33 protein-coding genes and 1 riboswitch are annotated in these 42,703 nt (G+C 35.6%); of the genes, 21 read left to right on the plus strand and 12 right to left on the minus strand.

The window, feature by feature from the left end; all coding sequences use genetic code 11:
- Nucleotides 1-127: 127 nt before the first annotated feature.
- From Q0E20_RS06165 to Q0E20_RS06175, 3 genes are read right to left on the minus strand one after another with little or no spacing between them, the layout of a single operon-like run.
- On the minus strand, nucleotides 128-1,537 hold the full coding sequence (locus tag Q0E20_RS06165) for a tyrosine-type recombinase/integrase (protein WP_367113248.1): 1,410 nt from the start codon (nucleotides 1,535-1,537) through the stop codon (nucleotides 128-130).
- 52 nt (nucleotides 1,538-1,589) lie between these two features.
- On the minus strand, nucleotides 1,590-2,264 hold the full coding sequence (locus Q0E20_RS06170) for a hypothetical protein (protein ID WP_295997826.1): 675 nt from the start codon (nucleotides 2,262-2,264) through the stop codon (nucleotides 1,590-1,592).
- 1 nt (nucleotide 2,265) lies between these two features.
- Complete coding sequence (locus Q0E20_RS06175; RefSeq protein ID WP_295997831.1) at nucleotides 2,266-4,350, minus strand: hypothetical protein; 2,085 nt, start codon at nucleotides 4,348-4,350, stop codon at nucleotides 2,266-2,268.
- A 181-nt stretch (nucleotides 4,351-4,531) separates the two neighbouring features.
- Here Q0E20_RS06175 and Q0E20_RS06180 point away from each other — a divergent pair, with 181 nt between their 5' ends.
- The 3 genes from Q0E20_RS06180 to Q0E20_RS06190 all read left to right on the plus strand — a co-directional run bounded on the left by Q0E20_RS06180 (nucleotide 4,532) and on the right by Q0E20_RS06190 (nucleotide 8,040).
- Nucleotides 4,532-6,898, plus strand: a complete 2,367-nt coding sequence (locus tag Q0E20_RS06180) for a hypothetical protein (RefSeq protein WP_295997834.1) — start codon at nucleotides 4,532-4,534, stop codon at nucleotides 6,896-6,898.
- A 348-nt stretch (nucleotides 6,899-7,246) separates the two neighbouring features.
- Nucleotides 7,247-7,549: a plasmid mobilization protein gene (locus Q0E20_RS06185; RefSeq protein WP_295997838.1), complete on the plus strand. Its 303-nt coding sequence runs from the start codon at nucleotides 7,247-7,249 to the stop codon at nucleotides 7,547-7,549.
- Complete coding sequence (locus Q0E20_RS06190; RefSeq protein ID WP_295997840.1) at nucleotides 7,549-8,040, plus strand: relaxase/mobilization nuclease domain-containing protein; 492 nt, start codon at nucleotides 7,549-7,551, stop codon at nucleotides 8,038-8,040. The genes Q0E20_RS06185 and Q0E20_RS06190 overlap by 1 nt, the downstream gene beginning before the upstream one ends.
- Before the next feature lie 147 nt (nucleotides 8,041-8,187).
- Here the strand turns inward: Q0E20_RS06190 and Q0E20_RS06195 are convergent, their stop codons facing one another.
- The 9 genes from Q0E20_RS06195 to Q0E20_RS06235 all read right to left on the minus strand — a co-directional run bounded on the left by Q0E20_RS06195 (nucleotide 8,188) and on the right by Q0E20_RS06235 (nucleotide 16,228).
- On the minus strand, nucleotides 8,188-8,859 hold the full coding sequence (locus tag Q0E20_RS06195) for a flavodoxin family protein (protein WP_275249650.1): 672 nt from the start codon (nucleotides 8,857-8,859) through the stop codon (nucleotides 8,188-8,190).
- A gap of 14 nt (nucleotides 8,860-8,873) precedes the next feature.
- Entirely contained in the window at nucleotides 8,874-9,743 is an 870-nt protein-coding gene (locus Q0E20_RS06200) for a DMT family transporter (protein WP_295997847.1), read from the minus strand.
- Between the two features lie 11 nt (nucleotides 9,744-9,754).
- On the minus strand, nucleotides 9,755-10,330 hold the full coding sequence (locus tag Q0E20_RS06205) for an aminodeoxychorismate/anthranilate synthase component II (RefSeq protein ID WP_295997849.1): 576 nt from the start codon (nucleotides 10,328-10,330) through the stop codon (nucleotides 9,755-9,757).
- A complete protein-coding gene (locus Q0E20_RS06210; RefSeq protein WP_295997851.1) occupies nucleotides 10,330-11,811 on the minus strand; it encodes an anthranilate synthase component I family protein in 1,482 nt (493 codons plus the stop codon). Before Q0E20_RS06210 ends, Q0E20_RS06205 begins: the two co-directional genes overlap by 1 nt.
- An 844-nt stretch (nucleotides 11,812-12,655) precedes the next feature.
- Nucleotides 12,656-13,279, minus strand: a complete 624-nt coding sequence (locus Q0E20_RS06215) for an ERF family protein (RefSeq protein WP_295997854.1) — start codon at nucleotides 13,277-13,279, stop codon at nucleotides 12,656-12,658.
- Nucleotides 13,280-13,281: 2 nt separating this feature from the next.
- The gene (locus tag Q0E20_RS06220; RefSeq protein WP_295997856.1) at nucleotides 13,282-14,106 is read right to left on the minus strand and encodes a hypothetical protein; all 825 of its coding nucleotides are present in this window, start codon (nucleotides 14,104-14,106) and stop codon (nucleotides 13,282-13,284) included.
- A 15-nt stretch (nucleotides 14,107-14,121) separates the two neighbouring features.
- A complete protein-coding gene (locus Q0E20_RS06225; RefSeq protein WP_295997859.1) occupies nucleotides 14,122-15,006 on the minus strand; it encodes a hypothetical protein in 885 nt (294 codons plus the stop codon).
- Nucleotides 15,007-15,019: 13 nt separating this feature from the next.
- On the minus strand, nucleotides 15,020-15,607 hold the full coding sequence (locus Q0E20_RS06230) for a RadC family protein (protein WP_275249657.1): 588 nt from the start codon (nucleotides 15,605-15,607) through the stop codon (nucleotides 15,020-15,022).
- A gap of 27 nt (nucleotides 15,608-15,634) precedes the next feature.
- Complete coding sequence (locus Q0E20_RS06235; protein ID WP_295997863.1) at nucleotides 15,635-16,228, minus strand: hypothetical protein; 594 nt, start codon at nucleotides 16,226-16,228, stop codon at nucleotides 15,635-15,637.
- Nucleotides 16,229-16,512: 284 nt separating this feature from the next.
- Between Q0E20_RS06235 and Q0E20_RS06240 the strand changes: the two genes are divergently transcribed.
- The 18 genes from Q0E20_RS06240 to Q0E20_RS06325 all read left to right on the plus strand — a co-directional run.
- The gene (locus Q0E20_RS06240; RefSeq protein WP_295997865.1) at nucleotides 16,513-17,619 is read left to right on the plus strand and encodes an acetyl-CoA carboxylase biotin carboxylase subunit family protein; all 1,107 of its coding nucleotides are present in this window, start codon (nucleotides 16,513-16,515) and stop codon (nucleotides 17,617-17,619) included.
- A 2-nt stretch (nucleotides 17,620-17,621) separates the two neighbouring features.
- On the plus strand, nucleotides 17,622-18,839 hold the full coding sequence (locus Q0E20_RS06245) for an MFS transporter (RefSeq protein WP_295997868.1): 1,218 nt from the start codon (nucleotides 17,622-17,624) through the stop codon (nucleotides 18,837-18,839).
- Complete coding sequence (locus Q0E20_RS06250) at nucleotides 18,826-19,362, plus strand: hypothetical protein (RefSeq protein ID WP_295997870.1); 537 nt, start codon at nucleotides 18,826-18,828, stop codon at nucleotides 19,360-19,362. Before Q0E20_RS06245 ends, Q0E20_RS06250 begins: the two co-directional genes overlap by 14 nt.
- A 1-nt stretch (nucleotide 19,363) precedes the next feature.
- Nucleotides 19,364-20,554 (plus strand): DUF6421 family protein, encoded by a 1,191-nt coding sequence (locus Q0E20_RS06255; protein ID WP_295997873.1) that lies wholly within the window; start codon nucleotides 19,364-19,366, stop codon nucleotides 20,552-20,554.
- Nucleotides 20,555-20,846: 292 nt separating this feature from the next.
- On the plus strand, nucleotides 20,847-21,014 hold the full coding sequence (locus tag Q0E20_RS06260) for a hypothetical protein (RefSeq protein WP_295997877.1): 168 nt from the start codon (nucleotides 20,847-20,849) through the stop codon (nucleotides 21,012-21,014).
- The gene (locus Q0E20_RS06265; protein ID WP_295997880.1) at nucleotides 21,011-21,616 is read left to right on the plus strand and encodes an N-acetyltransferase; all 606 of its coding nucleotides are present in this window, start codon (nucleotides 21,011-21,013) and stop codon (nucleotides 21,614-21,616) included. The genes Q0E20_RS06260 and Q0E20_RS06265 overlap by 4 nt, the downstream gene beginning before the upstream one ends.
- A gap of 333 nt (nucleotides 21,617-21,949) precedes the next feature.
- Nucleotides 21,950-24,133 carry an ATP-dependent Clp protease ATP-binding subunit gene (locus tag Q0E20_RS06270; RefSeq protein ID WP_295997882.1) on the plus strand — a complete coding sequence of 728 codons (2,184 nt, stop codon included), beginning with the start codon at nucleotides 21,950-21,952 and terminating at the stop codon, nucleotides 24,131-24,133.
- Between the two features lie 379 nt (nucleotides 24,134-24,512).
- A riboswitch (TPP riboswitch) is annotated at nucleotides 24,513-24,619 on the plus strand.
- A gap of 77 nt (nucleotides 24,620-24,696) precedes the next feature.
- The gene (gene thiC / locus Q0E20_RS06275) at nucleotides 24,697-26,001 is read left to right on the plus strand and encodes a phosphomethylpyrimidine synthase ThiC (RefSeq protein WP_295997885.1); all 1,305 of its coding nucleotides are present in this window, start codon (nucleotides 24,697-24,699) and stop codon (nucleotides 25,999-26,001) included.
- A 27-nt stretch (nucleotides 26,002-26,028) separates the two neighbouring features.
- The gene (gene thiS / locus Q0E20_RS06280; protein ID WP_060807837.1) at nucleotides 26,029-26,226 is read left to right on the plus strand and encodes a sulfur carrier protein ThiS; all 198 of its coding nucleotides are present in this window, start codon (nucleotides 26,029-26,031) and stop codon (nucleotides 26,224-26,226) included.
- Between the two features lies 1 nt (nucleotide 26,227).
- A complete protein-coding gene (locus tag Q0E20_RS06285) occupies nucleotides 26,228-27,007 on the plus strand; it encodes a thiazole synthase (RefSeq protein ID WP_295997891.1) in 780 nt (259 codons plus the stop codon).
- 1 nt (nucleotide 27,008) lies between these two features.
- A complete protein-coding gene (gene thiH, locus Q0E20_RS06290) occupies nucleotides 27,009-28,109 on the plus strand; it encodes a 2-iminoacetate synthase ThiH (RefSeq protein ID WP_295997894.1) in 1,101 nt (366 codons plus the stop codon).
- Nucleotides 28,110-28,118: 9 nt separating this feature from the next.
- Complete coding sequence (gene thiF, locus Q0E20_RS06295) at nucleotides 28,119-28,742, plus strand: sulfur carrier protein ThiS adenylyltransferase ThiF (RefSeq protein WP_295997896.1); 624 nt, start codon at nucleotides 28,119-28,121, stop codon at nucleotides 28,740-28,742.
- A 10-nt stretch (nucleotides 28,743-28,752) separates the two neighbouring features.
- Nucleotides 28,753-29,403, plus strand: coding sequence for a thiamine phosphate synthase (gene thiE, locus Q0E20_RS06300; protein WP_295997904.1), 651 nt, complete (start codon nucleotides 28,753-28,755; stop codon nucleotides 29,401-29,403).
- Nucleotides 29,404-29,602: 199 nt separating this feature from the next.
- Nucleotides 29,603-30,370, plus strand: coding sequence for a LamB/YcsF family protein (locus tag Q0E20_RS06305; RefSeq protein ID WP_295997906.1), 768 nt, complete (start codon nucleotides 29,603-29,605; stop codon nucleotides 30,368-30,370).
- A gap of 11 nt (nucleotides 30,371-30,381) precedes the next feature.
- Complete coding sequence (locus Q0E20_RS06310; protein ID WP_295997908.1) at nucleotides 30,382-31,578, plus strand: NRAMP family divalent metal transporter; 1,197 nt, start codon at nucleotides 30,382-30,384, stop codon at nucleotides 31,576-31,578.
- A 9-nt stretch (nucleotides 31,579-31,587) separates the two neighbouring features.
- Nucleotides 31,588-32,331, plus strand: a complete 744-nt coding sequence (pxpB, locus tag Q0E20_RS06315) for a 5-oxoprolinase subunit PxpB (protein WP_295997911.1) — start codon at nucleotides 31,588-31,590, stop codon at nucleotides 32,329-32,331.
- On the plus strand, nucleotides 32,318-33,343 hold the full coding sequence (locus tag Q0E20_RS06320) for a biotin-dependent carboxyltransferase family protein (RefSeq protein ID WP_295997914.1): 1,026 nt from the start codon (nucleotides 32,318-32,320) through the stop codon (nucleotides 33,341-33,343). Before pxpB ends, Q0E20_RS06320 begins: the two co-directional genes overlap by 14 nt.
- 657 nt (nucleotides 33,344-34,000) lie before the next feature.
- Nucleotides 34,001-42,703, plus strand: an 8,703-nt coding sequence (locus Q0E20_RS06325) for an ESPR-type extended signal peptide-containing protein (RefSeq protein ID WP_295997920.1), incomplete at its 3' end; no start/stop codon positions are given.

Genomic DNA, 42,703 nt, shown 5'->3' on the forward strand with positions numbered 1-42,703 from the left:
GAATGAGCTACATATGTCTACAGATTTTCCAACTTATTGGGATTAGTCACACACACTTTTTGTCCTATAACCCTAAATGCAAGGATATGGTGCAAGTATAGTTTTTTATACTTGCGTTATCCTTGCATCAGGTATATAGGTTTGATACATAATTGAAAGTTTGCTCTTCATCTTGTATTGCATGAGCATATACTTTAATTATCATTGTTGTGTTATCATGACCAGCTAATTTGGCAATCTCAGTATACGGTACGTTGTGTTGAACTAGGTTTGAGATGAACGTATGCCGAGCCACATGGCTTGATAAATGTTTTTCAATACCTAACTTTTTGCCAACCTTAGCAAAATAGCGTTTAGTAAAATTACTCTTGTCAATAGGACGTAAGCCAGTCTCATTTTCAGCTACCCATAGGTTGCCTTTAGATGCTGCTCTAGCACGTTTTAGTACCGAGATAGTATAAGTACTACTAATCGGGATTACACGCTTGCTCGAGTGTGTTTTAGGCTCTTTTCGATTCATGCCGTATTTGGTTTCACCCCATGATGAATTAACATGAACCTTGGCTTTACAATCATCAATGATCTCAATTTCATCCCATTGTAAAGATTGTAGCTCACCAATACGCAAGCCACACTGGAACAGCAGCAGCACACAATGTTCTAAATGATGGCCTTTGTAATAATTAAGGAAACTTTGTGTCTCATTGACTGTAAGAGCCTCTTTCGGGTGCTTTGGAGCTGTTGAGGCTGGTTTAATTAGAGAACTATAAAAATTAGTTGGAATCAAATCTAGACTATGTAGTTTCTTTAAGGTCAAACTTAGTACGATAAATGTTTTCTTTATATTTGTAGAATATTGGTCTACAAATTGCTGCAATAATGACTTAGATAAGTCGGAAATAGGCGTAGTGCCAAAAAATGGTTTAATCCTATTTTTCGTTATATCCAAGTATAGTTTACGAGTGGCTTCGGCATACGTTGCTTTTGTAAAGTAATCGATACAGAAGTCATAATAGCTTTGATTGGCACCCGTTGGTACTTTTTTCTTCGATGATTCTATCTGATCGCATTCGATAAAGTGATACTTATACAACCCATTATCACGATCTAGAATCCTTCTTTTACGCTCAGCTTCGGCTTCTTCTTTCGAGGTGAAACCTTTGGAGCGGAATTTTATTATTTTACCCTGGTCATCACAATACAAAGGTAGATTGCGTATATAATAATACGTTTTACCACTTCGTTGTGTTTCCTTCGAGATGATACCTTTACCTGATGGAATTTGGTACATAATGGACTCGTTTCTCTTGCCATTGGAGTACCTGTTCACAAAATCATTATAAAAGATACCATAGTTATTGGCAATGAAGGATTCACAATCATTTAGCGTAAAGTAATAGCAATTACCAACCTTATTTTTAGGTAGTAAATACCCTTGATCACGTAAACGCTTTCGAAGTGTTTGCACTGATACATTTAAGAATTCGCTCAACTCTTGAATAGAGAGGGCTGCGGTGGTCGTATTTGAAGTTTTCATGGCCGGTACAGCCCTCCTTTCTAAACTATTAGCCTAATAACTATCAAATTAGTTATAAGAACATGTCCCTTTTTATTAGGTTATTCCATTCCATTAAATTAGGGCTTTGTTGGCTTAATTGCTCATAATTGGGAATAGCATAGAATTGGTTAATACTTAAGTCCCCTTGTGGAATGCAGAGTATAGCTTGTGGAAACAAGAAATTATATCGTCTCGTGTAGCGTTGTCGTGCATACGTATTAGCATCCGTCAATGTCATGAACTTTCTAGCTATGACATTGGTTAAACCTTTAGATTCTATAATTCCTTTTAGCGTGTACGAATTATCGGCAGTACCATATCCTTGGTCAGATATAATTGCCCATATCCCTAGATTGTTATTTTCCATGAGCTCAGTACTCGTAGTGGCGTTTGCAGAACCACTAAATAGCATAGGTGAGTTAGGTGCATAGTTAAGTTGTGTATTATGCTCACCCCTACATATATTTATGAACCACTGTTCCTTAGGAATATACAAGGATTGGTTATAATAGATTATTGAGGTCGCTAGTTGATTAGCTTCTTCTACAGTTTTTACCTGGCTGAAATATACCGCATGGTATTGTTCCATCCACTGTGTCATATAATCAAGAGAATGATGTACAACGTATGCAACAGGGCTTATTGCTGTATAGAAATTAATGTTATTTTGTGGTTCTTGTGCTGGATGATTAATGTTGATATTCATATTACTCTTCCTCCATAGTTAATTTAGAATAGTTAGATAGTGGGATGCAGATGACATCCATTTTTTTAGTTCCTTTGGTCAGTTTTGTATATGGGCGGAGCTTTTTGCGGTCAGATCCACCATATCCTTTAGAGATGCCTTCATCTCGAAGCCGATTTGCAATAGTATCCATCGTATATTCCATGCGACGACCTAGCCGTTGGCAAGTTTTTTCAACATAAGCGAATGCCGGACTCGGTATTAGTATGAGATCTGTTTGATGTATAATACCAACGTATTGGTCTGGATTAGCCCAGTATGTGGCTTTATCAGGTGCATATGTAACTTCGTTAGCTGCTTCACCATTAGCCAATGTTCTAAGAAATAACGCTGTTGGCGTTGCATCGTTACATAACTCATTATTTGCAATAACTAAGCCCTTGATAGTATCGCACCACTGCTGATATAAAATATTGGCTTTCTCTTGACTGTGGTAGTTACACCATACGCCAAAATCAAGAATTATTTTGGCAAGAAGTGCTTGTACCTGATACATAGCATTAATTCGTGCATGCTGACTAATTCCATATACTGGCGACGTATTTTGAACCATACAGACTATGTCGTCATAATGCTCCTCAATATAACGGATAAATAGCACCATATATTCGTCTAACCTTGCTGCCTTTAAATGCTGTTTAGCATGAGCTTTATCGTTTTGGAAATCAGTCAAAACCTGGTTGTTTACATCTTCCTGATTCATGAAGATTGGCAATAGTCGTAACTTACTAGACTGCTGTAATTCATTAGGATAGGATTCAGCAGTTATGATTGCGGTATGCATTTGTTGAGTCCGCTCTAAGCGACTGCCTGCTTCACTAGACTTTGCCCTACCTTGACTCTCCGAGAGTGGACGAATGAACTTCTCAAATTTAGCTAGTAAAGTTTTGTCATTTGTTAGCTTGCAGTCATCGAATATTACCGTTTGATCTTTATAGTGGGTTGACACCAGTTCAATTGCACGGTCAGTATCATTAAATGATGCGTATGTCTCGTGATTAAATAGTAGGAAGAAAATCTTTGCGAGAGATGTCTTTCTACTACCCGTAGGAGCAATTAGTGTTGGCACATACTGTATAGGGTGAGAGCCCTCTTGGAATAACTTTCTTACAAAACCACTATGAGCATGTAAGAAGAGTGGTAAAACAACCTCGAATGGGGCGAGCTTTAATAATTTGAGACCATAATCGTACAGGTTGTATCTGTGGTGTTGGTCGACACTTGGCAAAGTTAACAATGTGTCACCATCTTCATTCTGTCCAGGATGAAATTTTTTGGCTTCAAAGGCTTTTCCCCAGCCAGGATATTTATTTACTTTTGTGCTTTTCATAGCTGCCTTATCTTGTATATAACGTTCAGCTATATACTGTTTGAACAGCTCTTTAGCTTTTCCGCAATCAGCATTGAAGCTGATTTCGGGAAACCTCTTCTTGAGCAATGAATATAGAGTATCAAGCTGTTCTTTTGGGATGATGACATCTGCCTCTGAAATCGATGTTTTGACATGGATTACATAAAAGCTTTGACAACGATCTAAATCGTAAACCTCACGTTCCTCTGTAAATGAAAGTACACAATTTAGAATCTCATCTTTTGGCTCCTGCGTCACTTTATCAATTTGACAAATAACACCATCGTACTCAACAAAGCTTTTTAACCGATTATTGCAATGGCTAGTTTTGGTGTTTGCTGAGACCTGAAACTCGTTTACGTTGATTGCCGTTAAGACTACAGGGTATGTGGATACGTCTTGTGGTCTTAGTGCTGATTCATTATATCGATGATTAACGCTCGATATATCCTTTTTCAGAAGTTGCTCAATATTTCCTGATGGGGAAATACTAGCATATGCACTAAAGGTAGATGCATTTATTGTAGAAATAAGAGGTGGTGAACCTTGTTCTTCTACTTTTGGTACCGTGGGGAGTGGTATATCTTCATAGGTAACACTACTCCTTGTTAATGGCTGAAAAGTTACTAATTCAGCAGTAGAGATGTTGGCCTTTTGAGGCTCATCACTGGGGGATAAAGGGAAATTTTTTTCCATTTTGTTTGCCTCCTTAAAATTATTTAATGTAGCAGCTGACTACACTAATAGTTTATAATTCTTTGTGTTATACTAGTTGTATATGTAAAAAAATAAAAAAATAGCCATTTTTAAAATTAAAAATGGCTAATTAATATAAAAATGTGGTATTTTGAGATGGTTAAGGTTAGAAAAATAAAAAATGAATAGAAATGACTTGGATGTTTTGAACAGAGAGTTTCATAATATATTTTTTAAAAGTGCCCCGTTGAGGAAAAATAGTACAGGTGGTTATGAAAGTTATATTTATGAAGATACTAAAATTCGATTAATAGATCCTGAGTATATGTGTTTTTATAAATATTTATTGTCGTTATATCAAAGAATAAGTGATTATAATCATGAGCAGAATATAAAAGTAGAATATAAGAATTTGGAAAACAATATATGGGAATTTTTATATGATGAGTTAGATAGTTTATATGGGCTATGTTTATCGAAAGAAAAAACAAGCTATATGAGTAATCCTTATGATTCTTTTATTATAAGAGCTGGATTAGAGCCTAGAGATTTTGATGCTATTCGGATACTTTTGGGTGTAATGCATATGAATGTAGAATCTAATTCTATTTCGTTATATTCTGATTCTTTTTTTATAAAAGATGTAATCGACCATTATATTGCATTGTCTATATTACAGCATATAGATTTAAATAATTCAGAAAATAATGAGTCTAAGGAGAGCAGTAGAAATCGAAGAACTAAAAAATGTACTTCTACGATGGCTTTTAATAAAATATATACATTTAATGGTACAGTACTTTCAGAACCAGCTGCAACTTTTGTGGCTAAGGATTTTCCAAACATAGTTTTAGCATCAATAGATTCTCCAAATAATTCTTTAATGATACATAAAAAAATGCTGTTAAGTGATGCGTGTTTTGAAGTATTAGAAGGAAAAAATTATACAGGTCTTCAGGACTTAATCAAGAAGTCTCAAAAACTATATAAAAACCTAGTGAAGAAAGAGGTTGAAGGGGAGTATGCTTTAAACGAAGCATTTTTATTAGAGCAACTTGATGAACAAACATGCTGTTTACCAATCGTATTGCTACATAAGTGGCTTTATCAACAGAATGTATCCTATGAGATTCGGACCCTATTATCTTTAAATTATCATGAGCTTAATGCATCTTTATTTCTTTTCTTGATGCTATTATGTAACTTGCCACACTATATGGCTGTTTCCGTGCTAAAGCGGTTTAATGAGATGCCAACTCGTGGTTTATTTACCAATAAACCTTTTATAAATACAGAAGAGTTAATTGATTATGAAGAAGCTTTTTTGAATATAGAGTTATTAAATCAGGTGCTATTAGTATTCTTGTTTGATATTTTTCCGTTTATTGATCAAACAATAAAATCTATAGTTGGAAAATCTAATGATGAATGTCTTGAACGTTATAAATTGGACTCGTATAATGTTTTATCAAGTTTAGCTTATAATTCATATCAGAAAGAATTGAAAGCTTTATATAATAAAACTGATATGTCTTCATATTATGATTGTGATATAGTGCAGTATTTAGATAGTTTTTTGCATAAGCCTCTTTCGCTTCAAATACAACAAAAGGAGGGGCTAAATATAGTGAAGGGCGATATGAAGTTTTCGGGCGTCGCTTGGTCTCAAGCTTCTAAAAGGGATAGCTTATTTAATACTACGCATCAATGTATTTTAGATTTATTTATATATCTTTATAATGAATATAGAGTATACATCCATAGGGAAAACACTTATAAGAGTGGACACTCTATATTTATAGAAGAAGATATGGTTCAATCTAACCCACAATCTATTTCTTGGGCCTCTAAGGATACTAGGTGGAATAAAAAACTGGAGACCGAACGATTAACTGATTCGGTATATATTTGGATAAAGAAAATGTATTCAATTGATTCATCGTATGTATGGGGACGTTCAGAGGATGAACGATTAGTTGATTTATTAAAAATACAGGAAAATGAATCTACGTTGTTTAGGGGATTAACTAAATACAGATATCATTATAATGATACTTTTGAACTTAGTGATCCGATGAAGAACGTAAAAAAAGTACTTACTAAATTCTTTAAGTGCTTTTATGCTGTATTAAACTGTGGTGATATTGAAAGTATGCCTCTAAAAAAATTTGTATTACAGGATGAGTATCTTAAAATGCATATGAAAAATCCTATATTAGATACATTTAATAAGGATACTTTTTGGTTATATTTACCATATCTTAATAATGAGAATATAAGCAAATTTCTTGAGTGTGTTGTAACTTGCGATAAGCATAGTTTAAGAAAATCATATTTAGCCTTATATGATATACTCGAACAGTTTTTATGGAGTATTTCATTATATTTAGAAAAATGTAGTATAGAGAAAAAGGAGGCTACTATTCGTCTTAAAAAGGTGATATTAGACAAGATAATTTGTGAACCTATGAGGAATAGAAGATTATTTAAAGGTCGACCTAATCTTAGAATGCAATTGATTAAACCAGCTAAAAGAGATAATAACTGATATTTTCACACTGTATTTACCAAATTTACCATTTTTACCAATTTTTAAGATAGATTAGTACATATATTACATACCTTTATTTTTTGGTAAATTTGGTAAAAATGGATAAAAATTTTGTACATACAAATCTCTATCTTGCTTTCTGTCGTTTTTTATAAGGGAGATAAAATATAGATAAGCAAGATAGAACAACCTTAGAATAAGATTATAGTTTAGCTTCGTTATAAAAAACGACAGAAAGGCGGGGCGTGTCAATAAAGACACGCCCCGCCTTAATTTATAAAAAAGTAATAGTAATTGTACATACAGATAATTATAAATTCTTTATCTGTGCAGAAAGGAACTATTATGAAAAAAGATAATAAGTCTATACGATTTAATTTTAGGTTAGCAGAAAATGAGTTTAAATTTATTGAAGCTCAAGCATCGCTCTGTGATATATCGGTATCTGAATACATAAGGCGATGCTCTTTAAATGAGGAAAAAATAGTGATAGTCGACCCTGAACAATCGATTGCTTCATCATTAGGTAAAATTTATAGCGTTCTATCTAATCATGATGAACTTACCTTTGAAGATAAGAAGGAGATATATAGTGGTTTATCAGGAGTAGTGGATACCTTACATAAGGTGATTGAGGAGTTACAATAATGGCAATATTAAAATTTATCAAACGAAATGGAATGGAGCTACCAAATGCGATTCAATATATATCAGATGAGTATAAGACATCTAGTGATTATGTTTTTGGTATATTAATGGGAAGTAATTATCCACTTTCAGAATTTGAACTTGTAAAAAAAATGTCACATATAAAGGATGAGTCGAAATTATTCATACATGTTGTATTTTCATTAGATTGTGCGGATACTATACCATTAGATACAGTACTTGAGATTTGTAAAGCGGTGGGACGACTACTTTCTAAAGATATATATCAAGTATTGGGGGCCATTCATTATAAAAATGAAGCTCATATACATTGTCATTATATAATTAATTCGATTGGTTTGAATTATAAGCGTTATGAACAAGGTATGTCTTTGTGGTCATATAAACAGGCAATTAACAAAATTATTGAACCATATGGAATTAATCCGATACCATATTATCAAGGTGATGAGGAAGGTAGTTGTTTATAAAAAATAAAGATAAGGCTGTAACAAAATAATTCCTTAAATTTAAAAATCGGGGCCCTAACAAGATTGTCCTTAAATAAAAAAGCGTTCCGAAGTAATCTGTCCCCCTTTACAGGTTGTCTAGTAAAGGGGGACAGATCATTCAGTAAATTAATTATTTAAGGAATAAATATATTCTCTTTCATTATTATTTAATAAATCATTTAGCTCATAGGCATTCCCGTTATTCAATTTAATAAACAATGCAAAGTTAAACATTCTTATGACCATTCTATACAAAGAATCGATACCTTCTTTGTCGGTTTTTATTTCACCTTTTTTACCCCCATTCAAATAAACGGGAAATCCACTCCCTACAACAATCATTCTATTCAATAGAAAATTCTGTATTAACTGAGAAAATACTGATGCATGTGCATATCGTCGTCCTACTGCGATGATTCCACCAATTTTATTAGATAGCGGCCTTTCAAATCGTAAATAACCAACTCCTACTCGATCTATAAATGACTGCATTAAACTTGGCATACCAAAGCCATGTACAGGTGTCGCATAAATCAAACAATCTGCCTCTTTCATCTTTTTTAAAACAATTTTTATATCATCATTTTGTTGACAAGGCTCTTTACGATAGTTACAATTTTCTACTTCATGGCAATCATTACAGGATTTAATCATTAAATCTTTTAAAGATATTACATCAAATATAACTTTATTATCACCCGATATCTTATTTAATATACTTTTAGCAATATCAATAGCTATTTCTGTATTTCCATTACTTCTCTCCGAACCATTAATTACAAGGAATCTAATTTCCATATAAATACTCCTTATTATTTATTAATTCTTGTCAAACACGATACACAAATTATAACTATTATCACTCCTATAATTTCATTGATACTTAACTTATGATTTAATATAAGAACATCTAAGGCCAGTGTAACAATTGGGCCTATTGAACTGATTATAGAAGCACTTGAAGCGCTAATTCTCTTTAGACCATAAGATAATAAGTATGACGGTATTATAGAACACAAAATAGCTAAAAGAGCCAAATAAATAATAGTATCATGCTTAATTAACATCAAACTATAGTAATTACTTGTGTTAAATAATAATATACATAGTAAAAATATTGTTGTAATACACATATATGAACTAGTGAAAATAACAGGACTTATATTAGTAACAACCTTTTTACTATATATAATGAATATCGCCCAAAAAACAGCAGAAACGAAAACTAGTAAACCACCTATAACAATATCATTGATATCGTTATTTAAAGTAGGGTTAAACATAACACCTAAGCCTAAAACTGTAAATATGATCAACATTACTTGATAAAATGTTAAGCGCTTTAAATCAGACGACAATAACAAAACATATATTGGAAATGTAAATAATATCGCTCTTTCTAGGGATGCTGATATATATAATAGTCCTACAAAATCTGTTATAGAAGAAATTAGGTAGAGAATCGAACCAATAAAAGCATATTTTGCAAATTTCTTTTTATTTACAACACACCAATCAAATCGAATAATTGGTATCAAAAAAAAGGGAAGTGATAATATAGCTCTACATGCAAGTACAAAAACTGGATCCAAGGAATCCAAATAAATAAGTTTTGTCCATATAGATTTAGTGGATAAAAAAATTGTTGCAATAAGTATAGAAAGAACTCCTACATTTTTCATTACTATATTCACTATAAATATGTCTCCATAAAATTCTGTATCATTTTCAATCCATTTTCAGTACCAATACTTTCTGGGTGGAATTGTATTCCCTCTATTGGATATTTATTATGTCTAACCCCCATAATATATTGATCATCTTCAGATTTACACGTAATCGTCAAATGATTATATGTAAAATTATTTTCTGACACAATTAAAGAGTGATATCTAGTAACTAAACATGGGGAATCTATACTTTTAAACACACCTTTACCATCATGATTTATATAACTTTTCTTGCCATGTTGTAGATTATTCGCATTTACTATATCACAACCAAAGGCTAAGCCGATTGCTTGATGTCCTAAACAAACTCCTAATATAGGAATTTGTGCTTTGAATCTATCAATAATATCAATATAGCCTACATCTTTAGGATGACCCGGACCAGGGCCTAATAAAATCATATCAGGATTAAGTTCTTGTATTAATTGATTATTTACCTCATCAGATCTATAAACTATTGGATTCATTTCTAGCTGTTTTAAATATTCCACTAAAATATATACAAAACTATCATAAGCATCTATTACTAATGTTTTCATTACTCTTCCTCCATCACTTCAAATATTGATTTACCAGTTATAGTGGAATAAGTCGCTGCAAGTTTATTTAAAGTTTCATTCCACTCATTTTCAGGGATAGAATCAGCTACAATTCCAGCAGAAGCACGAATATAATAAACACCCGCATAATATAAAGCAGTTCTTATACATAATGCTAAAATAGCATTCCCATCTAGAGTTATAGTTCCAATAGCACCCGCATATAGGCCTCTATGAACTCCTTCAAATTGTTCAATTAACTTCATTGCCTCAATTTTAGGAGTTCCAGTCATTGTCCCTGCAGGGAATGTCGCTTTTATAACATCAAAAATATTTTTTTTAGAGTCTAAGGTAATATTTAAATCGGATACTAAATGGAATACATGAGAATATACTTCTACAAAAAACTTTCTTGTTAATTCTAAAGAACCTGTTTCACAAACCTTTGCTAAATCATTTCTACACAGATCAATCAACATCAGATGTTCAGCAAGTTCTTTTTCATTATTTTTAAGATTTCTAATCGTTTTCTCATCAACTAGCTCATTTCTGGTTCGTTTAGCAGTACCTGCTATCGGTCTCATTTCTACTAATGACTTAGTTTTCTTAATAAATAATTCTGGACTTGCACCAATCACTATAACATTACCTATAGGAGCAAAATACATATACGGAGAAGGATTAATATCTCGTAATCTTAAATAAATATCCATCGGTTTTGTATCTGTTGATATAGATAATTCATGCCCTATTTGAATTTGATATATATTACCATCAGATATATTTTCCAAGCATTTATGCGCAATTTCGATAAATGTGTTCTTATTCATACTATCTTCTATACTATTAACTTCTAATAATCTAGGTGATGGTATAGAACTCTTAGAATAACGATTAATTAAACTATTTATAGTAGTCCAATCAAGCATTTCACAATTATTATAAAGTAACTCTTCACAGACTATAGTATTATTTTTTAAATCAAATTCTATAATTCCTTTATATAAATCAAGCTCAATATCAGGAACCTTATATTTACCTAAAGTATGAGAATCATCAATATTCTCTATATATCTAACACTTTCATATGAAAAGAAAGATAAAAAGCCTAAATTAGTCTGTTCATTAATATGAAATAAACTATTTATAATACCTAATACTTCAAATACTTGTCCTTCTCTAATATAAATATCATCTTCATCTACAATAACAGAGTTGACATTTGCTAATTTAGATTTAAGCAATACAATTAGCCTATTATCACCTTCTAAATACATATAGCTATCAACTATTGATATAGACAATACTTTATTAAATCCAACATATGCAGCATTAACATCATGACTAGGTCCAGCAAGTGATTCGAAAACATAACAATTATTTGTCCCATATAATTCTTGAATCGCCATATAACACTGCATTGTATTACAATTACATATTAACTTTTTCCTATCTACTTTAAGTTCTAATTCTTTTTCCATTTAATACCTCCAATGGACTAACTACCAACTTTCCCGTTTTAGATCTAAAAACAAAAAAACACAATTCGCCCATAATAGGACGAATTGTGTTCGTTATACCACCCATTTAAATGCATTCAAGTGCGGAAAAGTTAATAGTCTTTTCGATACTCTAGTCATATAACGGTGACAACCGTTTCAGCCTACTCGCAAAAGCTTTCAGTGAACTCTCATGAGCCCATTCACTATACACTAAATGCTGATCATCTCATCTCCATAACGGTCATCAACTTGCTGTAAGATAGTTGGTATAGCTACTACTTCTCATTCAAAGATTTAAAATATTATTCACATGTGATTAATGCCTATTATACATATTCAAAATTTTATGTCAATATATTTTTGGCATTTATGCGTATTTTTTTTCGCATATTGTTTTGCTGACTGACCAGCTAAAATATCTAAAGATTTTATATCTTACCCCTGTACATGATACATAATATAACATGATAGGTTTAACATTATAAAGAAATTTAATAGTACACTAGCTAACAAAAACTAATATTATAGGTTATATAAATTCAAAGATATTAAAAATATATATTAGAATTTAATTATAACAAAATATATTCTACTAATAATTGGCATAATTAATTAAAGGCTTACATATATCAGTGTTATCATATTTATATAAATAAATCGATAATTTTAATAAAAATTAATAAGCCATGTCGTATTATCGACATGGCTCCTATATTATTCATCTGCAATTAAGTAAAGCAACGCTGTAGCAGCAGCTTCAATAATAATTCGTGTAAGAACGGGATCCATAATATCACCTCCTTTCCAATTATAGTGGAGTGAGTTATGCTACAGATTGATGGTTCTTCTGGCAGTTCATACACAAAGGCATATGATAACGTTGTTTAGAATAACTAGATACTTTACTGGATATAGCACATCCACAATCTGTACAATGTAAATCATCAGTTGTCGTAATTTGAGAGGAAATGCTTTTCTTTCTAGTAATAGATTCCTTAGACTTTGCCATAGTTTGCGTATTAACGTCTGTATTATCATCGGCTTCAGGGTCATCACCTGTAGCAATACAGAAGCTCAGCATATACGCATATTTTATAGCCGCTGTTTCAGCTTTCATGATGGCCTTATCACCGCTATCTTGACCAGAACCGATGCCACTTATTTGTACTGATTCACCTGTCTCGATATCAATAATAGAAATCGTAACGCTAATTGTAGCGTGCTTATCAATATTACCTTTGGCTGTTTGTACCTCTCGTAAATCAAGAAGGGTAGGGGTAACAGCTGTAATGAGGCCTACACTTGTAAGAGCGTCGTTTACACGCTCTAACACATCGCTACTAGTAACGTAAGAATACCCATGAAAGGTATTTTCACCTGTTTTTTCAATATAGCTACAACTTTTCATAGCAAGTGATAGCTTTTTATATAATGCTGTATTCGTCATTTTCATTCCTCCGCTTGCACACCAGATCGTGCTAAATAATAACTTAGACCGGCAGATGCATCCATATGTACATCACCATTCCAACGATATGTAAAATGATTTAAGACGTCACTAATTGTGGACTTGTTAACTTCACCATATTGTGAAATTAGATCTTTCCACAAAAGATATGCCTTTTCGCTTAAATACGCTTGAATTTCAAGTGTATCATTTAATGTAATAGGTGATTCTTTTAGCAATCGTTGTATCATTTCTTTGGGTGTTTCCGTATGTCGATTCCAGTTGATTGTAGCGACAATGACAGTTCCACTACAAAGGTATCCTGTAACTCTACTATTTTCCTCAATGAGTAGAAGCGTAGGTTTACTATGATTTTTATGTAAATCTAATAGTGGTACTGGCCAATAGGAAACAACTTCAATTTCCATATGATTTTGGTTTTCAGCACATTGTAATTTAGAAATATTAGATTGAGAAATACCCACCATATACAACCATTCTTGGTTATCTATAGTGGGTAATATAAATTGGTACGTATATTGATTATCTCGTCCTAATGTAAGCTTGTCTCTTTGCTTCCATGCATCTTGTAAAGGTGTATTAGAGCTGACTTTATTAAATATAAGATGTGGAATTTCAGTATAGGCTAATGAGTAAATCGTAGGTTTATTCTTATTTTTACTATGAATAGCTGATAAATCCGAAACAAGCGATTTACTACGTTTATATATATAGCGATCTAGTACCTTAATTTTATTTTGTATTCTTTTTACCACAGATACATAGAGTGCTGTCTCCGTAATAATAATACCGCAATATTGTGTCATGATGGTTCCTTTCTACTATGCTGACTTAACTTGTTGTGCTTCTTCAATCGCTTTACATTGAGCAGATACAGCACAATAGCTTTCACATTTTTTACCATGCCAAGTTTCACGTTGGCTACATTTCTTCGGTACTACACCAGTTTCTATGGCTTGTTGTAACCGCTTTGCTTTAGCTTCCATATATCGTTTCAACCAATGATTGCTGATTGGGTTGATAGGAATAAGATATAACGGCTTTGTAATACCTCGTTCAGAGGCAATACGTAGCCCTGTATCACGACAAAGGGCCTGAATCACCATAGACGATACGGTGTAATTTTCTTCTTCTAACAACAATCTGTAATAATTCAATTGTAAGGCCCAATCTAACACATGACGTACTCCATCGGTGAATAATTCTTTTCGTGTTTTAGGTTGGCCTTTTTTTACTCCCGTCTTATATACTTCACCAGTTTCAACATCTTTTTTATAATACCCTAATGCTTTCATAAGCTTATATGAGCTGGTTATTTTTAGATCACCTAGCGTGGTATCCGTATTAGATAACACTTGCCCATATAAATCAAATTGCCCTGTTGTGGTGGTATTTTTTAAGCGTTCTTCTGAAAGCATGTTACCGCTAGTATGACGTTCTGTAATTGTATGCACAGCTGACCCATGTAAGGCGTATAGTTGCTTTTGTGGATCTACGGCATATTCAGTAATCTTTTTTAGATATAGTTCTCGAGTACCACTTAATAATTCTGTAACAGATGGCTTTGTTAAATTACGTTCTAGTGAGGTAGCTACCGCTCGTAATGTAGGTAAAAACATACATCTCGTACCTTGTGGGCATCGTAATAAGCATTCATACATATTAATTTCATCCCCATTAGGGCAAATAAATCGTTTGGCTGGCATAATCATATCCTCCTTATAATTGTCCACATTCACTCATACTATGAAATTCACCATGTCCGATGATGATGTGGTCTAGTACTGGAATATCAAACAGTCTACCCGCTTCAGCAACTCGTTTAGTACATCGAATATCTAATTCACTTGGGTGAGAATCACCAGAAGGGTGGTTGTGGACAATGACAATCCCACAAGCTTTCAGACGAACGGCAGAAGAGAAAATGCATTTAATATCTAGAGAGGCTGTTGTTACATCACCAATAGAAATGTCTTCTGATTTTATTAGATGATTTCTGGCATTAAGATATAGCACGCGTACATGTTCGGTTTCAAAGTACTGCATATCTGACATAGCTTTATAGATATCAATAGGTCGTCCCACATTAATAGGGGCTTTACGAGGCCTATTTTGCACATTCTTAATGATGGATTTAATGGCACGTAGCTTGGCAATGCCACGATTTCCCATACCTGGTGCATCATACCACTCAGATTCTTCTGCATGGAATAATGCATCATATGGATCTCCATAACGTTCCACTAACTCTTGAACGGATGCTTTTGGCAAAATTTCTGTTAACATAGCTTCAACTGTAGTATTCATAATAGATTCTCCTTGTATAAAAACCAATTATTTAGATTCATAACTGGAAATTTGACACCAATTATTTGTATTTAACGATTTAATATGACGATTGATTTTAGAGCGAATCGCTTTAATACCATCGAAGATATCAATATGTAGCGAAGGAAATGTCGCCACTAAAAATCGCTGTAAAGTAGTTAGATTAAGAAAATAGTTAATATCATAGGTTTCATCAATGTATAATTCAATCTTGAATCGAATAGGTAAGTATACATGTGATGTATCTGTATTAATATAGGTCAGTTCAGAGCGTTCTTCTGATACGTAATGTAATTTAATATCAGGGGACAAATACACTCTACAATATTCCATATCAATAGGGTGTGTATCGCCTTCGCTTTCTGTATGAATACGTAAAATATATTCCTTTGTTTGATTATGCTGATATAGATCATAATCAAGAATGCTATGTTTTCGGCTATCCGAAAGCATATTGGCTAACATACCCATACGAACAAGAGGCACATCTAAACGCTCGACTTGGTTTTTGAAAGCCCACTGTAAGGATTTCAGTAATGGCTGTAATGCTGACTGATTCCTACTTATAAATAAGAAGGTGTTTTGGTAATATTTGTTCATGCAAATCCTCCCATAAAAAATACCCCTAGGTGTCAATGCACCTAGGGGTTAACCTAAAGGGATAGCTATATATGCTACTATAGTTATAATATATAATTAAAATTACCAAGTATTACTACTTGAGTATATACATTTTTATTATAAGGTATCATTTTTTTATTAGAAAATAGTTATTTTTATTAAATTCATGAATTCACGTAAATATGAGTGCATATGTTTACAATATATTTTTTATATAATAATATATACTTAATTCGTTTCGTTTAAATAATAGGAGGTTTACTATGAAAGTGTTAATTTTAGAGCCGATAGGTTCTGGAGCTGCTTTAGTTAATTCTGCATTAGAATTAGGATGGGATTGTTATATTTTGTCGTATAATAAATCTGATAGACGATTACCAAATGAAGATGCTTGGAAGAAATGTACTATACTTGAAGTAGATACGAACAAAACTGATGCTGTATTTGATTTATTAGATAATTTAAATATAGCGTTTGATGCTATTGTTTCTGGTAATGAATATTATGTTCCATTATCAATTCTTTTGGCAGATAAGTATAAAGTTATAGGGTTACCTTATGATATGTTACCTATAGTTCATGATAAATTAAAAATGAGGGAGTTCTTAACTAATAAAAATATTAGAAATCCATGGTTTACAACTGTATCAAATGTATCGGATATTAAATTAAATAAACAAATTCATTATCCTTGTATTATTAAACCTAAGGCTGCAGCAGGTAGTTATCATGTAAATAAAGCCAATAATGAGCAAGAGTTAATAATGTATTATAATCTGATTAAAAATGAGACGCACAAAGAGTTGGATCATGAACTAGGTAGTGAAGTTTTAGTTGAAGAATATTTAGAACGACCAGAATACAGTGTTGAAGGTTATTATTCTAATCAAGAGTTACATATTGTTTCTATTACTAAAAAGTTTCTTTCTGACGAACCGTATTTTGTAGAAATCGGTCATATGACGCCATTTAGTGACTTAAGCGAACGTAGAGTGGATGAAATAAAATCGTATGTTAAAGATATTTTGCTTGCTACCAATGTAAGTTGTGGTGTTTTTCACTGTGAGATTCGCTTTAATAAAGATTTATTACCTGTATTAGTAGAAATTGCATTTAGATTGCCTGGTGACAAAATTGTTGATCTCATTAAGTTATCATCTAATATTGACTTATCTAAAGCAATGCTTTTATCTTATGCTGGACTTCCTTATGTTACAGAGGTGTTTAAAAATAAAATGTTTGCAGGTGTAGCTTTTTATCATGATAAAACTAACTTACAGGATTATAGACATAGAAAAGGATATGAGATTATTGTAGATAATGATGAAGAAAAAGTATTAAACAAAATGAAGAAAATTTGGGAGCAATAATCATGTATCAAGGTATATACTTACATAGATTGTTTTTTATGACTCTTCATTTTTTACTCTTATTTGCTATACCAGTATATATTTACAAAATTACAGGTGAAGCAACTTATTTGGGAGCTGTATTTGCTGCAGAATGGGGAATTAGACTCTTATCTCTTACTATAGTTCCTAATTTATTTAAATTAACAGGATCATTAAAAAGTATAATAAAGTTTAACTGTATTCAAAGTGGTTGTGTTTTATTTTTGCTCTTCATATATAGTATTACTAATAATATAATTAGTTTGGTTGTTATAGGAATGATAAGCAGTATATTTTTTGATATTAATTATCTTTGCATAGAAAATTATATACAAAATATGGTTTTACCTGAGCAACTTTTAAAGAAACAATCCAATTTGCAAGCCATAGAACAATTTTCTATGGTTATATCACCAGTGATAGCTGGGTATTTTATAGATATCCTTAGTGAGAATACATTCATTTTTTCTATTGGAATTGGCTTTTTATTAATAGTATTTTTTATATTATATAATGATAACGTTTCTGTTAATCCTCAACAAGACAAACTGGGAAATGATGAAAATAATTCAAGGTTTTCAGAATTGCGTAAAGGAATGAAGTTGATTTTCTCATCTTCTACAGCTATTAAACTTGTTGTTTTAACCAATAGTGTAAACCTTGTTTATGGAGCTGCATTAGCATTGCTGCCAGCTATTATATTAGGTTTTTATCATCAAAGTAGTGTTTTTCTTGGGTATTTTAATTTTGTTATTAGTGTGATTGGGATAATTTCAGTTTTAATATTTAATCGAGTTATTACCTTTGATTTTTATCAGTCGGAATCAATAATTAAATTGTTATTAATAATTGTCGTTGCTGGTATAGTTAGTGGAGGTATGCTTTACTTTGAACTCAATTTTGTGTTTACATTATTTTTTATTGCCGTGATTATTCTATCAGATAGTATTTTCTCAGTGGGATTGCGAACTAAAAGACAATTAATTTTTAAAGATGATGAGTTTAAAGCCGTATTACCTAGTATGATGCTTCTTAATGCCATTTCTTTTCCTTTGGGAGGAGTTTTGGTCTCTGTTTTTTCTAATATCTATAATGAGTTATTGACGATGTCAATTATTTCATTAATTGATATTATCATTGTAATATTTTTGTATTTTTTACTATTTTCTTTCAGGAGTAAATTTAATGAGGTACATTGATAAAATACATACCTTAGGCCCCACAAATACTAATTGTGAGAAAGCGGCTTATAAATGGTTGAAAGCTAAAAATATAGAAGGAGAAGTCATACTTCATGATACACTTGAAGATGCAGTAGAAACTTTACTGACTAATAATGATTCTAAAAGTGCATTATTAGGATGTGTAGTATACCCTGACTTACATAAAATTGTTTTTTCTAATTTAGATCGAATTATACTTTATGATGTCTTTATAGATAATACATACGATATGGTATTAGCTTCGAATGGAAAATGTGTAAATGAATTAAATTGTATTGCTTCTCATCCTGCACCTAGTGGATTAATTTTGGATAATTATCCTACTATCAATGTGGAGTATGCTACCAGTAATTCTAATGCGGGATTAAGATGCTTACAAGGGGAAGTAGATGGATGTATTACAACGAAAGCCGTAGTGAAAACATATAACTTAAAAGAATTAATTAATTATGGGGCCGTACCTATGGGGTTTACAGTTCATATTTTAAAAGAGAGGTAATATGAATCCTTATATAAGAGAAATTGTTGATAAAACTAATTTATTACAGTCTTATCAATCTGAAGAGGGAACTCTAATAAATGTTGAGAATCGTGATAGAGTTCGTACTATTTTGTGTGATATTGTAAATAATATTGAAGCATTAAATGATGAGTTTATTTCAGCAGAGTATAAGAGTGCATTAATTAGCGATATAAATACATATATTGAGTCAGATTATCAAAATTTATGTTTTGATAACTCTGTAAGAGCACTTAAAAAGGTAGAAAATTTATCGAAATTTTTCTTTTGGGGGCCATTGCGTCTAGCTAATGGGCTACGACACGGATGGAAGTTTGAAACATTTTTATCTATTCGTGAAGAACCTATGGAGAAAGAATTTGATATTATGTATAAAACCTATTCACATCCTAAAAATATATGTCAATCTTCAAAGTTGTTAATAGGGAGTAATGGTGTAGAATTAGGTAATAATATTGTATTCTTTCCAGAAAATGTAAAATCAAATATTAAGTTTAAAAAGCAAAGTTGTGCGGTTTTTTTCTTTGATAAGTTTTACGATATATATAATACGATAACATTACCGCTTATTGATAAAATAGGATTGGGGAATTTGGCATCTAGCAGTAGAGATATTGATAGAAATGTAACTTATAATGCTAGATGTGTTTGGGGGTATCTTCATGATTACTATCATCATCAAGGTGTATTACCTTTTGATGAACATATTCAGTTGAAGACTAATTGGTATGTAGGTGTATTGGAAGAAATAAAAGTAGATGTACAAACATTATTAGCCCTTTCGATGGATTTTACTTTGCCATATCGGAATATTGTTTTTGAGTTTGTATTGCTTGATAGAGTTTTCAGATATACACAAGAGGTTAATATATATAGGAATTTCGATTCAGCTACATCATTTTTTATTATACAATATTTGTTGAATCATGATGTGATTTTAATTAAGAATGATAAATTAGAAATTAATTTATCTAAGATGATTGAAAAATTAAAAGTTTTGGTAAAAGAGATTGAAGAGATAGAAGGTCAATTTACTGATGATGAAGATACTTTTAAGTGTCAATGTAAAAAATACTTTTTCAAGACTTTAGAGGTACCTAAAACTCCTAATGATTATTATGCTATATCAGGCCAATTAGCTTTAAATTTAGTACAAGTTGGGATTTTATAGTTATAACTTATATTGTGAACAGATACCGTATGCAAGTATAAAAAAATAACGTAATTATGCTTGCATATATACTTGCAAACATATATAAATACTGGTGAACCTAGATAAATACTGACTTTGGCTACACACTTCTAAGCCGTGGGTCGGGGGTTCGAATCCCTCCTGGATCACCAAAGAAATTAAGCGAAGTCTCGATATGACTTCGCTTTTGTTTTTATTGCTATAAATATATTGCTAATTAGTGTACTTGACCATATAATAAAGATAAAGAATAGAAGGAGGCGGTACATACATGGCTACAAAAAGTTTTTTAAAAAATGTAACTATTAAGAAGAAAAAAGATTGTAGTAAGCTTTTACATGCGTTAGAGAGTGCGCAAAAGCAAAAAAATGTTCCTGTTGAATTTTCTAGATCTTATTCCTTGGCTACTAAAGACGAAATTGATAAGATTTTCATATGATAGGATTTAAAGTTGTTAATCTAGATTTGCTTTTACAAGTTAAATCTGAGAAGCAAATTAGAAGAATTTTAAACGACTTTGAGAGTCCTCTAAATCCTGATATAGAGAATTTTTTAAAATATAAAGCTGTTGAATTTTCGAAATCAGCAATTGCAAAAACCTATCTAGTCATGGCTTCTTATCAAGGTGCAAACAAGATTGCTGGATATTTTTCAGTATCGGGTAGCAAATCTTTTGTTGTAAAAACAAAGGGAAATGAAATTAGTAAGAGTATGAAAAGAAGGTTTAATAAGTTTGGCACTTATGATGCTGTTTTGAAACAGTACCATATCGCGGCGCCGCTTATAGGACAACTTGGAAAAAATTATAAATATAAAGAGCTTATCACTGGTGATGAATTACTAACCATGGCTGTAGATATGTTACGCCATGTTCAATCTTTAGTTGGTGGTAAATTTATTTATTTAGAGTGTGAAAATAATGAGAAGTTGATAGAGTTCTATATTAGGAACGGATTTAAATTATTTGGTGAACGTAGCTTGGATTCAGATGAACAAGATTTTGCGGGACATATGCTAATTCAACTCTTAAAATATTTATGATTAGCATTAAAATTTATACTAAAAAAGGTGAATGGAGATTCCATTCACCTTTTTTATTGTCACGAATACTTGGTAAAAGAATAAATGTGTTTTCCAATTTTATAACCTTTCAAAAATCCAGTATTTATCTATGTTTCTACGATACAAATTATACCTGTTGAAATAAAAGTCAAAAATAGTTAAAAATTTTCTTTTTGACTTATTGATTTTTTGACTTATTAGGTTTATTATAATGACATAAGGTTGAGGAAACCTAGAAATAACACAAGAAATTTAATAGACAAAATAGTCAAATAGTTAAGCTTGTAGTAAAACATAAGTGAGGTAATATATATGAACAACAATTTCAATAGTTTTGGTAGCGAATTTGGTAGCATGAATGATTTGTTTAATCAATTGATGAGTAATATGGGTGGTTATTCCACAGAAAATCGTCGTTATAAAATTAATGGTCGTGAAGTAACTCCTGAAGAGTTTGCTTATTATCGTCAAACTGGTCATTTGCCTACTAGTGAAGAAATCCAAGCTGCACAAGCAGCAGCACAACAAGGCCAAATGAAAAAGGATGGGATTCTTGCTCGTTTAGGTACTAATTTAACAGAAGAAGCACGTAATGGTAAACTTGATCCCGTTATCGGTCGTAATAAAGAAATTCAAGAAACTGCAGAAATCTTAGCACGTCGTACAAAAAACAATCCAGTGTTAGTTGGTGATGCTGGTGTTGGTAAAACGGCTGTTGTAGAAGGTTTGGCACAAGCCATTGTCAATGGTGATGTACCTGCAGCAATTAAAAATAAAGAAATTATATCCATTGATATTTCTGGTTTGGAAGCAGGTACACAATATCGTGGTTCCTTCGAAGAAAATATCCAAAACCTTATCAAAGAAGTTAAGGCCGCTGGTAATATTATTTTGTTCTTTGATGAAATCCATCAAATCTTGGGCGCCGGTTCTACAGGTGATGGACAAGGCTCTAAGGGTTTGGCAGACATTTTAAAACCTGCTTTATCCCGTGGTGAATTAACAGTTATTGGGGCTACTACACAAGATGAATATCGTAACACAATCATGAAAAACGCAGCCCTTGCCCGTCGTTTTAATGAAGTAAAAGTTAACGCACCATCTGCAGAAGATACTTTCAAAATTTTACAAGGTATTCGTCCATTGTATGAAGCGCATCATAACATTGAATTACCAGATGCTGTTTTGAAAGCTGCTGTAGATTATTCTGTACAATACATTCCTCAACGTAGCTTGCCAGATAAAGCCATCGACTTGATTGATGTAACAGCCGCTCACTTAGCATCACAACATCCTGTAACTGATATCAAAACATTGGAAGCAGATATTGCAGAAGCTAAAGCAAAACAAGAAGAATATGCTCAAAAAGAAGATTATGAATCCGCTATTAACGAAAAAATGCGTATTCAAAAGTTACAAGAAGAAATCGACAAGCATACTGATAATCAAAAGGTTGTAGCTAAGGTTAATGATGTAGCTGAAGCAGTAGAACGTATGACAGGTATCCCTGTTTCCCAAATGGGTGCATCGGATATTGAACGTTTGAAAGATATGAAATCTCGTTTACAAGCTCATGTAATCGGTCAAGATAAAGCGGTAGAAGCTGTTTCTAAAGCTATACGTCGTAACCGTGCAGGCTTTGACGAAGGTAACCGTCCAATCGGTAGCTTCTTATTCGTAGGTCCTACTGGTGTTGGTAAAACAGAATTGGCTAAACAATTAGCGCTCGATATGTTCGGCAACAAGGACGCTATCATCCGCTTGGATATGTCAGAATACAGTGATCGTACCGCAGTATCTAAATTGATTGGTGCTACAGCTGGTTACGTTGGTTACGAAGATAACTCTAACACATTGACTGAACGCGTTCGTCGTAATCCTTACTCCATTGTATTGTTCGACGAAATCGAAAAAGCAGACCCTCAAGTTATTACATTACTCCTTCAAGTATTGGACGATGGTCGTTTAACAGATGGTCAAGGTAATACAGTCAACTTTAAAAATACTGTTATCATCGCTACATCTAATGCAGGTTTCGGTTATGGCAGTGACAATGATGATGAAAACAAAGTTGATGTAATGGACCGTATTGCGCCATTCTTCCGTCCTGAATTCTTGAATCGTTTCAATGCTGTTATTGAATTCAATCAATTGAGTAAAGAAGATTTGAAGAAAATCGTTGATTTGATGCTCGATCAAGTTAACAAAACTTTGGCTAAAAAACAAATTACCTTAGATGTAACTGATGCAGCTAAAGATTTGTTGATGGAACAAGGTTACGATAAAACAATGGGTGCTCGTCCATTACGTCGTGTTATTGAATCTGAAATTCGCGATAATGTAACTGATTACTATTTAGATCACATCGATGCGAAACACTTGTTGGCTGATGTTGTGGATGGCCACATCGTTATCAGCGATAAGGATGCTGCTAATACATCTGATGATAAAAAATCTGCAGGTGACAGCAAACAAGCTGATGGTGCTGCAAAGTAATCTTATAACACAATATTGCTTAATATAACAAAAAAGGCTCTTAAATAAGAGCCTTTTTTGTATGAAAGGGGAGTCTTACTACCTATTTTGTTTAGAACGTTTATGGTAGTAAGTGCTTGCGGAAGGTATAGTACCATCGGTGGCAGGTACCATAACAAATTTGTAGATAATATATCTACGAAAAGTAACATACGATGTTTTTATGAAATAAAGATGAATATATATAAAATATTTGATATATAATATACACGATATACATTACATTGAGGCTATGTAACCTATTTAGTTTTTCTTTTGAACCAGTCTTTTATAAGACGTAAAAAAGAAAAGGTCTTGCATTTGGTATTGAAAAAGAGTAAGATAAACACATAATTTAATAATAAGTATGCAAGGGAGCCTATATATAGGCTGAGAAAGGGCTGTGAGCACCTGACCTTTATACCTGATCGGGATCATGCCCGCGTAGGAAGCACGTTGACATAAATTACGGGTATCGATTCCATATCGATACCCGTTTTAGTTTTGCATACTTATTTTGTGTGTTATTCATATAGGAGGTTGTTATGTATACAACACAATTAGAAGCTGCTCGTCAAGGATGTATTACACATGAAATGAAAATAGTAGCAAAACAAGAAGGATTAGATGTAGAAGTATTGCGAGAATTAATTGCGCTTGGACAAGTTGTTATTCCTTGTAATAAGCTTCACACTAGCATTGCCCCACAAGGTATTGGTAAACGGTTAAGAACTAAAATTAATGTAAATTTAGGCACCTCTAAAGACGTAACAGATTATGATAGTGAAATTGAAAAGGTTCAGCGCGCCATTGCATTAGGTGCAGAAGCCATTATGGACTTATCAACACATGGTGATACACGTATTTTTAGACGTAAATTAATCGAAACATCCCCTGTTATGATTGGTACCGTACCTATTTATGATAGTGTTATTCATCATAAGAAAGACTTAGGGCATTTGACGGCACAGGATTTTCTAGACACGATTCGTTTACATGCAGAAGATGGTGTTGATTTTATCACCATTCATAGTGGTATTACACGTAAAACAATCGACCAAATTAAACATCATAAACGTAAACTTAATATTGTAAGTCGTGGCGGTAGCCTTGTATTTGCCTGGATGAGCATGACAGGACAAGAAAATCCATTCTATGAATACTTTGATGAGATTCTTGCTATTTGTAAAGAATATGATGTAACTATATCACTAGGTGATGCTTGTCGACCTGGTTGTTTAGCTGATGCTACTGATGTATGTCAAATTGAAGAATTGGTACGTCTTGGTGAATTAGCTAAACGGGCTAAAGAATTTGGCGTACAGGCGATGATTGAAGGCCCAGGTCATGTACCTCTTAATCAGGTTCAAGCAAACATGGAGTTACAAGATTCTATTTGTTCTGGCGCTCCATTTTACGTGTTAGGACCACTAGTAACCGATATTGCCCCTGGATATGATCATATTACAGCTGCTATCGGTGGTGCCGTAGCAGGTATGCATGGAGCCTCCTTCTTATGTTATGTAACACCAGCAGAACATTTGGCTTTGCCAAATGCAGATGATGTTAAACAAGGAATTATTGCTTTCAAAATTGCCGCTCATGCAGCGGATATAGCCCGCGGTATTCCTAACGCCCGTGATATTGATGATCGTATGGCGGAAGCACGGCAAAAATTGGATTGGGAAGCTCAATATGCGTGTGCGTTGGATCCAGATACAGCGCGTGCCATTCGTGACAGCCGTGCGCCAGAAGATGATCATAGTGATACCTGTTCCATGTGTGGTAAATTCTGTGCCGTTCGTAGCATGAATAAAGCCTTAAAAGAAGAATATATCGATATTTTATAATGACAGAGTGTATAGGTGGCGAAACATATGCAGATTACAGTAAATGGTAAGATGCAACAAATTACGCATAGTCAATTGGATGCTGTATTAGAAGAATTAGGCTATGCTCATATTCGTTGTGTTGTAGAAATGAATGGCAACATCATCAATCCTAATAGCTATACGACAACTATTGTGACTGATGCTGACCGATTAGAAATCGTATCGTTTGTTGGAGGTGGTTGAGATGTCGGATACATTCGTAGTAGGTAACCGAACATTTAATAGTCGTTTGTTGGTAGGTACTGGTAAATTTAGTTCTTATGATGTGATGAAAGCTGCCGTTGATGCGTCTGGTGCGGATATTGTAACTGTTGCATTAAGACGTGTTGAATCACAAGATATGAAAGGGAATATGCTTGATTATATTCCTAAAGATGTTAATCTCTTACCTAATACATCAGGAGCTAGAAGTGCCGAAGAGGCTGTTCGGATTGCCCATATGGCCCGTGCCTTAGGCTGTGGAGATCTTATCAAAATTGAAGTTGTAAAAGATCAAACCTACTTATTACCAGATAACTTAGAAACAATTAAAGCCACTGAACAATTAGCAAATGAAGGCTTTGTCGTATTCCCATATATGAGCCCTAATCTAATGGATGCAAAGCGATTAATAGATGCTGGTGCCGCTACTGTTATGCCGTTGGCTTCACCGATTGGTAGTAATCGAGGGTTAGAAGCAAAAGGGTTGATCGAAATCTTAATTCGCGAGCTTGATATTCCAATTATTGTGGATGCGGGGATAGGACGCCCATCCGATGCAACGATTGCCATGGAAATGGGGGCTAGTGCAGTACTTGTTAATACGGCTATTGCTACAAGTGCTAATCCAGCATTGATGGCAGAAGCCTTTGCGCAAGCTGTTGAAGCAGGACGCAAGGCCTATCTTGCTAAATGTGGGCGAGTACAAACAATAGGTAGTGCCTCTTCACCGCTTACCGGCTTTTTAGGAAAGCAAGGTGAATAATATGTCTTTTGTTGATATTGTACGCCAAGTTTCTGATGAACAATTGATGCAACGATTACAACAGGTAACGGATGATGATGTAGTGGCTACGTTACATCGTGAATACCTCGATATGGAAGACTTTCTTGTATTGGTTTCACCAGCGGCTCGGCATCACTTAGAAGAGATGGCTCAATTAGCGCATCAACGAACGATACAACAATTTGGTTATACGGTACAACTCTTTACACCTATGTATATTGCTAACTACTGTGATAATGGTTGTGTATATTGTGGGTATAGTCATCATAGCCGTATTGTACGTGAAAAATTATCCTTAGAGGATATTCTTAAAGAAGCACATATTATAAAACAGTCTGGATTAGAACAAGTGCTTGTGTTAACGGGTGAATCTAGTACATATAGTCCTCCGTCCTATATAAAATCAGCTGTAAAAGCTCTAGTAGATATATTTAGTGCTGTAAGCATTGAAGTGTACTCCTTGTCTTTAGAGGACTATCAAGACTTAGTGGCTATTGGTGCTGATGGGATGACCATGTTCCAAGAAACGTATAATCCTGTATTGTATAAGCAATTACATCCATTTGGACCGAAAAGCGTATATGACGTACGAATAGATACCCCTGAGTTAGCTTGTCGTGCTGGGTTTAGAAATGTTAATATCGGAGCGTTGATGGGACTCGATCAGTGGCAAGTAGAAGCCTATAAAACAGCACTTCATGTAGACTATTTATTACATAAGTATCCCGATGTTGAAATTTCTGTGTCGGTGCCTCGCATTCGACCTTGTGCTGTTGGCTATTCACCTAAACATCCAATGGATGATGTATCCTTGGTACAATACATTTTAGCGCTACGTCTTGTATTCCCACGCATTGGTATTACCTTGTCATCGCGTGAAAACCAAACTATGCGAGACCATCTCGTTGGGTTAGGTATTACAAAAGTATCTGCTGGTGTTAGTACATCGGTAGGTGGTCATAGCAAAGAAGATGATTCTGATCAATTCGTGATTAGCGACACAAGAAGCGTTGCAGAAATGGAAACAATGCTTAGAACACAAGGTTATCAACCGGTTTATAAAGATTGGCAAGTATTTTAGGAGGTCGATATGCGAGAAGCAACCGAATTTGAACGAGCATTATCGAAGTTCTATGGTACAAAAGAATTAGAAGCCTTGCAACAGGCTGTCGTAGGTATCTTTGGTGCTGGTGGCTTAGGATCTAACTGTGCTGTTAGTTTAGCCCGTAGTGGGGTGACCCATTTTATTTTAGCCGATTTCGATGTGGTTGAATTAGGTAATTTAAACAGGCAATACTTCTTTCCTCACCACGTGGGACAGTATAAAGTAGATGCCTTACGTGATATATTGTTACAAATCAATCCCGCCATAGAGGTCACTGTATATAAGGAAAAGTTGACGGCACAAACAATTCCTCAAATCTATAGCAAGGCGCATATTCTTGTAGAAGCCTTTGATGGTGTGGACGCTAAGCAAATGTTTTTTGAATCTACCCTCGAAATGAAACAGCCTAAGGTCATGGTATCTGGATTGGCGGGGATTGGAAACTCTGATGCCATTCGGATTCAAGCGTTAGGAGACTCTATGTATATGGTAGGTGATGGTGTATCTGGTATTGATACATATCCACCGTTTGCCCCCAAAGTGGCTATTGCGGCCAATAAAGAAGCAGATATTGTATTGTCCCTTATTTTAGGTCGTCCTATCGTGTAGGAGGTATCATATGTTGCTACGAAAAGAACGATTACAAGCTGTAAAAGAACAATGTCCTATTTATGGGATTACAGGCGGTAGCCGTGACGTTGTATCGCTAGTACAAGATATGTTGTCCGCTGGTATTCGGATTATCCAATATCGCGAAAAACATAAGACAGGTGTGATTCGCTATCAAGAAGCTATGGTATTGCGTCAATTAACCAAACGGTATCATGCGCTACTTATCATTGATGATTATGTAGATTTGGCGATAGCCGTACATGCTGATGGTGTTCACGTAGGCCATGATGACTTACCGCCTAGCGTAGTTCGTCGTTTGGTAGGACCAGATATGTTAATTGGTTGGTCTACCCATAGCATTGAGGATTTGAAAGCGGCTAATCGTTATAAAGACGTATTAGACTATGTTGGGACTGGACCTGTTTTTCAAACGCCGACTAAACCTAATGCAGTCCCAGTAGGCCTCTCCTATGTTCATTGGGCTGCTCGGTATAGTCGTGTACCCATTGTAGCTATAGGTGGTGTTAAAACAGACAATGTTGAATCAGTTTGGCAAGCACAGCCAGATTTTATTTGTGCCGTGTCAGAACTTAATGAATCGCCTTGCATGAAGGATACAGTACAGCAATTATTGAAAGGATATACATATATACGATAATTGTTTATCTTATAACCATATGTTGATGACTAGTTGTAGAAATACATTCATCAACATATGGTTATTATTTTTTTAAGAATTTTGTATACATAGTCCATAGTGTTGATTATTTATGAATGGGTTTTGTATAATCAATATAGACAATTCTATAGAATATATAGATTATGTGAAGTCCATAACAGTAGAGAGGAGTATACATATGTCTCACTTTATAGATCTTAATAGTGATTTAGGTGAAAGTTTTGGTAATTATACATTGGGTATGGATGCGGATGTGCTTGATCATGTGACTAGTGCGAATGTAGCTTGTGGATGGCATGCAGGTGATCCACTCATCATGGATGCTACGGTACGCATGTGTAAAGAAAAAGGAGTGGCTGTAGGAGCTCATCCAGGATATCCAGATTTAATGGGCTTTGGTCGCCGTAAAATGGCAGTAAATCCTGATGAGGCCCGCACGTATATGACTTATCAATTAGGTGCATTACAAGCATTTTGTCAGCAACATGGTGTCGAATTACAGCATATGAAATTACATGGTGCATTTTATAATATGGCCTGTGTAACACCAGAACTTGCTGATGCAGTGTTAGACGGATTGCAAGCGGTCAATCCTAAGATTCGAGCTATGGTGCTGAGTGGTAGTTATATGGCACAAGAGGCAGTACGCCGTGGTATTCCTGTTATTCAAGAAGTATTTGCTGATCGTGGTTATACGGATAATGGGACATTGGTGCCACGGACGGAAGCGGGTGCTTTTGTCAAAGACCCACAAGAAGCTCTCGAACGTGTACTCATGATGGTTACGGACGGTAAGGTTGTAACAAATACGGGAAAAACTATTGATATTGTGGCCGATTCCGTCTGTGTTCACGGTGATAATCCAGAGGCGATAGCTTTCACAAAATATATACGTGAAGGTCTTACTAAGGCCGGTGTAGTAGTTGCTAATTTTCAAAGTAGATAGAAGGAGTATGTATGAAACCTATTACAGGTAAAGCAAGTTTATCTGTCCTCTTGGGGGCAGCATTTTTGATGGCCACATCATCCATTGGGCCAGGGTTTATGTTACAAACCGCCGCATTTACAGGCGAGTTAAAAGCGGATTTTGCATTTGCTATTATTATTTCTGTTATTTTCTCCGTTGTAGCCCAACTCAATGTGTGGACCATTATTGGTGTATCCCAAATGCGGGGGCAAGATATTGCCAATAAAGTATTACCAGGTCTCGGTTATGTGGTAGCCTTTTTGATTTCTCTAGGTGGCCTTGCCTTTAATATAGGCAACATTGGCGGTGCCTCTATGGGTCTTAATATTGTATTCGGTATCGATACGACAACGGCGGCTGCCATTAGTGGTATATTGGGTATTCTTTTATTTGCATCTCCTAAAATGGGGGGCGTATTAGATAATACAGCGAAGGTATTGGGCACAATTATGCTCGTTCTTATCGGATATGTAGCATTCTCTACGAACCCACCTGTTGCAGAGGCGGCTACTCATGCGATTATGCCTGAGAACTATCCTTGGTTGGCGACAATTACCCTCATCGGTGGTACCGTAGGTGGTTACATTACATTTTCTGGTGGTCATCGCTTAATTGATGCGGGGATTACAGGCCGTGAACATATGAAAGACATACGTCGTGCGGCAATTATGGGGATGTCTGTTGACGCAGTCGTGCGCGTGTTGCTATTCTTAGCCGTACTGGGTGTTGTTTCTATGGGATTTGTTTTAGATCCTAAAGATCCAGCAGGTTCTGCATTTTTATTGGGCGCTGGTGAAATCGGTCATAAATTATTTGGTATCGTATTTTTCTGTGCTGCGTTGACCTCTGTTGTAGGGGCAGCCTATACATCAGTGTCATTCCTTAAAACACTATTTAAAGTGGTGGAACGAAACGAAAAATTAACTATTATGTTGTTTATCTTTATTTCTACATGTATTCTTATTTTTATTGGCAAACCAGCTACTCTTTTGATCGTAGCCGGATCCGTAAATGGCTTGATTTTGCCTGTTACATTGGCTGTTATGTTGTTGGCAACGCGTAAAACTGATATTGTAGGCAATTATAAACACAATACGGCATTATATTACGCTGGTTGGATTGTAGTACTTGTAACCTCTTATATCGGCATTACGTCCTTACAAGGTATTGCAAAATTATTGGGTTAGGTGGACTGTATGAATCCCGTAATTACACCTGTTGGAGATAGTGCCATCTCCATCGAATTTGGTCAAGTGATTGACCCTAACATTAATCAACATATACGCCAAACTGTTGAGGGTATTCAAAACCTTCATTTAGAAGGTATCGTGGAAATGGTGCCCACCTATTGTGCACTGCTCATTCAATACGATGCATTGCGTTATACCTATACTGAGATTTGTCATATTCTTGAGCCCATTTGTAATCAACCCGTTACGGCTTCTGAAAATGAACTCGTAACAGTGGTAGAAATACCGACTGTCTATGGTGGCAAATTCGGTCCTGATCTAGGATTTGTAGCATCTCATAATCAATTAACAGAGGATGAGGTAGTTACTATTCATAGTGGTACAGACTACCTTGTATATATGATGGGCTTTATTCCTGGATTTACTTATCTAGGTGGTATGGATCCGCGCATCGCTACTCCTCGCTTATCTTCTCCGCGCACCGTGATTCCCGCAGGCTCTGTAGGTATCGCTGGAGAGCAAACGGGAACCTATCCATCAGATTCTCCAGGCGGATGGCAAATTATTGGACGTACCCCTGTTTTGATGTACGATATGAATCAAGAACAGGCGGCACTCCTTAAGGCCGGGGATTATGTGCGGTATGTGCCTATTGATGAAAGGGCATTTCATTCTATTGAACAGTTGGGTCCTAAATTCTTACCCACTGTACACCATATAAAGGTAGGTGAACTTCGTGGCAGCAAGTGAATATAATCATGCTTCTTTTGAAGTCACCTCTCCTGGTATGATGACGACTGTGCAAGATGCGGGGCGTGTGGGCTTTCAGCAATATGGTATGCCCGTAGCAGGCCCTATGGATTCTGAAAGCTATTATATTGGTCAAGCTCTTGTAGGAAATACAACACCAGTAGGGGCTTTGGAGTGTACATTGCTAAGTCCTACCTTGAAAGTACATGGTACGTGTATTGTAGCTTTCACAGGCGCTGATATGAAACCTACTATTAACAACGTGGAAGTGCCCCGGTATATTCCATTTATTTGTCATGACGGAGATATTATTTCTGGCGGTTTTAGCCAATGTGGGGTGCGTATGTATATTTCCTTTGCAGGGGGTATCGACGTTCCTAAAATTAATGGTAGTGTATCAACACACACGAAGGCGAAAATAGGTGGATTCCATGGCCGTCCCTTAGCGGCAGGTGATGAAGTACCTTTAAAAGATTGCAAGTCACAGGATAAACATATTTGTGATTTTGATGGACAAATAAATCATCTATTTAATGTGGCCTTATTCAATCGCGGTGGTCGTGAATGCCATGAACCTCTACGGGTAGTTCTTGGGGCACAAGCTAAGTGCTTTACAGAAGAAGGCATTCGTAACTTTAGTAATGAACTCTATACATTGACCATACAGTGTGACCGTATGGGATTCAGATTAGATGGAGCCATTATAGAACACGTGGCGGGCGCTGATATTATTTCTGATGGTGCTGTATTTGGATCTATCCAAGTCCCATCAGATGGTAATCCTATCGTTTTAATGGCGGATCGCCAAACAACGGGTGGGTATACAAAAATTGGCACTATTATTACTGCTGATTTACCTAGACTTAGCCAGTTGCCTATCGGGGATGGAATTACCTTTGATATTGTATCCGTGGAAGAGGCACAAGAAATTTATAGGGCTTATGCCGAACATTTACATAATCGAATTCAATTAGCGGAGCAACAAAGTCAGTATGTGTTTACTTTGAGTTAGTAGTTACTATAATATGTGTCATCTGTAGGAAATCCCACTGTACTAGATACTAATGTGTATAGATATATTAGTACAATTAGTGCAACAATTATTGACGTTTAAGTTATGAGTAATAAGTATTTGTTGTGTTTTGTTATTAACTAAAAATAAATATGCAAAATGTAAAAAACAACCACTCAGTTAAGTGGTTGTTTTTTAGTTTAAATAAAACATAAGTATTAAAAACATTAAATATCTGAATATATAAAATTAGATAAACGATAATAATGCACAAATATATAAAATTAGTAACTTAAAATATAATCATAATGAAAATTAAATGAAAATATATAAACTTAAAAATAATTTATTTATAGTTTGGGCAATTGATAATCATATTTATGATGATAAATATTTATATTAAATGAAATTTTATACATAAAAATATAGAAAATACATTATAAAGTAGCGTTAATACTAAATATCGAAAAAAATAATATGCTAGTAAATATTCTGATATGATATTAAATGTAATTGCCTATTAATATATAAATATGATAAAATCATGAAGAGGAATCATAAAAGCGTTTTTATGATTTTTTTTAGATTATATGAAACTACCTGATTGAGAGATAGTATTTATAGTTTTTAGAGTCGTTAGTGAAATAAGGGAATAACATGAATAAGATATTTAAAGTTATTTGGTCTAAATCCAAACAATGCTATGTAGTCGTATCAGAAATGGCTAAAAATACAACAGGAAAAAAGAAAATTATTGTAGCTAGTATTTTGGCTACTTTAGCGATGCAAACAGTTAGTATTACAAATGTACAAGCTATTAATGAAAGCGGTACGGGTACACAAGCGTCAGTAGCGATAGGCTATGGTAGCCAATCAAAAGGTACTACCGTTGGATCAACAGTTAATCCATCTGTTGCAGTAGGTACTGGATCTTATGCAGAAGGAAATTCGGCACTTGCACTAGGTACTAGATCTTGGGCTAAGGGTTCATATAATGTGTCCGTGGGGCGTGAAGCAACTTCAAGCCAAGACTATGGTATTGCCGTTGGCTATCAAGCTAATGTTTCGGCAATACATGGGATGGCGTTAGGCGAACGAGCAGCTGCCTCAGGTCAAATAGCTGTAGCTGTTGGTGCTAATGCTAGAGCTACAGGGACTAACTCCTTTGCGGGAGGATTTAACTCCGCATCTGGTGGGACTAGTTCTGTGGCCTTAGGCGAGTCCGCTACATCTAGTGGTGAAACTTCTGTAGCGATAGGTAAGAATACTGTTGCAAGTGATGGTGATGCAGTGTCCATAGGTACATCATCGCAAGCCACTGGTGCAGATTCTGTTGCATTAGGGAAGAATGCTAAAGCAAGTAATGGTGATACAATTGCCATTGGCCAAGATTCAGTAGCCGATTTGCTTAATGGTGTAGCATTAGGTAAAACAAGTAAGGCTACTGGTGCCTCTGCGACTGCTTTGGGGCCGCAAAGTACGGCTTCGGCTACATATGCTGCTGCCATTGGGATGAATTCCGTTGCAAACCAAGAGTATGCTACAGCTATTGGTGGTAGTTCGCAAGCTACTGTGCAACGAGGTGTTGCACTAGGTGCATATTCTGTTGCAAGTACCGCATCAGGTGTAGCTGGATATGATGCTAATGCAAATCGTACAAATAAATATGCTGGGTTAACGGGGAAAGCCTTGACAAGTAGCTGGGGTGCTGTTTCTATTGGCGATGGTACGAATACACGTCAAATTACAGGACTTGCAGCTGGTACAAAGGATACAGATGCTGTTAACGTAGCTCAACTTAAGAGTGTTAATTTAGCTTTCACAGGAGATAATAACTCCAGTGGAGATGTTAATTTAGTGAACAGTAAGTTAGCAATTACCGGCGATAACACATATATAACAACAGCCGCAGCTAATCAAGGTTTAACTATTAAAGCTAAAAAAGAAACTATAACTGTTAGCAATGGTACTGCCAGTGCCAATATAGGGGTGGCTGACGCTAGAAATGTAGCAGATGCAATTAATCAAGCGAACGCAGAGCAAAAAATTAGCTACAAAGCTAATAATGATACGGCTAAAAGTGTTAAATTGTCTGATGGCCTCAAATTTACAGATGGCACCTCTACGGTTGCTACTGTAGGTAATAATGGCCAAGTTACTTATGATTTAAATGGGGCGACTAAAAAATCAATTTCTGATTCTGAAGCAGCTGTAAAACGCCATATTTCTTTAGGAGCGGATAGTGGTACTGCTTCTAGTCAATCTTTAAGTAGTAATCATGTAGATTTTAATGTTAAGGGCGGCAATGGCTCTTTCATTTCTACATCTATGAGTGGTAATACAGTTTTAGTTAATACAACAAGAGGTACTATTCATAGTGATTCGGCAGGGAATGCTTCTTTGTCTGGCAATGATGGATTAGCAACAGCTCAAAATGTAGCTACTGCTATTAATCAGGCTAAAGCAGGGGCAGCCTGGAAATTATCTGCTAATAATGGTGGTGCGGAAACTATATCAGGTGGAGATACAGTAGATTTCGCGAATGGTAATAATATTGAAGTTTCCCGAAGTAGCAAAAAAATTACTATTAAAACAAAAGATGACATGACTGTCAATTCGTTAAAGGCTAATAATAGCTTAAGAGTAGGCAATGATACAACGATTGATTCTTCAGGAATTCAGTCGAATAGTGTTAAGACTGGCAATACCACTATGAATACAAGTGGTTTGACTATTTCTGGTGGTCCATCTGTAACGACTGCAGGTATCAATGCAGGGAACAAAGCTATTACTAGTGTAGGTAGTGGATTAGGTAATGATTCTAATGCTGCTACGGTAGGTGATGTGAAGAGCCTTGTGAATGGTCTTGGAAGTAATTCATTTAAGTTAATGGCTGATTCCACATCGACAACAGCACAGGCACTTAATAAGTCTGGTGGATTATCCTTTAAAGTGGCTGGCGATAGTGATTTAATATCAACAAGTGCGACCGGTGATACGGTGAAAGTATCGATTAGCAAAGGATCTCTAACAAATAATACAGATGGTACCGTTAATGCCAATAAAGCAGGTGTGGCTACGACTGGTGATGTAGCCACTGCAGTTAATGATGCTGTTGCAAAGGCTACGGGAGCACAAGGTCTTACTATTACAGATGGGACACATAATGGTAAGATTAATCTTAAAACACAGTCATTAGCTATAACTGGTACTAATGGTGTAGATGCAACTGTAAATAATCAAAATCTTACCGTAGGATTAAATACAGCCACAAAAACGGCGATAGATAATGCACAAACAGCCGTTAATCGAACTATTTCTCTTGGCGCGGATAGCGGTACTGCTTCGAGTCAATCCTTAAAAGATGGCAATGTAGCGTTCAATGTGAAAGGTAAAACAGGGGATTACATCACTACTGCAATGAATGGTAATACTGTTGAAATCTCTACGACTCGCGCCACTATTAATAGCAATGCTTCAACTGGGGCTACTTCTGTAACAGGTGCAGATGGTTTAGTAACTGCTAAAAATGTATCTGATGCGATTAATAAAGCAGCTGAAGCTGCTAAGAGTGGTGCCGCTTGGAATTTAACAACTAATTCAAGTGCTTCGAATAAAACCCTCGTTCAAGGTGGTGATACGGTAGATCTTGTGAATGGCGATAATATCGAAATTAGCCAAGATGGTACTAATAAAAAGAAAGTCACTATTAAGACGAAAAAAGATTTAACCGTAGATTCCATTGTGGCTAATAAATCTGTTACCATAGGTAGCGGTACCAATCAAATTCGTTTAGATGGTACAACTGGTGCTGTTACTGGTAATACCTTTGCAGGCAACTCATTCACAGCTGGTAATTCCGTATTAAATACAACAGGATTCCATATTACAGGTGGTCCGTCTGTAACGGCTGCTGGTATTGATGCTGGTAATAAAGCGATTACTAATGTGGCTAGTGGATTAGGTAATGATTCTAATGCTGCTACGGTAGGGGATGTGAAGGGTCTCGTAGATGGTGTTGGTAAAAATACATTTACGTTAGCAGCTGATACTACATCGACAACAGCACAAGCACTTAATAAGTCTGGTGGATTATCCTTTAAAGTGGCTGGCGATAGTGATTTAATATCAACCAGTGCGACAGGAAATACGGTTACCGTATCGATTAGCAAAGGCTCGCTAACGAATAATACAGATGGTACTGTGAATGCCAATAAAGCCGGCGTGGCTACGACTGGTGATGTAGCTACTGCAGTTAATGATGCTGTTGCAAAGGCTACGGAATCGCAAGGTCTTACTATTACAGATGGTGCCAATACTGGTAAGGTTAATCTTAAAACACAGTCATTGAATATAATCGGTACTAATGGTGTAGATGCAACTGTAAATAATCAAACTGTTACGGTGGGATTAAATACAGCAACAAAAACAGCGATAGATAATGCACAAACAGCCGTTAATCGAACCATTTCTCTTGGTGCAGATAGCGGTACTGTTTCAAGTCAATCTTTGAAAGATGGCAATGTAGCTTTCAATGTGAAAGGTAAAACAGGGGACTATATTACCACGGCTATGAATGGTAATACCGTTGAAGTTAGCACTCAACAAGCAACACTATCTAATAATGCTACGACCGGTGCTGCTACTGTTACTGGTAATGATGGTTTGGTAACGGCTAAAAATGTGGCAGATACCATTAATGCAGTGGCAGATAAAATTAAGACGAGCGCCGCATGGAAATTAACGACGAACTCTAGTGCAACGGATGTAACCGATGTGAAGAGCGGAGATACTGTAGATTTTGTGAATGGCGATAATATTGAAATTAGCCAAGATGGTACCAATAAAAAGAAAGTCACTATTAAAACGAAAAAAGATTTAACGGTAGATTCTGTAGTAGCTAATAAATCTGTTACCGTAGGTAGTGGTACTAATCAAATTGGTTTAGATGGTACGACTGGTGCCGTTAGTGGTAATACCTTTGCAGGTAACTCCTTCACAGCTGGTAATTCCGTATTAAATACAACAGGGTTCCATATTACAGGTGGTCCATCTGTAACGGCTGCTGGTATTGATGCTGGTAATAAAGCGATTACCAATGTAGCCAGTGGTGGTACAACCCGTTCTAATGCGGCTACCGTAGGTGATGTACAAGATGCTGTAGCTAATTTGTCACAAAACCTCAATATTACAGATGGTACCAACAATGGTACAGTAGATCTTAAGACTCAAAAATTGAATGTGGCAGGTGCAAACGGTGTAACCGCTACTGTTAATAACCAAACCATTACAGTTGGTTTAGATACTAATGTGGTGAACGCTACCACTAAAGGTATTGGGTTAACAGGAGATACTGGTGCTACAGGTAATAAATATCTTAAAGACGGCGATGTATCCTTTGCTGTTACAGGCGATAGTAATTTGGTGAGCACGAAAGCGACAGCTGCTGGTGTACAAGTATCTGTAGATGCTTCTAAAATTAAAGATTTAGCGGTCGGTGCCGTAACGGTTAGCAAAGATACCACCCAAACAGATAATCCGATTACTGTAACGCCAACAACGGGGACTAATGCTAAAGATTACGCTATTGGTATCGATACGGCAAAATTAGCGACTAAAACAGATTTTACCTATCGTGCCAATAATGATACCGATGCGAATGCGAAGAAAGTATCCTTAGCGAAAGGACTTAATTTTGTAAATGGTACTGGTACAGAGGCAACCGTAGGTACGGATGGTACGGTATCCTTTGGTTTAGATACAGCCACAAAAACGGCCATAGATAATGCACAAACAGCCGTAAATCGTACCATTTCTCTTGGTGCAGATAGCGGTACTGCTTCGAGTCAATCCTTAAAAGATGGCAATGTAGCGTTCGATGTGAAAGGGAAAACAGGGGACTACATCACTACCGCTATGAATGGTAGTACTGTTGAAATCTCTACGACTCGTGCCACTATTAATAGCAATGCTACAACTGGGGCTGCTTCTGTAACAGGTGCAGATGGTTTAGTAACCGCTAAAAATGTATCTGATGCTATTAATAAAGCGGCTGAAGCCGCTAAGAGTGGGGCTGCTTGGAATTTAACAACTAACTCTAGTACTACCGATACAACGTTGGTACAGGGTGGCGATACGGTAGATCTTGTGAATGGCGATAATATCGAAATTAGCCAAGATGGTACTAATAAAAAGAAAGTCACTATTAAGACGAAAAAAGATTTAACGGTAGATTCTATTGTGGCTAATAAATCTGTTACTGTAGGTAGTGGTACTAATCAAATTAATTTAGATGGTACGACTGGTGCCGTTAGTGGTAATACCTTTGCAGGTAATTCCTTTACAGCTGGTAATTCCGTATTAAATACAACAGGATTCCATATTACAGGTGGTCCATCTGTAACCGCTACCGGCATTGATGCTGGTAATAAAGCGATTACCAATGTAGCCAGTGGTGGTACAACTCGTTCTAATGCGGCTACCGTAGGTGATGTACAAGATGCTGTAGCTAATTTGTCACAAAACCTTAATATTACAGATGGTACCAACAATGGTACAGTAGATCTTAAGACTCAAAAATTAAATGTGGCTGGTGCAAACGGTGTAACCGCTACTGTTAACAACCAAACCATTACGGTTGGTTTAGATACAGCCACAAAAACGGCCATAGATAATGCACAAACAGCCGTAAATCGTACCATTTCTCTTGGTGCGGATAGCGGTACTGTTTCGAGTCAATCTTTAAAAGATGGCAATGTAGCGTTCAATGTAAAAGGTAAAACAGGGGACTACATTACCACGGCTATGAATGGTAATACCGTTGAAATTAGCACTCAACAAGCAACACTTTCTAATAATGCTACAACTGGTGATGCCACTGTTACTGGTAATGATGGTTTGGTAACGGCTAAAAATGTAGCTGATACTATTAATGCAGTAGCGGACAAAATTAAGACAAGTAGCGCATGGAAATTAACAACGAACTCTAGTACAACGGATGTAACCGATGTGAAGAGTGGTGATACGGTAGATCTTGTTAATGGTGATAATATCGAAATTAGCCAAGATAGTACTAATAAAAAGAAAGTCACTATTAAGACGAAAAAAGACTTAACGGTAGATTCCATTGTGGCTAATAAATCTATTACCGTAGGTAGCGGTGCTAATCAAATTAGTTTAGATGGTACGACTGGTGCCGTTAGTGGTAATACCTTTGCAGGTAACTCCTTTACAGCAGGTAATTCCGTATTAAATACAACAGGATTCCATATTACAGGTGGTCCATCTGTAACGGCTGCTGGTATTGATGCTGGTAATAAAGCAATTACCAATGTGGCTAGTGGATTAGGTAATGATTCTAATGCTGCTACAGTAGGTGATGTGAAGGGTCTCGTAGATGGTGTTGGTAACAATACATTTACGTTAACAGCTGATACTACATCGACAACAGCACAATCACTTAATAAGTCTGGTGGATTATCCTTTAAAGTGGCTGGCGATAGTGATTTAATATCAACCAGTGCGACAGGAAATACGGTTACCGTATCGATTAGCAAAGGCTCGCTAACGAATAATACAGATGGTACTGTGAATGCTAATAAAGCAGGCGTGGCTACGACTGGTGATGTAGCTACTGCAGTGAATACAGCTGTTGCTAAAGCTACTGGAGCTCAAGAACTCACGATTACGGATGGCACAACGGATGGTACAATTAATCTTAAAAATCAAAAATTAAATGTGGCAGGTGCAAATGGTGTAACTGCTACTGTTAACAACCAAACCATTACGGTTGGATTAGATACTAATGTGGTAAACGCTACTACAAAAGGTATTGGCTTAACAGGAGATACTGGGACTACAGGTAATAAATACCTTAAAGACGGCGATGTATCCTTTGCTGTTACAGGCGATAGTAATTTGGTGAGCACGAAAGCGACAGCTGCAGGTGTACAAGTATCTGTAGATGCTTCTAAAATTAAAGATTTAGCAGTCGGTGCCGTAACAGTTAGCAAAGATACTACTCAAACAGATAATCCGATTACTGTAACGCCAACAACGGGGACTAATGCTAAAGATTACGCTATTGGTATCGATACGGCAAAATTAGCGACTAAAACAGATTTTACCTATCGTGCCAATAATGATACCGATGCGAATGCGAAGAAAGTATCCTTAGCGAAAGGACTTAATTTTGTAAATGGTACTGGTACAGAGGCAACCGTAGGTACGGATGGTACGGTATCCTTTGGTTTAGATACAGCCACAAAAACGGCCATAGATAATGCACAAACAGCCGTAAATCGTACCATTTCTCTTGGTGCAGATAGCGGTACTGCTTCGAGTCAATCCTTAAAAGATGGCAATGTAGCGTTCGATGTGAAAGGGAAAACAGGGGACTACATCACTACCGCTATGAATGGTAGTACTGTTGAAATCTCTACGACTCGTGCCACTATTAATAGCAATGCTACAACTGGGGCTGCTTCTGTAACAGGTGCAGATGGTTTAGTAACCGCTAAAAATGTATCTGATGCTATTAATAAAGCGGCTGAAGCCGCTAAGAGTGGGGCTGCTTGGAATTTAACAACTAACTCTAGTACTACCGATACAACGTTGGTACAGGGTGGCGATACGGTAGATCTTGTGAATGGCGATAATATCGAAATTAGCCAAGATGGTACTAATAAAAAGAAAGTCACGATTAAGACGAAAAAAGATTTAACGGTAGATTCTATTGTGGCTAATAAATCTGTTACCGTAGGTAGCGGTGCTAACCAAATTACTTTAAATGGCACAACGGGCGCTATTCAAGGTAATACATTTGCAGGCAACTCATTCACAGCAGGTAATTCCGTATTAAATACAACAGGATTCCATATTACCGGTGGTCCGTCTGTAACGGCCGCTGGTATCGATGCTGGTAATAAAGCGATTACCAATGTAGCCAGTGGTGGTACAACCCGTTCTAATGCGGCTACCGTAGGTGATGTACAAGATGCTGTAGCTAATTTGTCACAAAACCTCAATATTACAGATGGTACCAACAATGGTACAGTTGATCTTAAAACCCAAAAATTGAATGTGGCTGGTGCGAATGGTGTAACCGCTACTGTTAACAACCAAACCATTACGGTTGGTTTAGATACTAATGTGGTGAACGCTACTACAAAAGGTATTGGCTTAACAGGAGATACTGGTGCGACAGGTAATAAATACCTTAAAGACGGCGATGTATCTTTTGCTGTTACAGGCGATAGTAATTTGGTGAGCACGAAAGCGACAACTGCAGGTGTACAAGTATCTGTAGATGCTTCTAAAATTAAAGATTTAGCAGTCGGTGCCGTAACGGTTAGCAAAGAT

The sequence above is a fragment of the uncultured Veillonella sp. genome, from assembly GCF_934230905.1.
In the GTDB taxonomy this organism is placed as follows: Bacteria; Bacillota; Negativicutes; order Veillonellales; family Veillonellaceae; genus Veillonella.

Bases quoted from the DNA above. Each gene is read 5' to 3' on its own strand.
- Q0E20_RS06235 (WP_295997863.1), bottom strand. From the start codon at position 16,228: ATGAACAAATATTACCAAAACACCTTCTTATTTATAAGTAGGAATCAG.
- Q0E20_RS06240 (WP_295997865.1), top strand. From the start codon at position 16,513: ATGAAAGTGTTAATTTTAGAGCCGATAGGTTCTGGAGCTGCTTTAGTT.
- Q0E20_RS06200 (WP_295997847.1), bottom strand. From the start codon at position 9,743: ATGAAAAATGTAGGAGTTCTTTCTATACTTATTGCAACAATTTTTTTA.
- Q0E20_RS06265 (WP_295997880.1), top strand. From the start codon at position 21,011: ATGATAGGATTTAAAGTTGTTAATCTAGATTTGCTTTTACAAGTTAAA.
- Q0E20_RS06180 (WP_295997834.1), top strand. From the start codon at position 4,532: ATGAATAGAAATGACTTGGATGTTTTGAACAGAGAGTTTCATAATATA.
- Q0E20_RS06255 (WP_295997873.1), top strand. From the start codon at position 19,364: ATGAATCCTTATATAAGAGAAATTGTTGATAAAACTAATTTATTACAG.
- Q0E20_RS06185 (WP_295997838.1), top strand. From the start codon at position 7,247: ATGAAAAAAGATAATAAGTCTATACGATTTAATTTTAGGTTAGCAGAA.
- thiF (WP_295997896.1), top strand. From the start codon at position 28,119: ATGCGAGAAGCAACCGAATTTGAACGAGCATTATCGAAGTTCTATGGT.
- Q0E20_RS06250 (WP_295997870.1), top strand. From the start codon at position 18,826: ATGAGGTACATTGATAAAATACATACCTTAGGCCCCACAAATACTAAT.
- thiE (WP_295997904.1), top strand. From the start codon at position 28,753: ATGTTGCTACGAAAAGAACGATTACAAGCTGTAAAAGAACAATGTCCT.
- Q0E20_RS06270 (WP_295997882.1), top strand. From the start codon at position 21,950: ATGAACAACAATTTCAATAGTTTTGGTAGCGAATTTGGTAGCATGAAT.
- Q0E20_RS06260 (WP_295997877.1), top strand. From the start codon at position 20,847: ATGGCTACAAAAAGTTTTTTAAAAAATGTAACTATTAAGAAGAAAAAA.
- Q0E20_RS06225 (WP_295997859.1), bottom strand. From the start codon at position 15,006: ATGCCAGCCAAACGATTTATTTGCCCTAATGGGGATGAAATTAATATG.
- thiS (WP_060807837.1), top strand. From the start codon at position 26,029: ATGCAGATTACAGTAAATGGTAAGATGCAACAAATTACGCATAGTCAA.
- Q0E20_RS06165 (WP_367113248.1), bottom strand. From the start codon at position 1,537: ATGAAAACTTCAAATACGACCACCGCAGCCCTCTCTATTCAAGAGTTG.
- thiH (WP_295997894.1), top strand. From the start codon at position 27,009: ATGTCTTTTGTTGATATTGTACGCCAAGTTTCTGATGAACAATTGATG.
- pxpB (WP_295997911.1), top strand. From the start codon at position 31,588: ATGAATCCCGTAATTACACCTGTTGGAGATAGTGCCATCTCCATCGAA.
- Q0E20_RS06310 (WP_295997908.1), top strand. From the start codon at position 30,382: ATGAAACCTATTACAGGTAAAGCAAGTTTATCTGTCCTCTTGGGGGCA.
- Q0E20_RS06170 (WP_295997826.1), bottom strand. From the start codon at position 2,264: ATGAATATCAACATTAATCATCCAGCACAAGAACCACAAAATAACATT.
- Q0E20_RS06190 (WP_295997840.1), top strand. From the start codon at position 7,549: ATGGCAATATTAAAATTTATCAAACGAAATGGAATGGAGCTACCAAAT.
- Q0E20_RS06230 (WP_275249657.1), bottom strand. From the start codon at position 15,607: ATGAATACTACAGTTGAAGCTATGTTAACAGAAATTTTGCCAAAAGCA.
- Q0E20_RS06175 (WP_295997831.1), bottom strand. From the start codon at position 4,350: ATGGAAAAAAATTTCCCTTTATCCCCCAGTGATGAGCCTCAAAAGGCC.
- Q0E20_RS06215 (WP_295997854.1), bottom strand. From the start codon at position 13,279: ATGACGAATACAGCATTATATAAAAAGCTATCACTTGCTATGAAAAGT.
- thiC (WP_295997885.1), top strand. From the start codon at position 24,697: ATGTATACAACACAATTAGAAGCTGCTCGTCAAGGATGTATTACACAT.
- Q0E20_RS06245 (WP_295997868.1), top strand. From the start codon at position 17,622: ATGTATCAAGGTATATACTTACATAGATTGTTTTTTATGACTCTTCAT.
- Q0E20_RS06285 (WP_295997891.1), top strand. From the start codon at position 26,228: ATGTCGGATACATTCGTAGTAGGTAACCGAACATTTAATAGTCGTTTG.
- Q0E20_RS06210 (WP_295997851.1), bottom strand. From the start codon at position 11,811: ATGGAAAAAGAATTAGAACTTAAAGTAGATAGGAAAAAGTTAATATGT.
- Q0E20_RS06195 (WP_275249650.1), bottom strand. From the start codon at position 8,859: ATGGAAATTAGATTCCTTGTAATTAATGGTTCGGAGAGAAGTAATGGA.
- Q0E20_RS06205 (WP_295997849.1), bottom strand. From the start codon at position 10,330: ATGAAAACATTAGTAATAGATGCTTATGATAGTTTTGTATATATTTTA.
- Q0E20_RS06305 (WP_295997906.1), top strand. From the start codon at position 29,603: ATGTCTCACTTTATAGATCTTAATAGTGATTTAGGTGAAAGTTTTGGT.
- Q0E20_RS06220 (WP_295997856.1), bottom strand. From the start codon at position 14,106: ATGACACAATATTGCGGTATTATTATTACGGAGACAGCACTCTATGTA.